The sequence below is a fragment of the Sphingomonas flavalba genome (assembly GCF_004796535.1).
Taxonomy (GTDB): domain Bacteria; phylum Pseudomonadota; class Alphaproteobacteria; order Sphingomonadales; family Sphingomonadaceae; genus Sphingomonas_L; species Sphingomonas_L flavalba.
The window spans coordinates 111,900-169,570 of the sequence record NZ_SPHY01000003.1 but is presented as its reverse complement, the minus strand read 5'-3'; the positions used below and the strand labels follow the sequence as shown (position 1 = coordinate 169,570).

General features: G+C 60.1%; 50 protein-coding genes and 3 pseudogenes (1 of these 53 only partly in view). 33 read left to right on the top strand and 20 right to left on the bottom strand.

Annotated features, from left to right (window positions below; translation table 11 throughout):
• The first annotated feature begins 255 nt into the window (after positions 1–255).
• Positions 256–1,815, top strand: a complete 1,560-nt coding sequence (gene guaA, locus E4A53_RS04505) for a glutamine-hydrolyzing GMP synthase (protein ID WP_136161897.1) — start codon at positions 256–258, stop codon at positions 1,813–1,815.
• Positions 1,816–2,078: 263 nt separating this feature from the next.
• A complete protein-coding gene (locus tag E4A53_RS04500; protein ID WP_476712820.1) occupies positions 2,079–3,365 on the top strand; it encodes a tyrosine-type recombinase/integrase in 1,287 nt (428 codons plus the stop codon).
• Here the strand turns inward: E4A53_RS04500 and E4A53_RS15105 are convergent.
• A complete protein-coding gene (locus E4A53_RS15105; protein ID WP_239018131.1) occupies positions 3,337–3,774 on the bottom strand; it encodes a helix-turn-helix transcriptional regulator in 438 nt (145 codons plus the stop codon). The genes E4A53_RS04500 and E4A53_RS15105 overlap by 29 nt on opposite strands.
• 105 nt (positions 3,775–3,879) lie before the next feature.
• Here E4A53_RS15105 and E4A53_RS04490 point away from each other — a divergent pair, with 105 nt between their 5' ends.
• From E4A53_RS04490 to E4A53_RS04430, 13 genes and pseudogenes are all read left to right on the top strand, one after another.
• Positions 3,880–4,824: an ArdC family protein gene (locus tag E4A53_RS04490; RefSeq protein ID WP_132004686.1), complete on the top strand. Its 945-nt coding sequence runs from the start codon at positions 3,880–3,882 to the stop codon at positions 4,822–4,824.
• Positions 4,821–5,225, top strand: a complete 405-nt coding sequence (locus tag E4A53_RS04485; RefSeq protein ID WP_136161896.1) for a DUF2958 domain-containing protein — start codon at positions 4,821–4,823, stop codon at positions 5,223–5,225. Before E4A53_RS04490 ends, E4A53_RS04485 begins: the two co-directional genes overlap by 4 nt.
• A gap of 124 nt (positions 5,226–5,349) precedes the next feature.
• Positions 5,350–5,745 (top strand): annotated as a pseudogene (locus E4A53_RS04480) (ParB/Srx family N-terminal domain-containing protein); the annotation flags it as partial.
• Positions 5,744–6,334: pseudogene (gene trbF / locus E4A53_RS04475) on the top strand (conjugal transfer protein TrbF); the annotation flags it as partial. The pseudogenes E4A53_RS04480 and trbF, both read left to right, overlap by 2 nt.
• Positions 6,331–7,347: a P-type conjugative transfer protein TrbG gene (gene trbG / locus E4A53_RS04470; RefSeq protein ID WP_136161895.1), complete on the top strand. Its 1,017-nt coding sequence runs from the start codon at positions 6,331–6,333 to the stop codon at positions 7,345–7,347. The pseudogene trbF and the gene trbG, both read left to right, overlap by 4 nt.
• A gap of 38 nt (positions 7,348–7,385) precedes the next feature.
• Complete coding sequence (locus tag E4A53_RS04465; RefSeq protein ID WP_206366247.1) at positions 7,386–8,486, top strand: TraB/TrbI/VirB10 family type IV secretion system protein; 1,101 nt, start codon at positions 7,386–7,388, stop codon at positions 8,484–8,486.
• 2 nt (positions 8,487–8,488) lie between these two features.
• Complete coding sequence (locus E4A53_RS04460; protein ID WP_136161893.1) at positions 8,489–8,719, top strand: DUF2274 domain-containing protein; 231 nt, start codon at positions 8,489–8,491, stop codon at positions 8,717–8,719.
• Between the two features lie 129 nt (positions 8,720–8,848).
• Positions 8,849–9,718, top strand: coding sequence for a BrxR family helix-turn-helix transcriptional regulator (locus E4A53_RS04455; RefSeq protein ID WP_136161892.1), 870 nt, complete (start codon positions 8,849–8,851; stop codon positions 9,716–9,718).
• Positions 9,702–12,974, top strand: a complete 3,273-nt coding sequence (locus E4A53_RS04450; protein WP_136161891.1) for a helicase-related protein — start codon at positions 9,702–9,704, stop codon at positions 12,972–12,974. The genes E4A53_RS04455 and E4A53_RS04450 overlap by 17 nt, the downstream gene beginning before the upstream one ends.
• A complete protein-coding gene (locus tag E4A53_RS04445) occupies positions 12,971–13,738 on the top strand; it encodes a DUF4391 domain-containing protein (RefSeq protein WP_136161890.1) in 768 nt (255 codons plus the stop codon). Before E4A53_RS04450 ends, E4A53_RS04445 begins: the two co-directional genes overlap by 4 nt.
• Complete coding sequence (locus E4A53_RS04440; protein WP_136161889.1) at positions 13,731–15,668, top strand: site-specific DNA-methyltransferase; 1,938 nt, start codon at positions 13,731–13,733, stop codon at positions 15,666–15,668. Before E4A53_RS04445 ends, E4A53_RS04440 begins: the two co-directional genes overlap by 8 nt.
• Before the next feature lie 9 nt (positions 15,669–15,677).
• Positions 15,678–18,773, top strand: coding sequence for a type III restriction-modification system endonuclease (locus tag E4A53_RS04435; protein ID WP_136161888.1), 3,096 nt, complete (start codon positions 15,678–15,680; stop codon positions 18,771–18,773).
• Positions 18,774–18,899: 126 nt separating this feature from the next.
• The gene (locus E4A53_RS04430) at positions 18,900–20,621 is read left to right on the top strand and encodes a DEAD/DEAH box helicase (protein WP_168694308.1); all 1,722 of its coding nucleotides are present in this window, start codon (positions 18,900–18,902) and stop codon (positions 20,619–20,621) included.
• A 39-nt stretch (positions 20,622–20,660) separates the two neighbouring features.
• Here the strand turns inward: E4A53_RS04430 and E4A53_RS04425 are convergent, their stop codons facing one another.
• Positions 20,661–21,332 (bottom strand): HEPN domain-containing protein, encoded by a 672-nt coding sequence (locus E4A53_RS04425; RefSeq protein ID WP_206366238.1) that lies wholly within the window; start codon positions 21,330–21,332, stop codon positions 20,661–20,663.
• 20 nt (positions 21,333–21,352) lie between these two features.
• Complete coding sequence (locus tag E4A53_RS04420) at positions 21,353–22,336, bottom strand: helix-turn-helix transcriptional regulator (RefSeq protein WP_136161886.1); 984 nt, start codon at positions 22,334–22,336, stop codon at positions 21,353–21,355.
• A gap of 61 nt (positions 22,337–22,397) precedes the next feature.
• On the opposite strand from E4A53_RS04420, the gene E4A53_RS04415 reads away from it, so the two are divergent.
• The 3 genes from E4A53_RS04415 (at position 22,398) to E4A53_RS04405 (ending at position 30,413) form a co-directional block, all read left to right on the top strand.
• Positions 22,398–25,763: a TM0106 family RecB-like putative nuclease gene (locus E4A53_RS04415; RefSeq protein ID WP_239018130.1), complete on the top strand. Its 3,366-nt coding sequence runs from the start codon at positions 22,398–22,400 to the stop codon at positions 25,761–25,763.
• The gene (locus E4A53_RS14765; RefSeq protein ID WP_206366236.1) at positions 25,760–26,089 is read left to right on the top strand and encodes a DUF4357 domain-containing protein; all 330 of its coding nucleotides are present in this window, start codon (positions 25,760–25,762) and stop codon (positions 26,087–26,089) included. The genes E4A53_RS04415 and E4A53_RS14765 overlap by 4 nt, the downstream gene beginning before the upstream one ends.
• Before the next feature lie 133 nt (positions 26,090–26,222).
• On the top strand, positions 26,223–30,413 hold the full coding sequence (locus E4A53_RS04405) for a sacsin N-terminal ATP-binding-like domain-containing protein (protein WP_136161885.1): 4,191 nt from the start codon (positions 26,223–26,225) through the stop codon (positions 30,411–30,413).
• 268 nt (positions 30,414–30,681) lie between these two features.
• On the opposite strand, the gene E4A53_RS04400 is transcribed toward E4A53_RS04405, so the two are convergent.
• From E4A53_RS04400 to E4A53_RS04390, 3 genes are read right to left on the bottom strand one after another with little or no spacing between them, the layout of a single operon-like run.
• A complete protein-coding gene (locus E4A53_RS04400) occupies positions 30,682–31,611 on the bottom strand; it encodes a plasmid partitioning protein RepB C-terminal domain-containing protein (protein WP_136161884.1) in 930 nt (309 codons plus the stop codon).
• Positions 31,604–32,503 carry a plasmid partitioning protein RepB C-terminal domain-containing protein gene (locus tag E4A53_RS04395; RefSeq protein ID WP_136161883.1) on the bottom strand — a complete coding sequence of 300 codons (900 nt, stop codon included), beginning with the start codon at positions 32,501–32,503 and terminating at the stop codon, positions 31,604–31,606. Before E4A53_RS04395 ends, E4A53_RS04400 begins: the two co-directional genes overlap by 8 nt.
• Positions 32,503–34,020, bottom strand: a complete 1,518-nt coding sequence (locus E4A53_RS04390; RefSeq protein ID WP_275401794.1) for a recombinase family protein — start codon at positions 34,018–34,020, stop codon at positions 32,503–32,505. Before E4A53_RS04390 ends, E4A53_RS04395 begins: the two co-directional genes overlap by 1 nt.
• A 238-nt stretch (positions 34,021–34,258) precedes the next feature.
• On the opposite strand from E4A53_RS04390, the gene E4A53_RS04385 reads away from it, so the two are divergent.
• Complete coding sequence (locus E4A53_RS04385) at positions 34,259–34,849, top strand: Fic family protein (RefSeq protein WP_239018129.1); 591 nt, start codon at positions 34,259–34,261, stop codon at positions 34,847–34,849.
• 48 nt (positions 34,850–34,897) lie between these two features.
• Here E4A53_RS04385 and E4A53_RS04380 read toward each other — a convergent pair whose 3' ends face one another.
• The 6 genes from E4A53_RS04380 to E4A53_RS04355 all read right to left on the bottom strand — a co-directional run bounded on the left by E4A53_RS04380 (position 34,898) and on the right by E4A53_RS04355 (position 40,504).
• Positions 34,898–37,678 (bottom strand): UvrD-helicase domain-containing protein, encoded by a 2,781-nt coding sequence (locus E4A53_RS04380; RefSeq protein ID WP_239018128.1) that lies wholly within the window; start codon positions 37,676–37,678, stop codon positions 34,898–34,900.
• Positions 37,679–37,815: 137 nt separating this feature from the next.
• On the bottom strand, positions 37,816–38,013 hold the full coding sequence (locus E4A53_RS04375; protein ID WP_028035883.1) for a hypothetical protein: 198 nt from the start codon (positions 38,011–38,013) through the stop codon (positions 37,816–37,818).
• A 13-nt stretch (positions 38,014–38,026) separates the two neighbouring features.
• A complete protein-coding gene (locus E4A53_RS04370) occupies positions 38,027–38,224 on the bottom strand; it encodes a hypothetical protein (RefSeq protein ID WP_136161880.1) in 198 nt (65 codons plus the stop codon).
• A gap of 25 nt (positions 38,225–38,249) precedes the next feature.
• Complete coding sequence (locus E4A53_RS04365; protein WP_136161879.1) at positions 38,250–39,050, bottom strand: DUF1883 domain-containing protein; 801 nt, start codon at positions 39,048–39,050, stop codon at positions 38,250–38,252.
• A gap of 475 nt (positions 39,051–39,525) precedes the next feature.
• Positions 39,526–39,738, bottom strand: a complete 213-nt coding sequence (locus E4A53_RS04360; RefSeq protein ID WP_136161878.1) for a tautomerase family protein — start codon at positions 39,736–39,738, stop codon at positions 39,526–39,528.
• Positions 39,739–39,766: 28 nt separating this feature from the next.
• Entirely contained in the window at positions 39,767–40,504 is a 738-nt protein-coding gene (locus E4A53_RS04355) for an SDR family oxidoreductase (RefSeq protein WP_136161877.1), read from the bottom strand.
• Positions 40,505–40,600: 96 nt separating this feature from the next.
• Here E4A53_RS04355 and E4A53_RS04350 point away from each other — a divergent pair, with 96 nt between their 5' ends.
• On the top strand, positions 40,601–41,494 hold the full coding sequence (locus E4A53_RS04350) for a LysR family transcriptional regulator (protein ID WP_136161876.1): 894 nt from the start codon (positions 40,601–40,603) through the stop codon (positions 41,492–41,494).
• Positions 41,495–41,727: 233 nt separating this feature from the next.
• Here the strand turns inward: E4A53_RS04350 and E4A53_RS04345 are convergent, their stop codons facing one another.
• Positions 41,728–42,492, bottom strand: a complete 765-nt coding sequence (locus E4A53_RS04345) for an SDR family oxidoreductase (protein WP_239018127.1) — start codon at positions 42,490–42,492, stop codon at positions 41,728–41,730.
• 34 nt (positions 42,493–42,526) lie between these two features.
• Here E4A53_RS04345 and E4A53_RS04340 point away from each other — a divergent pair, with 34 nt between their 5' ends.
• Positions 42,527–43,165: a TetR/AcrR family transcriptional regulator gene (locus E4A53_RS04340; protein WP_136161874.1), complete on the top strand. Its 639-nt coding sequence runs from the start codon at positions 42,527–42,529 to the stop codon at positions 43,163–43,165.
• 121 nt (positions 43,166–43,286) lie between these two features.
• Here the strand turns inward: E4A53_RS04340 and E4A53_RS04335 are convergent, their stop codons facing one another.
• A complete protein-coding gene (locus E4A53_RS04335; protein WP_420822602.1) occupies positions 43,287–44,066 on the bottom strand; it encodes an alpha/beta fold hydrolase in 780 nt (259 codons plus the stop codon).
• Positions 44,067–44,628: 562 nt separating this feature from the next.
• On the opposite strand from E4A53_RS04335, the gene E4A53_RS04330 reads away from it, so the two are divergent.
• Entirely contained in the window at positions 44,629–45,075 is a 447-nt protein-coding gene (locus E4A53_RS04330) for an RrF2 family transcriptional regulator (protein WP_136161872.1), read from the top strand.
• A gap of 193 nt (positions 45,076–45,268) precedes the next feature.
• On the opposite strand, the gene E4A53_RS04325 is transcribed toward E4A53_RS04330, so the two are convergent.
• Positions 45,269–46,165 carry a LysR family transcriptional regulator gene (locus E4A53_RS04325; RefSeq protein ID WP_136161871.1) on the bottom strand — a complete coding sequence of 299 codons (897 nt, stop codon included), beginning with the start codon at positions 46,163–46,165 and terminating at the stop codon, positions 45,269–45,271.
• 173 nt (positions 46,166–46,338) lie between these two features.
• Here E4A53_RS04325 and E4A53_RS04320 point away from each other — a divergent pair, with 173 nt between their 5' ends.
• The gene (locus E4A53_RS04320) at positions 46,339–47,334 is read left to right on the top strand and encodes an MBL fold metallo-hydrolase (RefSeq protein ID WP_206366235.1); all 996 of its coding nucleotides are present in this window, start codon (positions 46,339–46,341) and stop codon (positions 47,332–47,334) included.
• Between the two features lie 23 nt (positions 47,335–47,357).
• On the top strand, positions 47,358–47,942 hold the full coding sequence (locus E4A53_RS04315) for a dioxygenase family protein (RefSeq protein WP_136161870.1): 585 nt from the start codon (positions 47,358–47,360) through the stop codon (positions 47,940–47,942).
• A 223-nt stretch (positions 47,943–48,165) separates the two neighbouring features.
• On the opposite strand, the gene E4A53_RS04310 is transcribed toward E4A53_RS04315, so the two are convergent.
• On the bottom strand, positions 48,166–48,780 hold the full coding sequence (locus tag E4A53_RS04310) for a TetR/AcrR family transcriptional regulator (protein WP_206366232.1): 615 nt from the start codon (positions 48,778–48,780) through the stop codon (positions 48,166–48,168).
• 173 nt (positions 48,781–48,953) lie between these two features.
• Between E4A53_RS04310 and E4A53_RS04305 the strand changes: the two genes are divergently transcribed.
• Genes E4A53_RS04305 through E4A53_RS04295 form a run of 3 tightly spaced genes read left to right on the top strand, consistent with a single transcriptional unit; the run spans position 48,954 to position 50,749 of the window.
• Positions 48,954–49,268, top strand: a complete 315-nt coding sequence (locus tag E4A53_RS04305) for a hypothetical protein (RefSeq protein ID WP_136161868.1) — start codon at positions 48,954–48,956, stop codon at positions 49,266–49,268.
• Positions 49,269–49,286: 18 nt separating this feature from the next.
• Positions 49,287–50,006 (top strand): ABC transporter ATP-binding protein, encoded by a 720-nt coding sequence (locus E4A53_RS04300; protein WP_136161867.1) that lies wholly within the window; start codon positions 49,287–49,289, stop codon positions 50,004–50,006.
• Positions 50,003–50,749 (top strand): ABC transporter permease, encoded by a 747-nt coding sequence (locus tag E4A53_RS04295; protein ID WP_136161866.1) that lies wholly within the window; start codon positions 50,003–50,005, stop codon positions 50,747–50,749. Before E4A53_RS04300 ends, E4A53_RS04295 begins: the two co-directional genes overlap by 4 nt.
• A gap of 57 nt (positions 50,750–50,806) precedes the next feature.
• Here E4A53_RS04295 and E4A53_RS04290 read toward each other — a convergent pair.
• Positions 50,807–51,268, bottom strand: a pseudogene (locus tag E4A53_RS04290) (IS3 family transposase); the annotation flags it as partial.
• A 225-nt stretch (positions 51,269–51,493) separates the two neighbouring features.
• Here E4A53_RS04290 and E4A53_RS04285 point away from each other — a divergent pair.
• Genes E4A53_RS04285 through arsH form a run of 5 tightly spaced genes read left to right on the top strand, consistent with a single transcriptional unit; the run spans position 51,494 to position 54,603 of the window.
• The gene (locus E4A53_RS04285) at positions 51,494–51,856 is read left to right on the top strand and encodes an ArsR/SmtB family transcription factor (RefSeq protein WP_136161865.1); all 363 of its coding nucleotides are present in this window, start codon (positions 51,494–51,496) and stop codon (positions 51,854–51,856) included.
• Positions 51,849–52,391, top strand: coding sequence for an arsenate reductase ArsC (locus E4A53_RS04280; RefSeq protein WP_136161864.1), 543 nt, complete (start codon positions 51,849–51,851; stop codon positions 52,389–52,391). The genes E4A53_RS04285 and E4A53_RS04280 overlap by 8 nt, the downstream gene beginning before the upstream one ends.
• An 8-nt stretch (positions 52,392–52,399) precedes the next feature.
• The gene (gene arsC, locus E4A53_RS04275; RefSeq protein ID WP_136161863.1) at positions 52,400–52,825 is read left to right on the top strand and encodes an arsenate reductase (glutaredoxin); all 426 of its coding nucleotides are present in this window, start codon (positions 52,400–52,402) and stop codon (positions 52,823–52,825) included.
• A 9-nt stretch (positions 52,826–52,834) separates the two neighbouring features.
• Entirely contained in the window at positions 52,835–53,896 is a 1,062-nt protein-coding gene (gene arsB, locus E4A53_RS04270) for an ACR3 family arsenite efflux transporter (protein ID WP_136161862.1), read from the top strand.
• Positions 53,890–54,603 carry an arsenical resistance protein ArsH gene (arsH, locus tag E4A53_RS04265; RefSeq protein ID WP_136161861.1) on the top strand — a complete coding sequence of 238 codons (714 nt, stop codon included), beginning with the start codon at positions 53,890–53,892 and terminating at the stop codon, positions 54,601–54,603. The genes arsB and arsH overlap by 7 nt, the downstream gene beginning before the upstream one ends.
• A 41-nt stretch (positions 54,604–54,644) precedes the next feature.
• Here arsH and E4A53_RS04260 read toward each other — a convergent pair whose 3' ends face one another.
• The 3 genes from E4A53_RS04260 to E4A53_RS04250 all read right to left on the bottom strand — a co-directional run bounded on the left by E4A53_RS04260 (position 54,645) and on the right by E4A53_RS04250 (position 57,396).
• Entirely contained in the window at positions 54,645–55,559 is a 915-nt protein-coding gene (locus E4A53_RS04260) for a nucleotidyl transferase AbiEii/AbiGii toxin family protein (protein ID WP_136161860.1), read from the bottom strand.
• Entirely contained in the window at positions 55,559–56,407 is an 849-nt protein-coding gene (locus E4A53_RS04255) for a type IV toxin-antitoxin system AbiEi family antitoxin domain-containing protein (RefSeq protein ID WP_136161859.1), read from the bottom strand. Before E4A53_RS04255 ends, E4A53_RS04260 begins: the two co-directional genes overlap by 1 nt.
• A 254-nt stretch (positions 56,408–56,661) precedes the next feature.
• Positions 56,662–57,396 carry an FMN-binding negative transcriptional regulator gene (locus E4A53_RS04250; RefSeq protein WP_168694307.1) on the bottom strand — a complete coding sequence of 245 codons (735 nt, stop codon included), beginning with the start codon at positions 57,394–57,396 and terminating at the stop codon, positions 56,662–56,664.
• Positions 57,397–57,492: 96 nt separating this feature from the next.
• On the opposite strand from E4A53_RS04250, the gene E4A53_RS04245 reads away from it, so the two are divergent.
• Positions 57,493–57,671: the 5' portion of a TonB-dependent receptor domain-containing protein gene (locus E4A53_RS04245; RefSeq protein ID WP_136161857.1), read on the top strand. The gene runs 1,876 nt beyond the window's last position; only the first 179 of its 2,055 coding nucleotides appear in the window; the start codon lies at positions 57,493–57,495; the stop codon falls past the right edge of the window.

Genomic DNA, 57,671 nt, shown 5'->3' with positions numbered 1-57,671 from the left:
AAGAGGAAGGGTTGTCGATCGCGCGGCTTGCTGCGGTTCGCGACATCCTGCGTGTCGGCCCCCGGCGTTACGGCTGGGACGTCGAAGGCACGATCGATTTGCGCGACAGCTATCTGGAACGCCGGCGCCCGCCGCTACGCTTCGTCTGCGCGGTCCGCGACGGCGATATCGCCGATCTTCGGCTCGGCGACAGCTTGGCGCGGCGCTGACGCGACGGGGCTTCCCCCGCGCGCATCATCTGCTAACAGCCGGCGCATGACCGATGCCGCGCACGACACCATCCTGATCATCGATTTCGGCAGCCAGGTGACCCAACTCATCGCGCGCCGGGTGCGCGAGGCCGGCGTCTACAGCGAGATCGCGCCGTTCAACGCCGCCGCCGAGGCGTTCGAGCGGCTGAAGCCCCGGGGCATCATCCTTTCTGGCGGCCCCAATTCGGTCGTTGGCATCAATCCGCCGATGCCGCCACAGGCGATCTGGGACGCGGGCCTGCCGATCCTTGGCATCTGCTACGGCCAGCAGGCGATGGCGCAGGCGCTTGGCGGTACCGTCCATGCGGGTGACAGCGGCGAATTCGGCCGTGCCTTCATCGAGATCGCCGAGCCTTGCGCGCTGTTCGACGGGTTGTGGCAGCCCGGCGAGCGGCATCAGGTGTGGATGAGCCATGGCGACAAGGTAGACGCGCTTCCGGCCGGCTTCCGCCCGGTCGCGCGATCGGAAGGGGCACCCTATGCCGCGATCGCCGACGAGGGTCGCCATTTCTACGGTGTCCAGTTCCACCCGGAGGTCGTGCATACGCCGGATGGCGCCAGGCTGATTGCCAATTTCGCCCGCCATGTCTGTGGTCTTTCGGGTGATTGGTCGATGGCGGAGTTTCGTGCCACCAAGATCGCCGAGATCCGGGCGCAGGTCGGTCAGGGCCGGGTGATCTGCGGCCTGTCCGGCGGTGTCGATTCGGCGGTCGCGGCCGTGCTGATCCACGAGGCGATCGGCGATCAGCTGACCTGCGTTTTCGTCGATCACGGCCTGATGCGGCTGGGCGAGGCCGAGCAGGTCGTCAGCCTGTTTCGTGGCCATTACAACATCCCGCTCGTCCACGTCGACGCGAGCGAGACCTTCCTCGGCGGGTTGGCCGGCATTTCCGATCCGGAGGCGAAGCGCAAGTTCATCGGCAAGGCGTTCATCGACCTGTTCGAAGGTGAGGCGAAGAAGATCGGCGGTGCCGATTTCCTGGCGCAGGGTACGCTCTACCCCGACGTGATCGAGAGCGTCAGCTTCACCGGCGGGCCGAGTGTGACCATCAAGAGCCACCACAATGTCGGCGGCCTGCCGGAGCGGATGAACATGCAGTTGGTCGAACCGCTGCGCGAGTTGTTCAAGGACGAAGTCCGCGCGCTTGGGCGCGAGCTTGGCCTGCCGGAGATATTCGTCGGACGGCATCCTTTCCCCGGCCCCGGCCTCGCCATCCGCATCCCCGGCGTGGTGACGAAAGAGAAATGCGACATCCTGCGCAAGGCCGACGCGATCTATCTTGACGAGATCCGCAAGGCCGGGCTGTACGACGCGATCTGGCAGGCCTTCGCGGTGCTGCTGCCGGTCAAGACCGTCGGGGTGATGGGTGACGGGCGCACCTACGATCACGTCTGCGCGCTGCGTGCCGTCACCTCGACCGACGGCATGACCGCCGATGTCTATCCGTTCGAAAGCGCTTTCCTGAGCGCGGTCGCCACCCGCCTCGTCAACGAGGTGCAGGGCATCAACCGTGTCGTCTACGACTACACGTCCAAGCCGCCCGGCACGATCGAGTGGGAATGATTCAGGCCCATCCGAACGCCGCCGACAATGCGCCAGAATTTCCCGTAACACTCTGATTAAAAATAATTTTTTATCCGCTGCCTATCGAGACCTATCGGTGGGTAGCAATCACAAGTACCGTCACGATTGACGGTGCTCGCTCATATTGATCACGGCCGTCTCAGACAGTACCGTCGCGAGAGTTGAGGATCGTGACGGTACTTTTTTCAACGTAAGACACTGATAACAAAGTGATTTAGGCGTCACGAACCTCCCAAAACCGCATGACGGTACTTTTCGGAGGCTGCGCGAACATGTTGACGGACGCTGCGCTTAAGGCGCTGAAACCAAAAGACAAAGTCTACAAGGTGTCAGACAGGGACGGCATGTATGCCCGTGTCACGCCGACAGGTCTGATCTCATTCAGCCTGGATTACCGGCTGAATGGGCGCCGCGAGACCGTCTATCTCGGCAGGTACGGACGTGACGGCATTTCGCTCGCACGGGCTCGCGAACTCTGCCTGGACGCCAAACGCGCAGTCCGAGAGGGCCGCTCACCCGCAATTGAAAAACAGCGCGAGAAGCGCCGCCTGAAAGAGGCCAAGAGCTTCGGTCAGTTCGGCGAGAAGTGGCTGGACAAGGCTCCGATGGCGGACAGTACCAGAGCGATGCGGCGCTCGATCTTCGATCGAGAGTTGCTGCCCGTCTGGCGCAACCGGCTGCTGCGCGAAATCACCCCAGATGATCTGAGAGCTCTCTGCGCCAAGATCGTCGATCGCGGTGCGCCTGCAACGGCCATCCACGTCCGCGACATCCTCAAGCAGATCTACAGTTTCGCGATCCTGCACGGCGAGAAGGTGCCCAATCCCGCCGATGAAGTCGGCCCAGCTTCGATTGCTGCATTTCGGCCCAGAGACCGTGCGCTTTCACCGACAGAGATCCGCATCATGCTGAGGCAACTGGAGCATGTCCCGACTTTGCCGACCATTCGCCTCGGCATGAAGCTCTTCCTGCTGACGATGGTTCGTAAAAGCGAGCTGCAGGACGCCGTATGGGACGAAGTGGACTTCGAGAACGCGGTTTGGAGCATTCCGAAGGAGCGGATGAAGCGCTCCAAGCCACACAATGTGTATCTTTCCCGACAGGCGCTCGACATCATGATCGCGCTCAAGACCTGTGCCGGCAATTCCCGGTATCTGCTGCCCTCGCGTTACGATGCGGATGCCCCAATGTCGCGGGCGACGTTCAACCGCATCACCTACGCGGTGGTCGATCTGGCGCAGAAGGAGGGGCTGCCGCTCGAGCCGTTTACAGTCCATGATTTGCGACGGACCGGCTCAACGCTGCTGAATGAACTCGGTTTCAACAGCGACTGGATCGAGAAATGCCTCGCCCACGAGGACGGGCGATCTTCGCGCGGCGTCTACAACAAGGCAGAGTACGAGGTTCAGCGCCGCCATATGCTCCAGGAATGGTCGGACGTCGTTGACGCATGGGTGGAAGGTCGCAAGCGGCCTGTCACCCTTCTCCCCCCGACCATGCCTATGCTTGAGCCCGACCCTGCCCTTTGACCGGCCGGAACTTCCGCTGGGCGACGTCGGGGTGTTTGGCGCGCGGGATTGGCCGCGTGCGCCGGCTTTCGAGCCACGCTTCGACCTCGGCAAGATCCCAGACGACGCATCTGGGTGAAAGGGCAAAGCGGCGAGGAAATTCTCCGCGCTGCTCCATTTCGTAAATGGTGCTGTCCGCCAGAGGAACGATTTCTCGCAGTTCATTCCTTCGGATCGAACGTTTGACGGGCCGGTCGCTAACGGATGGCATCTGCAGCTCCTGATCGTGGTGCGGTGATGCGATTGGAGCCGATATGTGCCGATAAGGGCCAGCAGAAATTGGCCGCGGCGTATGGTCGGCGACCATGGCGTGCAGATCGGACAGGCCTGATGCTGTTTGCGGCCGCTTTCTCAGGCGGGTCTTCTCCATTTAGGCCCCACCGCGGCTCCTAGAGTGAGAGTGCGGACGGGGTTTGCCGTGACGGGTTGAAGGTCGGGAGAGAGGCTTCCGGCGCCCGTCGCGGAGACAATCTCGATGGCCAGACAGAACCGCGCCGCACGCGACGGCGGCGACCGCACCAATCTCTATGACGAGATCACCGCGAAAATCATCAACGAGCTGGAGCAAGGGCGCTTGCCCTGGGTCCAGCCCTGGGGCACGGCGGCGAAGGCGCCGCTCGCGATGCCGAGGAATGCCGCGACGGCCCGGCAATATTCCGGGATCAACATTCTGATCCTCTGGGGCACCGTTGTTCAATACGGCTATCCGACCCAGCATTGGTTGACTTTCCGCCAGGCCTTGTCGCTCGGCGGCAATGTCCGGAAAGGTGAGCGCGGCACGACCGTCGTCTATGCCGACCGCTTCACGCCCGAGGATGAGAAGCGCCGCGCGCGGGAGACGGGGGAGGAAGCTGGCAGCATCCCGTTTCTCAAACGCTTCACCGTGTTCAACACGGCGCAATGCGAGGGCTTGCCTGAGGATGTTGCTATCGAGGCGCCGCCACCGCCGCCCCACATGATCGAGCCAAGGGTCGAGGCGCTGATCCGGGCGACCGGAATCGACTTTCGCATCGGTGGGAACCAGGCCTTCTATGTTCCAGCGCACGATTATGTTCAGGTGCCGCCGCCACAGGCCTATTTCGAGCCGATCGACTGGCACCGGACCGCCCTGCACGAGCTGGGGCACGCCACCGGCCATGCCTCCCGGCTTGGGCGGGATATGTCGGGCCGCTTCGGCACCAGGAAATACGCATTCGAAGAATTGGTCGCCGAAATGAACGCGGCCTTCTGCTGCGCCTCGCTCGGCGTTGTGCCGACCGTACGCCATGCCGACTACATCGGCTCCTGGCTCGAGGTGCTGCGCGAGGACAACCGCGCCATCGTCCGCGCCGCTTCCCAGGCCAGCAAGGCGGCCGATTGGCTGCTGGCGCATCTGCCCCGCGAAGATACAGCATCGACGGATCGGAGGGCTGCGGCATGATCCTCCTGACCAGCACCCAGCGCGAGCAGCTCCTCGCCAATGGCCGCCAGAGCGATGTCGACCCCGTCCCCGTGGTAAAATTCTTCAATCCGTTGGGTAGCGGCGTCTGGCTTGCGACCGAATTGGATAGCAACGGTGACACCCTTTTCGGCCTTGCCGATCTGGGGTTTCCAGAGCTTGGAAGCTGGAGCCTTGGCGAAATGCAGGCGATCCGCTTGCCCTTTGACATGAGGATCGAGCGCGATCTGCACTTCACCGGCGATTTCCCGATCTCGGTCTGGGCTGACATGGCGCGGCGGGCCGGTGGCATCCGCGAGGCCGAGCGCATTCTTTACTCCGGCGCCCGAGCCGCCTCCACGCCGACCCGGAAACAGACCGATACACAGAGCCGGAAACACTGAAGCCCGCTTCTCCGGCTTTGCGATTTTGCGCCGCTCTCTTGAGAGGAAGAGGGCGGCGCTTTGCTTCGTGACGGGTCGGTGGCCGGAGAGAGAGTCTCCCGGCGCCCGTCATGGAGTAAGGCATATGGCTACTGCCGTTCAGAAGATCACCCTCGCGTCCTCGCGCGATATTCCGTTCAACAAGCTGGCGCTGAGCCAGGCCAATGTCCGGCGCGTCAAAGCCGGCATCTCGGTCGAGGAACTGGCCGAATCCATCGCCCGCCGCGGCCTGATCCAGTCCCTGCATGTGCGGCCACTCCTCGATCCCGAGGGCAAGGAAACCGGCATGTTCGAGGTGCCCGCAGGCGGTCGCCGCTATCGGGCCCTTGAATTGCTGGTCAGGCAGAAGCGTCTCGCAAAGACTGCGCCCGTCCCGTGCGTCATATCCGAGGCCGATGCTGACATCCTGATCGACGAAGTCTCGCTCGCGGAAAATATCGAGCGCGCGCCGCTTCATCCGCTCGATCAGTTTCGGGCCTTCGGCCCGCGTCCAGGCGCGCAACTGGCGCTATATGGCGTTCGGCTCGCTGATCCTTAGCGCCGGATTTGCCGCGGCCCTCGTTTGGCAATCGGCGCGCGGGACCGTGGTGCCCTGGGTCGTGCAGGTCGACAATCTCGGCCAGGCGCAAGCGGTCGCGCCGGCCACAGCCGACTACCGGCCAACCGACCCGCAAATCGCCTGGCACCTCGGCCGCTTCATCGAGCAGGTGCGCTCGATCCCGGCCGATCCGATCATCGTGCGGCAGAACTGGCTGCGCGCCTACGAATGGACGACCGATCGGGGGGCTGCGGCCTTGAACGATTATGCCCGCGCCAACGACCCGTTCACCCGTGTCGGGCGCCAGCAGATCGCCGTCGAAATGTCCTCTGTCATTCGCGCTTCGCCGGATTCCTTCCGCGTCGCCTGGATCGAGCGGCATTATGAAAACGGTCAGCTCTCCACCACCGAGCGCTGGACCGCGATCCTGACTATCGTGATCCAGACACCGCGCGATGCCGAACGCCTGCGCGCCAATCCGCTTGGCATCTATGTCAACGCCATCAACTGGTCGCGGGAGATGAGCCAATGATCTCCGCCATCCGTACGTCCGCAAGTCCGGCTTTCCGTAAACCCGTATCGGTGGCTTTGCTGCTCGGCGCGACCCTGCTCGCGGGCTGTGCCACAAATCGAACGCCGCAGTTCAGCTACGACGCTGACGTGCCGCCGCTGCCGGCAGTCCAGGCATCCGTTATCGATGATCGACCGCGACCGCTGCACACGCCGCCTGGCTGGACCGTCGCGCGTGGCGGAGAACCTGCGAGCACCGCAGCCGGGCGGGTTGAAAACGCTAACGCTGCCGCGCGCGTCGAGCCGCGCCGCGCGGGCTATTACAATGCCATTCAAATCTACCCCTGGTCGCAGGGCGCGCTCTACCAGGTCTATGCTGCCCCGGGGCAGATCACCGATATCGCGCTCGAGCCGGGCGAAAGCCTGACCGGCGCGGGGCCGATCGCGGCCGGTGACACCGCCCGCTGGATTATCGGCGATACGACGAGCGGGGCGGGCAATGCCGCGCAGGTGCATATTCTGGTCAAGCCGACGCGGCCGGAAATTTCGACCAATCTTGTCATCACCACCGACCGGCGCACCTATATGATCGAACTGCGGGCTCGCGAGGCGCTCTATATGCCGGCGGTCGCCTGGGCCTATCCGGCGCCACCACCCGGTCAGCGGCAAACTGCGCCTGCCGCGCCGATCATCCCCAAGGAAGCGGCGCGCAACTACCGTTACGGTCTGACCGGCGACAGCCCGCCATGGCGTCCGATCTCGGTCTTCGATGATGGCCGCCGCGTCTATGTCGTTTTCCCGCGCGGCATCGTGCAGGGCGAGATGCCGCCGATCTTTGTTCTTGGCGCCGATGGCGAGCCGCAGATCGTCAACAGCCGCGTCCACCACAGTATCCTGATCGTCGATCACCTGTTTGGTGCGGCCGAGCTTCGCCTTGGCAGCGGCGATCACCAGCAGACGGTCCGCATTGTCCGCACTGAGCAGAGACAAGCTGCGGCCTCGTCTCCTCCTGCGACCGGAGGTGCCTCGTCATGACGGAAACCACTACCCCCAAGGACGCTGGCGCAGCACCGATGCGGCTGCGCGCGGAACCGCCCCGGGTCACCCGCCTATCCCGCAAGATGCTCGCCGCTATCGGCGGTATCGCACTTCTCGGCATTGGCGGCGCGCTCATCTACGCGCTGCAGACGCGCGATGCCGAGCCCGGAGGCGACGAGCTTTATTCTGTCGAGAACCGTCCAACGGCAGATGGGCTGTCCGATCTGCCGCGCGACTATACCGGCCCGGTTCTCGGACCGCCCTTGCCGGGCGATCTCGGTGGTCCGATCCTCGATGCCCAGAACCGGGGGCAGCCGGTCGCGCCGCCCGCAATCACTGCGCCGGCCGTCGATCCCCAGGAGCAGCGCCGTTTGGCCGAGGAAGAAGCCGCTCGCACCAGTCGTGTGTTCTTTCAGACCGCTCCTGCCGCTGGAGCTACGCCGGGTGTGGCTGGTCCTGGTCTTGCCGGCCTCGATCTTGGAGGCCAGTCTGCCACACAGGACAGGCACACCGCTTTCCTGAATGGCCCCGTCGATCGGCAAACGGTCGCCCTTGATCGCGTCACGGCGCCTGCATCGCCCTACATCCTTCAGGCGGGAGCCGTGATTCCGGCGGCGATGATCACCGGCATTCGTTCCGATCTGCCGGGACAGGTCACCGCCCAGGTGACCCAGAACGTCTATGACAGCCCGACCGGTAGCCTGCTTCTGATCCCGCAGGGCACCCGCATCATCGGCGAATACGATGACGGCGTGACTTTCGGTCAGCGGCGCGTGTTGCTGGTGTGGAACAGGCTGATCTTCCCCAATGGCCATTCGATCGTGCTGGGGCGCCAGCCTGGCGCGGGCGCTTCGGGCTATGCCGGACTTGAAGACGGCGTCGACTATCATTGGTGGGATCTGATGAAGGCCGCCGGGCTCTCGACATTGCTCGGCATTGGAACCGAACTGGCGACCAGCGACGAGGACCGGCTGATCCGCGCCATCCGTGACGGCGCGCAGGACACCATCAATCAGGCTGGGCAGCAGATCATTCAGCGGCAATTGCAGGTCGAGCCAACACTCACCATCCGCCCTGGGTTTCCGGTTCGGGTAATTGTTACCCGCGACCTCGTGCTCGAGCCTTACAGGAGCTGATCATGGCGAAGTTGAAACTGGGCCCCATCGTCGACGACAAACCCGTCAAGGTGACCGTGGCGCTGCCCGGCCCGCTCCATCGAGATCTGACCGCTTATGCGGAAGCGCTGGCCCGTGAGAGCGGTCAAACCGCGGCGGATCCGGTGAAGCTGATCGTGCCGATGCTCGAGCGGTTCATTGCCACGGATCGCGGCTTTGCCCGGGCCAGAAGGGGCTCCGCAACCATGTCCTGATCCCGGCGACCTGAACCGGCCACCGACATTCGCCATCCCTCGTAGATTGACCTGCCCCTCAGATGAGGATAATAACTTAACGGGTCACGTCGATATTCCCATCGAGTCTTTGTTGCTATCGACTTTGGGATGCTTACGATGCCGGGGGGCAAAATGGTGCTGAAATGGGGCGTAGAGCGCCGGCTCGAATTCATTGAGTTTCGTCTTTATTGGGAAGGCGGGGTCAACCGATCCGATATCGTCGAAGCCTTCGACGTGTCGGTGCCGCAAGCATCGAAAGATCTGACGCTTTATCAGGAACGCGCTCCGAACAACGCGATCTACGACAAAAGCGCCAAACGATACGTGGCGAGCGAGACGTTCCAGCCCTGCTTTTTAAAACCTGACGCCGCCCATTATCTCACGCAGCTGCGATCTGTTGCCGAAGGTATATTGCCGGCCGCGGCGTCGTGGATCGCACATTTCCCGCCCTTTAGCGGCCCACCTGTTCCCGCGAGGAATGTCACGAACGAAACGTTGCGGACCGTTCTCGGCGCCATTCGCGACAACCTCGCCATCGAGATCAAATATCAGTCGCTTTCGCGGCCGGTGCCGCGCTGGCGCTGGATCGCGCCGCACGCCATCGGCTTTGATGGCTTTCGTTGGCACGCGCGGGCCTTCTGCCAGATTGACCAAACCTACAAGGATTTCCTCCTCGCGCGGATTGTCGAAACGCGTGGTTCCAAATCCAGTGGGGTTAAGTCCGGCGGGGACGCCGATTGGAATGAGGAAGTCACGCTGGAGATCGGGCCGCATCCAGAGCTGTCCGATACGCAGGCTAAGGTGATTGCACTCGATTACCGCATGCGGGGCGGCAAGACGAAGATCAAGGTTCGCAGGGCGTTGCTTTACTACGCCTTGAGGCGTCTCGGGCTTGATACCGAGCCGAACACACGAAGGCCTGAGGATCAACAGATCGTTTTGTTGAACAGGGAGGTAGTCGATGAAAATCATCGATAACACCTCTCAGCTTCTCGGAGATGATCTGAAGAGCACGATCGGGCGCGGGACACGATTAAAAATCGCCGCGTCGTGCTTCTCGATCTATGCCTTCGAAGCGCTGAAATCAGAGCTTTCAAAGATTGATAGCCTGCAGTTCATTTTCACCGCCCCCACATTCATACCCACCGAAGCCACCGATCGCTTTCGCAAGGAGCGGCGAGAGTTTTTTATCCCAAAGTCGCGACGGGAAAGTGGGCTCTATGGGACCGAATTTGAAATCCAGCTGCGGAACAAGCTGACGCAGCGTGCCGTAGCTCGCGAATGCGCCGAGTGGATACGCAAGAAGGCCAAATTTCGCTCGAACACCACGAAAGCTCCGATGCAGCAGTTCTTGCACGCCGCGAGCAACGATGGCGGGACGGCCTATATGCCGATCAGCGGCTTTACGGCCGTTGATCTAGGCTATCAGAAAGGCGACGCGGTCTCGAATTTTGTGACCCGGTTCGACGACCCGAGTCACACGCAAATATATCTCCAGCTGTTCGATCAGATTTGGTCGGATCCGGAGAAACTCAACGATGTCACCGCCGCTGTCTGCGACCATATCGCGTCGGTCTACCAAGAGAATTCGCCAGAGCGCGTCTATTTCCTGATGCTGTACAACATCTTTCAGGACTTCCTGGAGGATGTTGACGAGGACGTTCTGCCGAACGACCTCACTGGCTACCGCGACAGTCTCGTCTGGAACAAACTTTTTAACTATCAGAAGGATGCCGCCACAGGCATCATTAACAAACTCGAGACGTATAATGGCTGCATTCTTGCCGACAGTGTTGGCCTTGGAAAGACCTTCACTGCCCTGGCGGTTGTAAAATACTACGAGCTACGCAATCGCTCCGTGCTGGTGCTTTGCCCGAAAAAGCTCGCAGACAACTGGCGAAACTATAACACCAATCTGACCACCAATATTTTCGCCAAAGACCGGTTCAATTACGACGTCCTGGCGCATACCGATCTGTCACGAACATCGGGCGAGTCCTTCGGCATTCCGCTAAATCGAGTGAACTGGGGCAACTATGACCTGGTGGTCATCGACGAGTCCCACAATTTCCGGAACAACGATGTCTATAAGGACCGGGAAACTCGCTATCAAAAGCTGATGAATAAGGTCATCCGCGCCGGCGTGAAGACCAAGGTTTTGATGCTTTCCGCAACCCCCGTGAACAATCGTTTCACCGATCTCCGGAATCAGCTCGCGCTCGCCTATGAGGGGCAATCGGAAACGCTCAGCGAGAAGTTGGGTACGCAGGCCAGTATCGAAGAAATTTTCCGGCGGGCGCAAAGGGCCTTCAACGACTGGTCAGCACTTCCGCCCGAGGAGCGGACAGCGGCCTCAATCCTGAAGGCGCTGGATTTCGACTTTTTCGAATTGCTCGACGCGGTGACCATCGCGCGCTCGCGCAAGCATATTGAGACCTTCTACGACACGACCGACATTGGCAAGTTCCCGGAGCGGCGCAAACCGCTCTCTTTCCATTGCCCGATTACGCAGCGGCCAGACGTAATGGGCCTGAATGAGATCTTCACGCAGCTGTCGGTGCTGAAGCTCTCAGTCTACGCCCCCATCAGCTACATTTTACCGAGCCGGCTGCGCAAATACGAGGACATCTACGATACGCAGGTGGAGGGCGGCGGCGGCAAGCTGAGGCAGGCCGATCGTGAGCGCAGCCTCCAGGCGCTGATGACCACCAACCTGCTCAAGCGCTTGGAAAGCTCGGTCGCGGCATTTCGGCTTACGCTGCGTTCTCTCGCTGGCAATATTTCACGCACGCTCGATGCCATCGACGAATTCGAAAGAACCGGCCGCAGCGGTAGCGTCGGCGACCATCTTGCAGAGATTAGCGATTTCGATCCCGAAGATGACGATCTGTCCGGCCTTGATGAATTTACCGTTGGTAAGAAGGTTCAGATCAGCCTTGGCGACATGGACTTGCCGTCGTGGAAACATGACCTTTCGGCAGATTTGGGTCTGATCGACAGCCTTATTGCGTCGATGGACATGGTGGCACCCAGGGATGATTCAAAGCTCCAGCATCTGCTATCCCTGCTGAAGCGAAAGATCGAGGAGCCGCTCAACCCCGGCAATCAAAAGGTCATCATTTTCACGGCCTTCGCAGATACGGCAAACTACCTCTTCGAGAATCTGGCCCCGGTTGCTCAGAGTCTGGGTCTAAATCTAGGTCAGGTAACGGGATCGGGTGCGCCGAAGACCACGCTCCGAAAGCCCTATGATTTCCAGAGCGTACTGACCCTGTTCTCCCCTCAATCGAAAGAGAAAGCTGTCGTCCTGCCCAATGAGCCGGCCGAACTGGACATTCTCATTGGCACCGATTGTATTTCGGAGGGGCAGAACCTCCAGGACTGCGATTTCCTGGTGAACTACGATATCCATTGGAACCCGGTGAGGATCATCCAGCGGTTCGGTCGGATCGACCGCATCGGCTCACCCAACAGCCAGATCCAGCTGGTGAATTATTGGCCGGACATCTCGCTCGACGAGTATATCAACCTGAAGGAACGCGTTGAGAACCGGATGGTGATTGCGGACGTCACTGCCACCGGCGATGACAATGTGCTCACTGCCAAGTCCAGTGACATTGCCTACCGGAAGGAGCAGCTCAAGCGGCTCCAGGACGAGGTGATCGAGCTGGAGGATGTGAAGGCCGGCATTTCTATCACCGATCTCGGGCTGAACGACTTCCGGATGGACCTGCTCAACTACGTCAAGGCGCATGGCGAGCTCAACAACGTTCCCTTTGGGATGCACGCCGTCGTTCCGGCGCAGCCGGAGTTAGGCCTGCAGCCTGGCGTTATCTTTGCGCTAAAGAACATCCATGAGGGCGTGAACGTCAATCAGCAGAACCGCCTCCATCCCTTCTATCTGGTCTATATCGGCGATGACGGTGAGATCATTGCCGACCATACCGAGGTTAAGCGGCTGCTCGACCTGATCCGCAGCAGTTGCAAGGGACGGGAAGAGCCGATCCCGGACGTCTGCCGCATTTTCAATGAGCGGACGGAAGATGGGCGGCAGATGGGGCGTTATTCCGATCTGCTCTCGAGCGCGATCCGGTCCATGATCGAGGTGAAGGAAGAAAAGGACATTGATAGTCTGTTCAGCGGCGGGCGTACGACGGCGCTGACCCACACCATCAAGGGACTGGACGATTTCGAGCTGATTGCCTTCCTGGTCATTGAAGGGGGTGAACCATGACCCTCTACGATTGGCCGCGCGCGGCCGGCTTCGGGCGCGTGATCCCCAAGAACAAGATCTATGAACACGCCGGGGCGAACACCAGCCTCAAGGACCTCTTCGTGCGCGAGGTCGATCAGATCGTCTGGTCGCATAAGCTGGCGCCCGAGACGGTCAATCTGGCGGCTACCAAGCAGGTAGCCGAGATGCAGGTCTTCCGCATCACCCCGCGCACCGCGACGCTGGACCATGACGTGCTGCGCGCCATCGACAAAGCCATCCCCTTTCCGCTGATCTTCGAGGTGGCCCATGGTGGCCGCGTAAGGCTGGCCGCGGCCTACAAGCGGCCGAGTGAGGCCGACGGCTCGCGCTGGGTGGTGGGCGACTACTTTCAGGGGGACTGGCTGCCCGAGGATGCGCCGCGCGCCCCGCTTCCGGTGGCGTTGAACATGGGCGCGCTGTACGAGCGGCTGCTCGAACCGCTGGTGGCGGGGCAGACGGCCCGGCTGGCCACCGGCTTGGGAGAAGCGCCGCAGACGCATTTCACCCCGGCCGAAGCGGAGCGCCCCGTGTCGCTGGAAGAGCGCATCGCGCAGGCCGAGGCGATCAAGGCACAGGCGCGCGAGGTCGGGCGGATCAAGGCGCGGCTGGGGCGCGAAAAGCAATTCAACAAGCGCGTGGCGATCAATGCCGAGTTGCGCGCAGCAAAACAGGAACTGGAGCGGTTGACGGCGGGAACCGCCGCCACTGCTGTAGCGAATTCCCAAGAGGACAATCATGGATAAGCTGAAGATGCATAGCCCCGACCTGAGCCAGGACAACATCGCCAAGATCCGCGATCTGTTCCCCGGCTGCGTAACTGAGGCGCGCGATGAGACGTCCGGCAAGCTGCGATTGGCTGTGGACTTCGATCAACTTCGACAAGAGCTGAGCGAGAATATCGTCGATGGGCCGCAGGAGCGTTATCGCCTCGAATGGCCCGGCAAGCGACAGGCATTGACTCTCGCCAATGCACCAATTGCAAAAACACTTCGTCCTTCGATCGCGGAAAGCGTTACGTTCGAAGATACTCGAAACCTGATTCTCGAAGGCGATAATCTTGAGGCCCTTAAGTTGCTTCAAGAGACTTATCTTGGTCGAGTTAAGTTAATATATATCGACCCCCCCTATAATACAGGCAATGATTTTGTTTACGAGGACGATTTCGGATTAAGCACAGAGAGCTTTCTACTTAAATCAAATCAGGTCACCGAATCCGGCAATCGTCTGGTCGCCAACCCAGACAGTAGCGGCCGCTTTCACTCGGACTGGTTAGATATGATCTACCCTCGCATACGCATTGCCCGGAACCTGCTTTCAGACGATGGAATCATCGTGGCATCTATCGACGAGAATGAAATATCGAACCTGCGTAAGGTATTTGATGAAGTTTTTGGCGAAGACAATTTACTCTTCCAGATTACTCTTCTGTGTAATCCCAAAGGCCGATCCCAGGATAAATATGTTGCCAACTGCCACGAATACCTGGTTGGATACTCAAAGCAAAATTTGCCGAAGGGCTCTGTGAATGTCCCAAAGGATGATGAGGAAATTGCGGCCAATTATAAGCTAAAGGACAAACGCGGACGGTATCGCGAGCTCGAACTCCGAAATACGCACAGAGAGTTCGGTAAACATAATCGTAAAAATCTATACTACCCTTTCTACGTCAGCAGCACCGGTCAGGTTTCGCTCGACGCTCAGCCAGGCTTTCATCCCGTATTCCCGGATTGGGACGACGGATTTGAAGGGTGCTGGACCTGGGGCACAGGTAAGGCTCGATCCCAACTAGACGAAGTGGTTGCAAGAGAGGTGAAGGGTTCTTGGAAGATTTTTCGAAAGAATTACGCGGAAGGTGAGGACGGCGAGGCAACAAAGCAGGTAAAATCTATTTGGACTGATAAGATTTTTCATACCGAGAAGGGACAAGCCACCTTCAACGAGCTCTTTAAAACAAGAGAAAAGATATTTCAGTCTCCAAAGTCAGTGGATACGTTAAGAGAAGTAATCCGCATGTCGACACATAGGGACTCTGTTGTTCTAGATTTCTTCGCTGGCTCAGGAACAACCGGACATGCGGTGCTAGCTCAGAACGCTGAGGATGGTGGCAACCGTAAATTCATTATGGTTCAGATAGATGAGCAAACGCCCGAGGGTTCAGAGGCAAGAAAGGCGGGCTTTTCGACTGTAGTTGAAATTACGAAGGAGCGCATCCGCCGCGCCGGGGAGAAGATCCTTGAAGGCATCTGCCATGCGAACTGGGACCGCGACGTCGGCTTCCGTGTGCTCAAGGTGGATACGTCGAACATGAAGGACGTCTATTACCGTCCCGATGAACTGAAGCAGTCAGACCTGCTCGATATGGTCGACAATGTGAAGGAAGGCCGCACGTCCGAAGACCTGCTGTTCCAGGTGCTGGTCGACTGGGGCGTTGACCTCACGCTGCCGGTCCGCCGAGAGACGGTCCAAGGCAAGACCGTGTTTTTCGTCGACGACAACGCCCTTGTAGCTTGTTTTGATCGCGGTGTGACCGAGGAACTCGTGAAGGAGCTGGCGAAGCGTGAGCCTTTGCGTGTCGTCTTCCGCGACAACGGCTTTGCCTCGGACGCGGTGAAGATCAACGTCGGGCAGATCTTCCGCCAGCTTTCGTCGACCACCGACGTCAAATCGATCTGAGGGCGCGCCATGAAGCTCAAGTTCAAGGTCCAGCCCTATCAGACCAATGCCGTCAACGACGTGGTCGACTGCTTCGCTGGCCAGCCCATGACCTCTGGCCTGACCTACCGCATCGACCCCGGCCGCAAGGCGCAGGCCAGCGCCTTCGAGGAAGGGTTCAAGAACGCCGATTTCGCGTTGAGCGAGGCGCAGATCCTGGAGAACATCCAGAAGGTCCAGCGGCGGCAGAACCTGCCCGTCTCACAATCGCTGACGGATTTCACTACCTTCAACGCCCGCGGGGAGCGCGTGCCCGTTCCGGCGGCCTACAGGCGCGATGCGCTTGCCGCCACCCGAGTCCATCTCGACGTCGAGATGGAGACCGGCACGGGCAAGACCTATTGCTACATTAAGACCATCTTCGAGATGAACAAGCGCTATGGCTGGTCGAAGTTCATCATCATGGTGCCGTCGATCGCTATCCGCGAAGGGGTCTACAAGTCGCTGCAGATCACGGCCGAGCACTTCACCGAGAGCTACGGCAAGAAGGCGCGGTTCTTCATCTACAACTCCAAGCGCCTGCATGAGCTGGAGAGCTTTTCTTCGGATGCCGGGATCAACGTGATGATCATCAACATCCAGGCGTTCAACGCGCGTGGGGCCGACAACCGCCGCATCTACGAGGAACTGGATGATTTCCAATCGCGCAAGCCCATCGACGTGATTGCCTCGAACCGGCCGATCCTGATTCTGGACGAGCCGCAAAAGATGGAAGGCGCGGCGACGATGGAGGCGCTGCCGAAATTTAAGCCGCTGTTCATCCTACGCTATTCGGCGACCCACCGTACCCAGCACAACCGGGTTCACAGGCTGGATGCGCTCGACGCCTTCAACCAGAAGCTGGTCAAGAAGATCGCGGTGCGCGGCATCCAGACTCGCGGTCTGTCCGGCACCAATGCCTATCTCTACCTGGAAGGTATCGACATTTCGAAGAAGGCGCCTGTCGCCCGGATCGAGCTAGAGGTGAAGCTGAAGTCAGGCGAGATCAAGCGCCAGCTACGGCGACTCGAGTTCCGCGACGACCTGTTCGTGGAGTCGGGCGAGCTGGACCAGTATCGTGGGTTCACGATCAGCCAGATCGACGCCGTCAACGACACGGTCGAATTCACCAACGGCGTGGTGCTGAACGCTGGTGAGGCCAATGGCGACGTCTCCGAGCGCGATATCCGCCGCATTCAGATCCGCGAGACGATCAAGGCCCATCTCGACAAGGAAAAGCAGCTGTTTGCACAGGACATCAAGGTCTTGTCACTTTTCTTCATCGACGAGGTCGTGAAGTACCGGGATTACGGCCAGGCCGACGAGAAAGGCGAATACGCTCGCGTCTTCGAGGAAGAATATGAGCTGCTGAAGGACGAGTACCTTGCGGAACTTGCGATCGATAACGAGGCATACCGAAAGTACCTTGCCGGGATCGATCCGGCCAAAACCCACAACGGCTATTTCTCGATCGACAAAAAAACGAACCGTCTGAAGGACCCAGCGGTCGGCGCCCGGTCAGTCGATTCTGATGACGTCGATGCCTACGACCTGATCCTGAAGGATAAGGAACGACTGCTGTCCTTCGCTGAACCCACGCGGTTCATCTTCTCGCACTCGGCGCTACGCGAGGGGTGGGACAATCCAAATGTCTTCGTCATGTGCATGCTCAAGCACAGTGACAACACCATTTCCCGCCGCCAGGAAGTTGGGCGCGGCCTTCGGCTGAGCGTTGACCAGCATGGAGACCGGATGGACCATCCGGCCGTCGTGCACGACATCAATGTGCTGACCGTTGTGGCGAGCGAAAGCTACAAGAATTTCGTTGCCGGCCTTCAGAAGGAGATTGCCGAAACCCTGTCGTCGCGTCCGCGGCGGGCGACTGAGGCTTATTTCACCGGCAAGACGATCACGACCGAACAAGGTCCGGTCGAGGTGAGCGCCGCAATGGCCAAACAGATCTACCGCTATCTGGTGAAGAACGACTACACCGATGATGCCGACCAGATCGCCGACGCCTATCACAACGCCAAAGCGGCAGGAACATTGGCTGAGCTACCCGATGAGCTGAAGCCTCACGCCGAGCAGGTATTCGGACTCATCGATGGTGTCTTCAGCGAGTCCCAGCTTCCGGACATCGGCGATGGCCGCAAGCCCAAGACCAATCCGCTCAATGCAAACTTCGAGAAGAAAGAATTCCAGGAACTTTGGAAGCGGATCAATCGCAAGGCGGTCTATCGGGTCGAATTCGATTCTGCGGAGTTGATCCGCAAGTGCATCAGCGCGCTGGATAGCCAGCTGCGGGTTACCCCGCTGCAATACACCGTGCAGGTTGGTGTGCAGAATGACGGTTTGATCGACGACCAGCTTCGCGAGGGCGACGGCTTCACCGTCACGAACACGACTACCCAGCAGGGGGACTCGATCCACTCGCTGGTGAAGTACGACCTCGTCGGGAAGCTGGCTGAAAACGCACAGCTGACACGTGACACGGCCGCGACGATCCTTGGCCAAATCGAGACTGCGATTTTCGGGCAGTTCAAGAGCAACCCCGAGCACTTCATCTCCGAGGCTTCGCGCATCATCGCCGAACAGAAGGCCGCCATGGTAATTGAGCGTCTGGCCTATGACGAAGTCGATGAAAGGTACGATGTCGACATCTTCACCGCCAATCAGACCGGGCAGGATTTCTCGCGCGCCACAGCGAAGCTCAAGAATCATGTCTATGATTACGCGATCACGGACTCGGATGTGGAACGGGCGTTCGTCAAAGAGCTCGATACGAGCAGCGAAGTCGTCGTCTACGCCAAATTGCCGCGCGGTTTCCTGATCCCGACCCCCGTTGGCGATTACAACCCTGACTGGGCTCTTTCGTTCAGGGCCGGCAGCGTCAGGCACATCTACTTCGTCGCGGAAACGAAGGGCACGATGTCGTCTATGAAGCTGCGGGAGATTGAGAACACGAAGATCGCGTGTGCCCGCAAGTTCTTTGATGAGATCAGCCGGCAGGTGACTGAAGATCGCGTCAAATATGACGTTGTTACCGACTATGGGAAGTTGATGGAGGTCGTGGGCGTTACTGCATGACGAATGGGGGCGGGGTGGGTTCTCGCGCATTGAAGTTGGTGGTCTGACCGACTCATGGCGATTACCCGACAATCCATACAGACTGCTTTGGAAGCAGAACGTCGTCTCACTCAGAAGGGCGGGGGCTTGGAGGTCGCCTCCGTTTTCTGGGAGGAGCACTATCTGGTTTTGAGCGTCAAGCCGCTCAAAGGCCGTAACCGTGTCGCCATTGACGAAGCCTTGGAAGGCGTGCGTGTCAAATGGGGTGCGGAACTTGAATATGCAGGCTTGATCAAGGTCGTCGATGCGGACCTCGAGCGCATCATTGTGTTGCCGGCTACCGGCGGGCAGCCCAACATTGGCGACACACTTTGGCTGTTCCCCGGAGATTTTCTTGGCCCGCTTATCGATATGTGGGGCGGGGAAATGGGCAAGCTGGCGGCGAAGCGATTGCGCCAGTCCAAAGAAGAAACCGAACCGCTTCAGCAAATTCGTCCGCTTGGTCCTGAATTCGACGAGCTGCGCGAGCGGCAGAAAACTGCCGTTCGAAATGCCGCATACCGGTGCTCGGTGGTGATTGGCCCGCCCGGAACCGGCAAGACGTTTACGGTTGGCGCGCTGGGCACTTATCTTCTGCGGCGGTTCAGCAAAGCGCGCATATTGGTGATCGGCCCGACCAACGTGGCGGTGGACACGGCTCTCCTGTCCATCGATGACTGGTTGGCCAAAGCCGGGCGCCCCGACATCGCCAAGCAGATGAAGCGGGTCGGCGCGCATTTCGATCCGCGCAAATATGTTGACCGCCCCCATCTTCTGGCCGCCGGACTGGACCAGAAAGTCACGGGATTTCTGCTTTTGGAGGCATCCGAACCATCAAAAAGCAAGATTGCCGAATATGTCAGATGGAAGGATCGCCTCGCGGCTGCACGCAAGGAGCTTGGCGCGGATATCGAAAGCGTCGCCCATAGCGCCCGTGTTGTAGGGATCACTGTCGCCACGGCGATCAAGTGGCATCATGTCTTGAAGGCCGCAGGGCCATGGCCGTTCGTCATCTGCGACGAAGCCAGTCAGATAATCGGGCCGGCGGCCCTCATGGTTCCGGCGCTGGGGCAGCAAACGATTTTTGCCGGCGATCCCAAGCAGCTTTCGCCGATCGTCCAGTCTGAGGGGCAGGTCCATCGGAATCTCCTCGCGAAGACTGCCTTTGATCTATTTGCCCACGCGCCCACCACGTTTCTGAACGAGCAGTCCCGTATGGCCATGGGGATTTGCCATGCAGTGAGCAGAACCTTCTACAATGGCGAGCTGACGGTTTGCCGCAAAGCTCGGCGGGACAAGGCCTGGAAGATGTACCGCAGTCCGTATTTCGTGAACGGGCGTGAAGTGCCGCGCGTGTGTTTCGAGCAAGTGTCGGAACCCTACCAATATTCGCAGAATTACGGCGGCTTCATCCGTTTTCAGTCGGCCAAAATGGTTGAGACGATTATTGATCATCTCGCTGGCTCTTACATCGATGCGGATGACGTTCTGATCCTTACGCCTTTCCGTGCGCAACGGACCCTGATCAGGAGTTTCCTGAAGCGCCGGCACCCGACGATCTCCGTCAGTACAGTCCATCGCGCGCAGGGTAGCGAGCGCAAGGTGATCATTTTTGATCCGGTCGACGCAACGTCCAGTTTTCTCCGTGGGAAGGAAGGTGATCGGCTGATCAATGTGGCGATCTCACGCGCCCAAGCCCATGTGATCATCCCCTATCATGTGTCCGAACTTACCAATCCGACGATCTCTCGCCTCCAGCATATTTCCTCAGGCATCTTCCAGACCAGCGGCCGATACATGCGGCCGTTCTCCTTTGCGACTGCTGGATAAGGCTGCGAACGATCCGCTCCACCGATGCCTTGCTGGCTATCAAGGAACGACCGGATAGAAGGGCTTGCCCCAGTCCTTCTCGGGATTGTCCATCATCAGGTCGGTGAAGACGGGCATCAGGAAGCCGAGGATCGCCGCGCCATCGCGGACCTGGGTGCGGTTGATGCCGCTGTTCCAGGTCGAGCCGCCATGAACGAGCTGGTTGCGCAACACATATAGCCGGTCGAAGACGAAGCTGAGCACGCGCTTGGTATCACCGCTCTGGATGGCCTGCGCGAAGGCGCGGGAGGAGGCTTTGAAACGCTCTTCCCAATCCTCGAAGCCGGCAATCCCGTTATGGTGCTGCCAGAACGGATTGAAGACGTAGCGGTTCTCCATCAGCAGTCGTACCGGTCCGGAAAAGCGCTGCCAGATTGCCCCATAGATACGACGCTGCTCGTCGAGGTCGATCAACTTTCCGAAGAAGTCTGCGAAAGCGGCGCGTTCGCCCGGCTGGATGGTCTGGAATTCGCCTTCGTCGGCATACGCGGCGTTGAACGCGATCCATAAGAAGATGAATTTGGCGTCGTCGTCGGTTCCGCAGGCCTCGGCGCGGCCGATCCAGCTGATAGCGCGATGGACGCGCAGGCCCATCGTTTGCGGAAAGCCTTCGCGGATCGCGCGCTGCTTGGTTTTCAGTTCTGCATGTGTGAGGCCGGTCTTTTTGGTCATTCCGCTTCGTTCCTGTTGCCTTATGGCAGGGCGCCAAAATCGCTCCTGCGGTAATTTTCGACCAGCGTGCGCAGCCCCTGGGGCGCGATAACCTCAACCGCATCGCCCCATTGATAGAGATGCCACGCCATTTCGAGCCAGCCCGCCGCGTGAAAGCGCACGATAAGCCCGCCATCTTCTTGCACCTCAACGGTTTGCTTTGGGTGAAAGCAGAATTCGGCCGCCCTTGCTGCGGCGTGCGGCGCAAACCGCCAGATGACCTCGTCATATTGCGCCGGGCCCTGGTAGACGCCGAAGGATTGCGCCGCATAATCCTTCAGCGAAAAACCGGGCATCAGGCTGAAGCTCTCATCCAGGGTTTGGGCGCTCAGGATCTGGTCCATCCGGAAGTTCAGAATGTCTTCGCCGCGCGCCGGCTGGCGCGCCACCAGGTAGCTGCGATGGCCCAGCAGGAGCCCGTACGGCTCGATGATCCGCTCAGGCGCATCCTCGTCCCGATAACGCAACCGCAGACGAAACGGGCCGCGCAGTCCCTCGATCACGGCATCGAGCACCGCCGGCGCCAGATTGACGCGCGGGCCGGGGCGCGTCACCGAACCCATTGCCAGCAGGACCGCCTCGACATCAGCTTCGGTGCGCAGCGCATCCTTTGGAGTCAGCCGCGCCAGCAATCCGTCGCGCAGGTCTTCAAGGGCCGCCGCGTGGCGTAGCCGGCCATCGCCGCGCGCCGTTCGTCCGGCGATCTCCAGCGCTTCGACCGCCGTTTCCTGGCGGGTCTGGAGCCGGTCGAGCATGGTGTCGGCGACACGCCAGCGCCGCCGACGGTCGTCGCCATCCACCGCCTCAACATTGGTGAACACGGTCTCCAGCGCATCAGTCATGCGCTGCGCCGTGCGATGCGAAACGCCGAATTCCTCGCAGATCTCATCAAGGCCGATTCCCGTCCGCCGCGTGGCGGCCAGACGCGCCAGCCTGATCAGGTCCTGAGCCTTGGCGAACGACATGATCCAAATCCTGGTTACAGACTATGTCAGATATTGACACCCACGCACGCTATGGCTGAACGTGCAATCTGTCGAGATGCAAGTCTTGTTGCAGGTTGCGTTCGACGAGGGGGCGGTAATGCGAACTATTGAGGGGGATCGGATACTCTTGTCCGCATCGGATCTGATGCGGTTCATGGGCTGCGCTCACGCGACCAGGCTCGATCTCGCCTATATGCATGGCAAGGGGCCAGTGCCGCGCGAAGATACCGAGGATGCCGCGCTGCTCCAGAAGCAGGGTGATGCCCACGAAGCTGCTCATCTGGCCAAGCTCAAGGCATCGGATGTGTCGGTGATCGAAATCGACCGGTCCGACCTTGCCGAAAATGCGCAGGCAACCCGGGCGGCTTTGGCAAGCGGGCCGCAGATCGTCTTTCAGGGGGCGCTGCTGGGCGACAATTGGGGCGGTTGGTCGGACTTTCTCGAGCGCGTCGAGCGCCCGTCGGATCTCGGTCCCTTCAGCTACGAAGTCACTGACACCAAGCTCAAGCGACGGCCCCATCCCAAACATGTGCTGCAACTGGTGCTCTACTCGGATTTGCTGACCGAGATCCAGGGCATCGCCCCTGAATTTGCCCATGTCGAACTCGGTGATGGCAGCAGAGCGCAGCTACGGCTGGCGGACTATCAGGCCTATGCGCGCATGGCGCGTCAGCGGCTCGAGGCTTTCCTGGAAAACCCGGCGCCGACCCGGCCGATCCCTTGCGCCGATTGTGGACTGTGCCGCTGGGGTGAACACTGCGAAAGCCAGTGGCAGGCCGAGGACAGCCTGTTCAACGTCGCCAATATTACCCGGACCCAGGTCAAGAAACTCGAGGCGGCTGGCATCACCACCATGGAGCGGCTGGCCGGGCTCGATCATCCCATCCGCGGCATGGCCGAGACCACCCGGGCGCGGCTAGTGACACAGGCGCGCCTGCAGCACGCCCGCAAGACCGGGGCACCGGCCTTCGAGTTGCGCGAGGCCGAACCCGGCAAGGGCTTTGATCTTTTGCCCGCGCCGCAGCCGGGCGATCTTTTCTACGATATCGAGGGCGATCCGCACTACGAAGGTGGCCTCGAATATCTCCACGGCGTCTGGTTCGACGGCCAGTTCAAGGCTTTCTGGGCGCATGACCATGGCGCCGAAGCGCGGGCCTTGGCGGACCTTCTGGAATTTTTCCGGCAAAGGCTCGCGGCCTATCCTGAAGCGCGCATCTATCACTATGCACCCTATGAGATCACCGCCTTGCGGCGGCTGACCGCACAATATGGAATCGGCGAGGCCTTTCTCGATCGCCTGCTGCGCGAGCGACGCTTTGTCGATCTTTTCGCGGTAGTGCGCGGCGCGCTGATCGGCTCGGAAGCCAATTACTCGATCAAGTCGATGGAAGCCTTCTATGGCCGGGTGCGCGAAGGTGAGGTGAAGACCGCCGGCGGCTCGGTCGTTGCCTATGAGCGCTGGCGCGAAACCGGCGAACAATCGATCCTCGACGAGATCGAAGAGTATAACCGCGTCGACTGTATCTCGACCGAGGAGCTGCGCGGCTGGTTGGTGAGCATCCGCCCCGTCGCGCCTTGGCCGATGCTGGCGGTGGATGCCGGCGACAAGGAAGTCGAGGAGGACGCCGATACGCAGGCATTGCGCGCGAAGCTTGCCGCATCCGGTCTGCCGCAGGAGCGGCAAGACATGTTGTTCAACCTCGGCCTGTTCCACAAGCGCGAGGCTAAGCCGGCACAATGGGCGGTTTTCGACAGCGCCGGCAAGGACGAGGACGAGCTGATCGACGATCTCGATGCACTGGCCGGTCTGGAAGCCATTGATCCGGCAGAACCCGTCAAACGCTCGGTGCTGCGCCGTTATCGCTTTCCGCTCCAGGAGACCAAGCTGCGGGCCGGCCGCAAAGCGACGGTCCCGGTCATCGACGGACCGCCGGCCACGGTCAGCATCGAAGAGCTCGACCGCTCCGAGCGGATCATCGCGGTCAAGGCAGGGGCGGCCAAGGCGCATCTTTTGACCGATCGCCTGACGCTCCACCCGGACTGGCCGCTCAATACGGACGTCATTGCAGGGGCCCTGCGCGATGTGATCGAGGATCAATGCGGTGCGCGCCGCCTGACCGCGCTCGATGATCTGCTCGCGCGCACGGCCCCGCGTCTGGTGACGGGACCGCGCGCCGACCTGCTCGATGGCGCCGATCCCCTGACCGGCACGATCGCGGCGATCGCCGCCATGGATGGCACCGTGCTGCCGATCCAGGGGCCGCCGGGAACCGGCAAGACCTATGTCACCGCGCGGGCAATCCTTGCGCTGGTGCGCCAGGGGCACCGTGTTGGCGTGGCCTCGAACAGCCATGAGGCGATCCGCAATGTGCTGATGGGGTGTCTTGCCGCGCAAGATGATGGCGATCCTGTCCCGGGCCTGTGCATCGGGCACAAGGTCAGCAGCGGCGAAGACGGTTATCCGGACGACTGTACCGGCGTCATCCGCTCGACGGCCAATGACGATACCCTCTGGAGCCGCGCCCATGTGGTCGGCGGCACCGCCTTCTTTTTTGCCCGATCCGAGCACGAGCAGGCGCTCGACTGGCTCTTCATCGATGAAGCCGGGCAAGTGGGGCTGGCCAATATGGTCGCCATGGGGCGCTGCGCGCGCAACATCGTTTTGGTCGGCGATCCGCGGCAATTGCCGCAGGTCATCCAGGGTGCCCATCCCGATCCGGCCAACCTTTCCTGTCTCGAGTGGATGCTGGGCGATCACGCCACCATCCCGCCGGATCGCGGCATCTTCCTGCCGGTCTCGCGCCGTATGCATCCCGATGTCTGCGGGTTTATTTCGCGGCAGGTCTATGAAGGCCGTCTCAACAGCGCACCCGATACAGCCGTCCAGGCCGTCCGGGGAACAGGCTTTCCGGAAGCTGGCGCTTTCTGGGTGCCGGTCGTCCATGAGGGCAATGCCCAGATCGCGACCGAGGAAGTGGCTGCCATTCAGGCGGCGATCGACGATCTGCTCACGGGAACCTGGACCGATAAGGATGGGACAACGCGCGCCCTTGAGCCCGCTGATATCATCGTCGTTGCGCCCTATAATGCGCAGGTCAATGCTCTGCAGGACGCGTTGCCCGCTGGCATTCGTGTCGGCACGGTCGACAAGTTCCAGGGGCAGGAAGCACCCGTCTGCCTGGTGTCCATGACCGCCTCCTCGGTCGAGGAAACCCCGCGCGGCATGGATTTCCTGTTCTCGCTCAACCGCATCAACGTCGCTGTCTCGCGCGCCAAAGGCCTGGCGCTCGTCTTCGGGGCGCCGCGGCTGCGCGAAGCAAAATGCAACACCGTTGAACAGATGCGCCTCGTCAACACGCTATGTGCATTGCCTGAATTCACACAAATCGAAGGAAGAAATCCATGAGCGACAACGACTGGTTTGTGATGCGTCCGCAGAAAGCTCAAGCCTATGGCCGCCCTGAGGCCGAGGGTTTCCTGGTCCGCAAGGGGTCAACGGCAATGCGGGAAGGCACCCCGCGTGTGAAGCGGGATCGCGAGGAGCGGGACCGGTTGGTGCGGCAGGGGGTCCTCGTGCCGGATACTGATCCGGACTTGTACCGCTTTTCGCGCGACCATCTCTTCGGCAGCTCGAGTGTCGCTGGTGGAATTGTCAAGGACGGCAATTGCAGCGGGCCCCAGAGCTGGAGCCGGCCAAATGACGGAAAGACGATCAAGGACGTATTCGGCTAGTGGTCCAATTCGTGATGTTTGGGCGAATTAGGTCCTGAGGGAAAATGGACCGCCAATAGGTTTTATGTAGAACAGATCGGACGCGCACGAAGCCATGAACCAAAAAAGGAATGCTGGAGCCGAAGAGGCGCATATGACAGGTGAGGCTTGGGCTGCGTTCATTGACGCCGAGCTTCAATCGACGTGTAAGGCGTATCTTGAGAAGCCGGCCTTTCTTTTAGGGCATTCACGCACCGAACAGCAGACTACGGCAGATTATGCCGGCCGCGAACTCTTGGAGCTTGTTCAGAATGCGGCAGACGCCGCCAGTGAAATGGGCGGCTCTGGACGGGTCCTGATCGAGGTGACGCAGGAGGCCCTTTATGTAGCCAACACCGGGCAGCCGTTCCGCAGAGGTGGTGTAGCGTCGTTAATGACCGCCCATACCAGCGACAAGCCGACCCGCGCCGCGCGGATGATCGGCGCAAAAGGCTTAGGATTTCGTGCGATCCTGAATTGGACCGAGGCCCCGATCGTCAGTAGCGGTGCTCTTGAGTTGGGATTTTCGCGAACCCATGCGCGTGCAGTGGTTGCCAAACTGGCGCGCCAGAACGCCGAGATTGCGGCCAACTTCAGCGGGGCCAATCCCAACTTGCCGCCGTTGCTCGTATTTCCTGCTGCCGGCACGGAACTGGAGACTCTCGAGTGCGGTACGCAGACCGTGGTGCAGTATGCCCGTAAACTTCGCCAAGATGGCTACGATACGGTCATTGCAGCGCCTCTCGGGAGCGCCAGTGCATTAAAGCGCGCTATCGAGCAAGCAGGCCAATTCCAGCCCAGTTTTCTTTTGTTTGTCCGGGCGCTGGAAGAGATCCGTATTCGGGTCCCGGACTGTGATGAGAAGTGCTGGATCAAAGAGTTGAAGGACAATGGCGATGTATCGCTATGGCTCGAATGTGGCCCAGATACCAGCACACAGGATTGGATCGTCAGGCAACAGATGGGATCTATTGGAGAGGGCGAGAACGAACGGGAATTCGAGCTCGCCATAGCTATTAGGAGCGATGAAACGAACAAGCCGGGCAAACTGCACAGCTTCTTCCCGACCTCTCTGCCGCTACCCTTTTCTGGCCTCTTTCACGCTACGCTGGAACTCGACTCTAGCCGCAAGACCATCAATGAAAATTCGCAGCACAACAACGAGGTGCTGGAGGCCCTTGGTCGTCTTCACGCCGAAATGTTGGCCGAACTCCGTAAATCGGCCCGCATTTCCGAGCCGTTGAACTGGCTCATTGCGCATCAGGAATTTCCCGATGCGCTGAAACCAGTTTCAGAGGCAGCGTGGCTACGGGCAAGAGACCTGCCTATCGTGCAATGCATGGATGGTGCTTGGCGTAAAGCCGTCAATGCACGAATTGGTCCGGTCCGATATGCTGAATACCTTCCGCCACGGCTTTTCGGCCAACTTGCCCGGATCAAGGCCGCCAACACCGAGGCCCTTCTTAGGCACGAACTCGGTGTGCCAATGGTCGACACAAAAGACATTATTAGTACGCTTCGGAGCGCCGATCTCAGCTTCTCGGAGCGCGCAAAAGCGATTGTGGGCATTGCGAAGACCTTTCCCGAAGACAAACATGATCGGCGTCTACTGATCGACATAAAGGGTAAGGAGATGCCTTCGACAGCCACGGCATTTCCGCCTCCCGCCGATGAAGCTAAGCGGCATGGGCTTCCCGATTGGGCAAACGCGCGGTTTATCCATCCAGAGCTTTGGTCCGAACTTCTGGCTGAGGTGTCGGGAAACGTTGTCCGCGATAAAATCCACGCGCTTAGGGGATTTCGGGTCGTCGAATATAGTGCGGAGGCCGTTATTTCGGCGATTCGCAGCAGAGTTTCGGAACTCTTAAAGAAGAACCGAAGCAATCCTGATCACCTGCAAGCAAGTTTGCTGGCTACCGTTTATTCCTTGCATGACCGGACGCGGAACAGACCACAAGGGATCTTTCGGGTGCGATGCAAAGACGGGCAATGGCATGACATCACAACCGTACACCTCTCTGAGAATTACGGAAAAGTCGGGCGAACTACGGCGGCTCTTTATTCCGGTCAGCCGGAGCTGCTCATCGGCACACCACAGGAGAATGGATTTAGCGAAGAGCCGGATGACTTGGCAGATTTCCTCGTGTGGCTGGGGATCAATCCATGGCCGCGGAGAATTACAGAGCCTTTGCCAGAGAAATGGCGTCAATCGATAGTCGACACGCTGCCTGAGACCGTTCAGGTCACCGACGGAAACACGTCGAGAGAGGTCAAGCGGTCGGACTTGTCTTGGGGCTATACGGCCAAAGCAACTCACGACACTGTTGAGGCGCTTGACCGAATTCTCAGCGGCGCACCGTCAGAAGCAATTCTGGCGTGGCTTGCCCAAGATCCGCGTCTCGACCCGCTTGTGCCCGTTCCGACCTTTGCTGTGCAGCTAGAAGCCCGAGATAATGGGTTGTCGAAGTTTCGAACATACGAGGGCACTCTGCCCAACACGGTTCATCTCGATATCCAGACGAGCGCATGGCTCGATTGCCAAGACGGCCAGCGTCACGCGCCCCGAGACACAATGATCGAACCAGGAGTTCTTTCCGCGCTGTTCCAGGCACCACGTGCAGCCAATTCGTCGAGCGAGCTGGAGTTCGGCCTGGACAAAGCTCATTGGCGGCGAGGTCTGGAGCGTGCCGGTGTCGTTCGCAATCTTGATGATCTCCCAGAACCACACGTCTACCGGCTCCTTTCTTCGCTTCCGTCACGGCAGATAAAGCCAGAGGTCGGCAGCAGGCTCTTCCTGCAAATCTTGGAGCGCGAAACATTCGATCCCGAACTTGGAGGGGCGGACGGAATCGCCTTTCGGGCCAAGGGCCAACTGCCTATCCAACTGGAAGGACGACGAGTTTGGGCTGATCGTGAGGGCGTTTACTACGCTCAGCGTGATGACTTCCCTTCGGCTGCAAAGCCACACCTGCGCCTCCTCGATCTGCCATCTCGTCGGAATGCCAAACAGGTCCTGGCACGTTTCGGTGTTGCAACCTTGCAGAAGGATGCCCTCAATCTGAGAATTTGCTCGCTGGACGAGGTGGAGGAGGGAGATTCGATAGCTCTACGTTCGCGGTTCCGTGATTCCAAGCCTTACATAATGGCGCTGCGTAAGGCTTTATCTCCCGACGGCACTCACCTGCGCCGCTTCGAAGCGGTTCAGCTCAAAGTCGCGCGCCGCGCCGAAATGGAACTCGCGATCGATGATGCTAAGATTGTAGAGGAGTTGGACCCATGGCGTCACAGCTTCGATGATGACGCGATGATCATAACGGTCGACGATTCGGGCTCTTTCGAGGAAATGATGGATCTCGGATGCCATGCAATAGCGGATGGGCTTGCTGAGCTTTTTGAGCTGCAGAGCGGCGCAGATTTCGTGCCATTCCTGACTTCTTCGACCGATGCATTGCGTCGTGCCCATCTCCAACGTGCTCTGCCTTCACTTAGCGAGGACGAACTTGCCTCGTTGATCGGTGGCGTTGATCAGGCGTTTGTTTCACCGTTTGCGCCGGACGTAGATGCCGAGACCTTGGCTTCGGGTCCTGCTCCGGCCCGAACAAATTCGCGCGGAACGGCAACCGCTTCGATGGGAGATAGTGGGGGTGATGAGCTCGATCGCGTCCCGAACCATGTATCAAGCGAATCTGACCCTTCCGAGGTGGAGCTATCCGTTCATCAGCGGCAGCCGCAGAACAATTCATCACAGGCGCGCGCGATCTTCCCTCGCCGAACGCTACGGGTCGCGGGGCCTACAGGTCACGTTCCAAGTCAAAATGGCTCTGACCCCAACCGTGCCGCCGATGCGGAGCATTGGACAGCGGCGTTCGAGCGCGCCGACGGCCGCTGGCCTCTGCTCGTTGCTCACCTGCAAGGATCGAGAGCTTTTGGGTGCGACTATCTCTCCTTTGATAGTGAAGAGGATTGCGCCGAATTCCAGAAGGATCCGGATCGGATCGATCTGGTCAGCCGGTTCATCGAGACGAAGTCCGGTAGCGTGCGATTTTCGGACAACGAGTGGGTTGCCGCCAACAATCTTGGCGAACGATATCACATATATAGGATCAGCTTTGACGCGGCAGGGCGCAGTCAAGCCCAACTGACTATTGTGCAGAATCCGTCGGCACGAGCAGAGGCAATAAGGACCGAGAGAGAGTTGTTGGTCGACAAGGTGAAGGGCCGAGAGGAGTTCGACCTAGTTGCCGTCGCCAATCCCGCAGAGGACGGGCGTTCTGGAGAGCACGTGGCCACTGTCGCTGCGACATGAGGCTGGAGAAGGCTCGACGTCAGGCCTACGGCCCCTCGGCACTTCCACTGTTGTGATCGATCGGCGTGCCGGATGGCGTCTCCGACACGCCGATCTGTGATGCGGGAGCTTGTGGTGCTTCCGCGGGGCGGCTGGACCTGATGGCGGCCAGCCTGGTGGGCTTCCTGCGGGTTCGCCGCCATTCCCACCGCCATGCTCGACCCGCCCCACAGTGCGGCGTCTCCCATGGTCCCCGCGCTTATCGGGTCCGGGTCCCCATTGGTTTGCTTCAGGCGTCCTGCTCGGCCATCGGCGCGAGCGTGTCGATCTCGGCGATCTTTTCAAACTCACCGAGATACTCCTGCCGGTGGCTGGCGAGCCAGCGCGCCACCCGGCCATTGGCCAGAAGCTTGGCAACATAGCCGCGCGCCACCGTCAGATGCAGATTGTCGACCCCATAGGTTTCTTCGACCGATTTGACCTGCGTTTGCAGCGCCGCCAGTTCGCGCTCCATGCGCGCGATCTGCTGGCCGGACGGCGTCGGTATGCCGGCGCCCTTACCTTTCTTGGCTGTCGCCAGCTGATTGTCCGGGGTCGCTGCGCGAAGGGCGCGGGCGAACGTGATCGAAAAATTGTTCTGTCCGATCATCAGGTCCGCGGCCTCGATCTGCCGCACCGCCGACATCTGCCGCAGAATGTCGAATACCTTCATCGAGCAGGGCGTATCCTTGAGCATTTCGGCCGCTTCGGGGCTGATGCCCTCGAGCAGGCGAAAGCGCCGGATCACCGATTCTACCTGCAGGTTCAGCGCCTCGGCTATATCGGTCGCCGCCACCCCGCGATCCATGGCCCGCGCGATCATCCGATGCTCCTGGATCGGCGGGATCCGGTTGACCCGCTTGTTATAGGTATAGGTGTCGTCGTCCGTGGCGATCAGGCATTCGACCTGTTCGATGCCAAGCTCTTTGAGCGCTTCGATCCGCAAATGCCCATCGAGCAGGAAATACGATCCGGTCTTGGCCGTATCGGCCATGACCGCCGGGGCTTCGATTAGCCCGACCGCCTTAATCGAGGAGAGCACCTGCGCGAAAGTTCGGCCTTCGCACGCGCCATCGGGCAGCGTCTTGAGCGGCACGATGCTTGCGACGGGTATGGTCAAAAATTGGCTTTCGAACGCCTGATGGATGCGCTCGCCAGGATCGTCGATCCGTTCAGCCATCGTGCTCTCCTGAAATCCGCATCGCCAGCGCCCGCGGCATCGTCGCCAGGCCCTCGGCTCTGAGCAGGTTAAGAAAGCTCTCGTCGGTGAGCAGGTCTTTGAGCGCCTCGACAATGAACAAGAGCCGCGTCTGCGTGAAATCGGACTTCTTGACCAGGAGCCGCTGCTTTTCCGCCTCGCGCTGATAGACCTGCATGAGATCATTGGCGGTCATCCGCCTCCCGCTGCCTTTGCGGCCCAATCGCCCCGAAGGCAGCCCCTTGCCCTGCGCGCGCATGCGCATGTCGAGCATGCGCCGCGCCGCTGCCAGCTTCTTGCCTCTGAGCTTGCCGGTCTCATAGGCGTCGAGCAGTAGGGTCTGGGCTTCCTCGCTCTCGGCCTTGGAAATCTCCATCGCCAGCGTGATCGGGATCACGCCCGTCTCCACCGCGGCGACCAGACGCTCCTCGCCGCGTTCGAGCAGCGAAGCGATCATGTTGACCCAGGACGCGCCGACCCCGAGCTTTTCGCCAATCGCCGTGTCGCTATAGCCCCGTGCGCGCAAGGCGCCGATCTCGCGCATAATGTCGATCGGACGCGGCGTGCGCCGGGCAATGTTTTCAACCAGGCTCATCACCAGGCATTGGCTCTCGCTTGCCTCAATCACCACCGCCGGGATCTCGCTCTGGCCGAGCATCTGGAAGGCTTCGAGCCGGCCTTCGCCGCAGACCAGATCATAACGCGCGCCGCCCGGACCGTTATGGCGCGCCACCGTGATCGGGCGCTTGAGCCCGATGGCCTCGATATTGTTGACGATCTCGCGGTGCTGGCGCTTGTTGCGCGCCCGCGAGTTGAGCACAGTGATCCGCGAAATCGGGATCATTTCGACACCGCTGGAACGCACGGCGGACATCAGGCAGCCTCCGGTAAGGGGATGGGAGCGGCGATGGTGTAGAGCAGGTCGAGGTCGTCGAAGCGGTAGGCGTCGAGCGCCAGCGCATTGTCTACACTCAGCCGGATCTTGTCGGCCAGTTTCTCAAGGCGCGGGAACAGGTAGTAGTCGAAGGGCGCACGATTGGCGCGGTCCATGCGCACGACCACGGTAATGTCAGGGGCAAGCGAGGTATCAAAACGCAGCTTCCAGCGCAAAAGCCCCGTGGGGGTTTCGAAACAGCGCGCGATCACCACCGAGACGCTGAATTCGCCGTTGACGATCACCCGGTCGCTCTCGTCCTCCCGCCACGCTTCGCTGCCGCTTGCCTGCAGACCGTCGAGGACCTCGCGCAGGATGCCAGGATGAAGCTGGCGCAGTTCGCGGTTAATCGCGACATAGCGATAGTCCCGCTCCGGGGTGAACCCGACCAGGCTATAGGCCCTGAGCAGGCTGCCGAAGCGTGAACTGTACGCGCTGCTCGAGGCCATGGCCTCGCATTCGTCGATGATGATCCCCGAAAGCATGCCCTGACGCTGGTACAGCTCGGCCAGGGCCTTGAGCATCTCTTCATCGCTCAAGCGGAACGAGCGCGCGGCGATGATCGAGCGTGCCGCCTCGAACAATTCGCGCTCGACAATCGCCGCGAACGCGCCATCGGCGCGGATCCACATCTCGGGCGCATTGCGCACCCGCTTCTTCTTGAGCTTGAACGAGCGGCGGTTCCAGACATTGTCGCCAACATATTTCTCATTGATCAGCAGCTGATGGACCGTGCCGCGCGTCCAGGGCCGGTCAAGATCGGTTGTAAGGCCCCGCGCATTGAGATCGGCCGCGATCACGCTTTCGCTTCGCCCCTCATGGACAAAGGCGCGGTAGACATCGCGCACCAGCGCGACCTCTTCGTCCGGCCCGGGCGTGAGGATCACCCGGTCGGTCTGGATGCTCTTGTGCTCACCGCGCGAAAGAACCCCCTTGGTCGCGCCATGTTCGTCGATCAGCGTGCGCCTCAGGCCGAACCCGGCCGGGCCGCCCTGGCGAAAACCCTTTTCGATCAGCCGGCCTTGCCCGGCAAACACCTTGGTCGAAAGCTCGCGGCTATATTCGCCGGCCATGGCGCGTTTGACGCCTTTGACGATGGTCGAGACCGGGCTGCCATCATTGTCGAATTGCTCGGCGCAATATTGCACCGCAATCCCGGCGCGCCGGCAGATATATTCGTAGTAAGCGCTCTCGTCGGCGTCCTGGAACCGGCCCCAGCGGCTGACATCATAGACCAGCACCAATGTGAAATCGGCCGTGCCGGCCTCAACATCCTCGATCAACTTCCTGAGTGCATCGCGGCCCTCGATCTTGAGCCCGCTCTTGCCAGCATCGGCATAGGTGCGCACGATCTCGATCCCGCGCGCTTCAGCATATTGCCGGATCGCGTCGGATTGGTTTTCAGTCGAATATTTCTGATGATCGGTCGACATGCGGACATATTCGGCCGCGCGCACCAGAGGTGCCAGCTCGGATCGGTCGTCGTCGTGAAGATCCCATCTCGGCAAACTTTGCCCTTTCCTGCTTTACCTGAGGCGGTCCGGGCAACCGACCGCCTCAGCACGTGGCCTCGCCACCGCTTCCGCACCTCGACCAGTTTAACTGCGGAGAGACCGGAAGATGTTGCAGAAAAAGGGCAGGAAATTACCGCCATGGAAAGGTGTTCTGGCCACGCGCCAGATCTATGCGCAAACCATGGCCGAACTGCTGCGCAAGGAGCACGGCGACAGCCACCGCGCGATCAAGCAGATTATGCGCCAGACCCATGCCAGCGAGCGCACCGTCAAACACTGGCTCTCGGGCCAACACGGTCCCGATACGGTGTTTTTCTTGCGTCTCGTGGTGTCCTCACCCGTCATTCGCGCGTTCGCTCTCGGGATCATCGAGGGACCGGTGGCCGCCAAATTGTCAGGGTCGGTCGATCGCTATGCGCTGGCGGCGGCCCGGGCCGCCTATGTCGTCGGCGAGTTTGCCGGGGGCAGGAGACCGGCGGATCACCGGCCAAATGACCCTAAAGATGACCCTGATCGCGACCCTATGAATGACCCTGATCGGGCTGAACTCAATGAGCGCCAATACTGGTTTCTGGCCAGAGTCGCCGAAGGCGACCGCTGCGGCGCCAGCGAGATCATGGCGTTGTGGCAGGTCAGCCTCAAAACCGCGCGCCGCGACATCGCCGCGCTGAAAATGGCGAACCTGATCTGCTACGTCGGATCGCGGCGGAAGGGGCGATATCGAAGAACAAGTAGTGCGCCGGAAACCCACGATCGGCCGCCCGGCGGATGAGGCCGTCATCGAGGCCAATTGACCTTCCTTCCGACCGCAGACCCGACCTTATGCGCGTCGTCGCAAGCGGGTCGCAGGATGCGTCTCGGCTCCTTCACTATGGCTGCAATCGGGGAACTGGTTGCATCCGCTGAACACCGTGCCGTTCCTGTTGCGCTTCTCGACCATCTGCCCGACCAGGCATTTGGGGCATTGACGCAGCGCTGCGCCTTCGATCGTCTCAAAGCGGATCTCGTCGCCTGCGATCTCGCACAGCTCCCGGATATAGCGGGACGGTTGCCGGCTATTGGTGATGAGATAGGCGCCCCGACTAGCGCGCGTCAGCGCAACGTAGAACAGACGTCGTTCTTCGGCATATGCGTAAGTCTCAGGACGGGGGATAACCAGATTAAGCAGTTCATCATCCTCGATGCGGCTCGGCACGCCGTAGTCGCCCTCGCTCACATCGAGTAAAATCGTGTAGTCGGCCTCAAGCCCCTTGGCCCGGTGAAAAGACATCCCCGAAACCTCGATATGGGCAAAGGCGGGCGGACGCCCTGCGAACGGATCGAGCAGATTGTACCGCCATAACACCAGAACCTTGAGCTTGGCGTTCGGCTCCTTGCGCCACTGCGCGGCCATACCGCCCAGAGCCGTGTCGAGCCGTTCGAGCAGGCGATGGCAAGCCTTGGCAAAATCGGGTCTGCCGCGCTCATCATCGATGGGAATGACCCGGATCGACCGCGCGATGGCGGGTCGTGTCGAGCGAACCGCCTTAGCGATTTGTTCCGGATTGCGCTGGACGAATTTGGCGGCCGTCTCGGCAATCAGCTGATTGCAGCGATAGGTCTGTTCCAGCCGCCCCCGCCAGCTTGCTCCGAAATTGGCCTCGAACTGCGTGAAGATCGTGAGGTCCGATCCGGCAAAGCGGTAGATCGACTGCCAGTCGTCGCCGACGGCGAATACCTTGCTGAACGCCACCTGCTGCTTGAGCGCCTTGATGAGATTGGCGCGCGGCTCGGAGATGTCCTGGAACTCGTCGACAAGAATCAGCGAATAGGGGCTCTGATAGCGGCCGGTTTCGACAAGCCGTACGGCATCGGCGATCATGGAATCGAAATCGATCCGGTCGGTCTCTTCCAGGCGGCGGGAATAGCCTTGCGCGATCGACCAGACGACCCGGGCATAGAGCTTTGCCCGCTCCTTGTCGTGCAGGGTTTTGGCGCGTTCGAGCAGCATGTCGAGCGTCAAATGGCTGGCGCGAATGTGCTTGATGCAGATCGATATGAGCTTGTGATAATGCTTGATCACCACCGGCTCGATCGCCTTGGTGATCTCGGCATAGTCCCTGCGCTCCAATGGCACGGCGCGCTGCGCCAACTCGGCTTCAAGCGTGCTCAAAAACGTTTCGCTGCTCGCCTGGGCTGACGTCGTTTCGAAGAAGTCGATGCCTTTGCGGCGATAGGCCTGCCGCTTGCTCTCGGCATGCACGGCATAGTCGGCAAATGGTGAGGTCCCATCGGCGTTGAGCGCGAAGTGCTCATGCACCGTGTCAGCCTGCGGATAATAGAAATCGGGATGGAGGTGGCGCACCGTACCATCATCGTCTTCGACTGCGATCTGCCGCTCGTATTCGAAAGCAACCGAATGCAGCCACAGCCAGTTGACGATCTTCTGCTCCTGCAGCGACTTGACGATAGTGCCGGCAAGCGAACCGATCGTGGCTGAGCCTTTCCTGAGGCGATCGGAGACATAGCGATTATAGTCGGTTTCGGTGTCGAAAACCTCGACTGGAATGTCGGCCTTGGGATGCACCACCAGCAGATCGCTCCACATCCGCGCGAATTCCGGATCGCTCTCGACCAAGGCTTGAATGATCTCTTCGATGACCTTGGTTTCGCCGGCAGGGTGCTCGACCCAATTGGCCAGTTGGGGCGGCCGCCCCTCGACCTCCTCGATAATGCCGCGTCCCAGCGCATGAAACGTCGTGACGCGGCAAGCCAGCTCGCTTTCTTCGACCTGCAACTGCCGGGCGATCCGGGTCTTCAATTCATCGGCAGCACTCTTGTTGAAAGCCAGAAGCAGGATCTCCTCAGGCCGGTAGAGCTGCTTTTCCAGGACATAGGCAACCTTGCCGACCATGGTTGCCGACTTGCCCGAGCCCGCCGAGGCGACCAGCAAATTGTTGTCCTCGAGACGAATGCAGGCTTCGCGTTGCTGATCGGACAGGGACCGCCCGTCGAGATCGTCGAAGAAAGGCCCGAATTTTTCCAGCTCCGCGGCGACAAATGCTTCATTATAGGCTTCGCGAACGCCCGGATCCGTCAGGAAGGTGAACGAAGGCGGCAGAGACGCCTTGAGCTTGGCCGGCATCATCTGTGAATTCAGGAGCGGATGCGCGAGGGCCGCCGCCGCATCGCCTGGCACGCTGGCAATCGCCCGGCCAAGATCGGCCTGAGCGAGATACTGCCTGCTGCCTTCGGTGATTTTCCGAAGCCGGGCATCGACATCGTACAAGCGGCCAGTTTCGGCACCAATCAGACCGAAGAGATGGGTATTGATGAAGGCGTGAAGGTCGGCGACCAATTGCGTGGCTGCTTCGCCCGTCAGCCTGGACAGACCATCCGTTCTGCCGCGAGAGCGGATCTCAACGCTGTGCCACAGCAGAGCCTTGCTGGCCGAAATCGACACGATATCGAGGCAGGCAAGCTCGATATCGCCATCCTGGCGCAGCCGGATGCGCCCGGATGATTTCGGATCCAGGGTCAGCTTCCATTTTCCGGAACCAAACAACCTTGCAAGAAAGCCGGGGCGGTATGTCTGCGCTCGGCTGGACAACAATTTGCTCAATGCCACATTCGATATGCCCGAACATCCAGATTCAAATGGCTGATTATCAGCAACTTGTTGAGATGTTCCAAACCGGTGGCGGGCAGAGTCTTGAATGAGCGGTTATGAGCGCCGCCGCGGAGGCGACACTTTGCCTGCTAATCGATGCGGCGCACGCGCACCGCCTTGGGCATGCCCTCGACATGCATATACCGGCCCTCGATCACCACACGCGGCCGGTACTTGTACTGATAGCGATAATAGTACTGATCCTGACGCCAGACTGTCCCGTTGGCGAGCTTGACAATGGTATCGCCGCTCCAGCCCGTCCAGGCTCCTGCAATGCGTGTCTGCATCGGCGTTGTTCTCCTAGTCGATCCGGCGGACGCGGATGCCGCGGCTCATGCCCTCGACATGCATGACGTTGCCGGACAGGGTTACCGAGGGGCGGTAGGCGTAGCGATACTCATAGTGATATTCCTCCTGGCGCCACACCGAGCCGTCGGTCAGCCGGACGATGGTGTCGCCATCCCAGCCGCTCCATTCATCCTCAATCTGCTTTCTCATCTGCTCTCTCCTGATGCATCTGGCGTCACGCTGCATTCGGCAAGCGCACGACGTCCGCGATTTCCGTGGCAATCTCTTCGACGGTGTGGGTGGCGGTGCTGCGCGCCAGTCGATCGGCGAGCGAAGCCGAGTAGCCGATCACCTCGCGTTTGGAGACGTTGTGCCAGATCGGCAACAGGATCTGCTCGCCCGATACGGCGCGGGTGACGAGCCCGTCGAGCTCGTATTCAGGCCAGCCTTTGCCAAAAAACGCCAGCGACAGCACAACCACGCCGAAGCGGCTGCTTCCAAGGCCTCGGTCGATTTTGCGGCGAAGACTGTCGCCGATCCGCAGTTCGAATTCGTCATACCAGACCGACAATCCTGTTTCGCGCAGTGCATTCGCCAGCGGTCGGACGACCTCGTCCTTGTCTTCGGACGCATGGGAGATGAAAACGTCGAACACTCGGCCATCGGGTGCCTCGGGGGGCGGCGCGAGATCATCATCGGCGTCGCGGACGAGTGTGGGGACGCTGCGCAGCGGTGCCTCGTTGATTGTAGGCAGAGGGTTGAACGCCGCACCCGGGACGACCTGAACTCCGGATCGCACCGATCCGCGAAGCCCCTGCATGTCGACGGCAACATGCCAGGTGCCGGAATGCGGTACCGGCAGCCGCACCGGAGAACGTTTGGCGAGTCCGCCGACGTAGCGATGCTGGCGCCCGGCCTTGTAGCTGCTGAAGTTCGAACCATCCATGAGACGGACGTTGGCCGCGCTTCCGCTGAGCGTCACCACAACGACACTGCCCCGTTCGACGTGCCCCAGATTATAGTGCGTGAAATTCATCGAATTCTCCCGATACCGTCATCTAGCTAGTTGAAGAGCAGATTGTTCGGGAACGTCGTGAATCGTCTGTCCTTCAATAGGGACAGGCTCGCACGGCTGGGTGTCAAAACGTGTCATCCACGTTGGAACGACCGTCCTATGAAGCTGCCCTTCACCCGGCGTCCCAAATCAGCGCGAAGCTGTGAGGGCGGTCGACCGCTCTAGTCAAGCCGGGCATCGCATCGAAAAGGACGTGGTGGCTGCCACTGCGTATGGCTGGCAGTGCGTTCTCAAGCAACATGGAGCAAAGCACAATCGACGCGGCCATCAGCGCCATTGCGTTGTTGCCGAAGCGGGTCGAGGTCGGCGATCAACCTAACGCGCCTATATCTACCTCGAGCGACGCCAGAGAGCGCTAATTTTCAAGGGAACGTCTGGCGGCCCAGCCAGGATCACGCGGTAGGAGACGCCGACTTCTGCTCCCGGGCTAACGGCGTCAGTCCTTTGCCCGGTACTCGTCCGGCATAAGGAAGATCTCGTCCGCGCGTCCATATCCGCCGTCAGGCACTTCCTCGATCAGAACCATCGTGGTCGGACGCACGATCTCCCCGAAATAGCCGACCATGAGCTCGGTCGTTTTGTGGATCAGGTCTTCCTTCTGTGCCGTCGAAAGCGAGGCTTGGGGCAGTTTATAGTTCGCGAAAGGCATAGTGTATTCCTTGGGTTTTGGGGGATGCTTAGACCGCGCCGCCATTAGCGCGGATGGTTTGACCGTTGATCCAGTGGCTTTCCGGCCCGGCCAGGAACGAAACGGCGTCGGCGATGTCATCGGGACGGCCGAGGCGGCCGAGCGGGATCATCCGGGTGATGCTGGCGACCAGTTCCTCAGATTTGCCGCGCATGAAGAAATCGGTTTCGACAGGGCCGGGCGCGACCGCGTTCACCGTGATCCCGCGCGGTCCCAACTCCTTGGCGAGCACATGCGTCATGGCCTCGATCCCGGCTTTCGTTGCGGCGTAAAGGCCGTAGCCGGGCTGGTAGAAGCCCACTACGCTTGAGGACACGCTGATGATCCGCCCGCCGTCGCGCAGCCGCCTGGCACCTTCGCGCATCCCGCGGAACGTGCCGCCAAGGTTGATGGCACAGTGGTCGTCGAAATCCGCGTCTGCAGCGTCCGCCAATGGAGACAGCCGCATCATGCCTGCATTGTTGACCAGGATGTCGGCCGGGCCGAACGCGGCTTCAGCCGTATCGAACAGCGCGGGCATGCCGACCGGATCGCCGACGTCGGCCTGCACTGCAACCGCCTTCCCGCCCGCCTGCTCGATGTCCTGCACGACCTGACGGGCAGCCGATTCATCGCGTGCATAGTTCACCGCGACAGCACAACCCTCTTGGGCAAGCCGTCGTGAAATTGCCGCGCCGATGCCCTTGCCGGCGCCGGTCACGATCGCGGTTTTGTCTTTCAGTCTCATTTCCTGACCTCCGTTGCTCGGCAAGAAGGTAAGGAGCGTTGGAGACGGGATAATCATCCTTCTTTCGGCAATTAAATTCGGATATTCCGAACAATCATGGATCGTCTCAATGCTATGCGTCTTTTTGTGCGAGTCATCGACCGTCGCAGCTTCACGGCGGCGGCGGCCGATCTTGGCATTCCGCGTTCGACGGCGACCGAAGCGATCAGGCGGCTCGAGCGCGATCTCGGCAGCCGGCTCCTGGAACGCACTACGCGTCACGTGGCGCCCACGCCGGATGGCGAAACCTATTACCGCCGGTGCCTGTCGATCCTCGCCGATATCGACGAAGCGGAGGGCGCCTTGCGCGGCGGCGAACCGTCGGGAGTGCTGCGCATCGACGCCCACGGCGCGCTGACGCGGGCTTTCCTGTTGCCGCGCCTGCCGGACTTCCTGGAGGCGTATCCACAGATTAGCCTGCAGATCGGCCAGGGCGATAGGCTGGTCGATCTGGTGCGCGAGGGGGTGGATTGCGTGATCCGGGCAGGGGAGCCGGATGACAGCGGCCTCATCATGCGCAAGCTCCCTGATATTCCGGAGCAGACCTGCGCGAGTCCCCAATATCTCGACTATCACGGAGCGCCCGCCTCGGTCGATGATCTCGACCGACACCAGATGATTGGCTTCGTATCGTCACGCACAGGCCGCGTGATGCCGATGGAGTTCCAGACCGCCGAGGGTATCAAAGAGGTGACACTTCCCTGCCGCGTGACCGCCAACGAGGCGGAGACGGCGCATCATCTGGCACGGATGGGCTACGGACTGATCCAAGCGCCAAGCTATCGCTTCCGGGAGGATCTGGCGCGAGGCACCCTTGTCGAGGTTCTGCCGGATCACCCGCCGCCGCCCCTGCCGCTCGCCGCCTACTATCCGCAGAACCGTCAGCTATCGCCACGTGTTCGGGTTTTCCTCGATTGGGTGGCGGGGGTTTTCGCTGCGGCGGATTTATAGTTTGATAGCCTTGCCTGTGCGTGAGGCTCGACCGTCCGCGCCCACTGTCAGGTTTGGCTTTCTGCCTAGCCGAATGTCGCTCAATGCAGTCGCGACGCCAGGCTTGTGACCGCGCCGCGACCTCACCTCGCGCGCAACGCCCTGAGGCGCGAGATGGGTTGCGTTGGAAAACGCTGCTGGCCGACCGCTTGCGGCATCAAAGTGGGCAGCGCGCGATCAATTGTTGGTATCCCTTACCAAGGGGTGTCACCATCCGGCTCCACGAAGCATCCGGAGACAGCATCCTGACCCAGCAACGCGTACTCGACCGGCAATCGTGCTCCCTCTTCAGGCGTCATGAATCCGGAATTTCCTGTCAGATCGGTCTTCACATATCCCGGACAAACCGAGTTCACAACGATTGGCGTACCCTTAAGTTCTGCGGCCAGTTGCACGGTTAGCATGTTCAGAGCGGCCTTGGAGGCATTGTACCCGATGAGGCGTGACGAGTAATAGGGTGAGGATGGGTCGCCATTGATTGTCAGCGATCCCAGCGTCGTCGCCAGGTTGACAATGCGGCCAGCCTGCGATTTGCGCAGAAGGGGAAGCATCGCCTGCGTGACCGCCAGCGTCCCGATAAAGTTCGTCTCCATGATCCGGCGAACTGCTGTTGTCGAGGCAGTGCTTGGTGGACCATCGGCCGCGTCGACGATACCGGCATTGTTCACCAAGATGTCCAATCGTTCATGCTTGGCCGCAATCTCCGCGGCGGCAGCAGCAATGCTCGATTCGTCATTGAGATCGAGCTTGATGTATTCGGCCGAAAGGCCGGCTGACGACAAGTCCGCCGCCGCCGTTTTGCCACGTTCAAAGTTGCGAGCACCGAGCAGGATCGTGACGCCGGCTTCTGCGAGTTGACGAGCAATTTCAAAACCGATGCCTTTGTTGGCTCCCGTGACGAGCGCGATACGTTTGGTTTCCACGATATGACCTTCTTTCTGGTTTGACGTGGTCGCCAATATATGAAGAATCCTTCGCTTTGAGGATTCGCATATGGCTGCAACGCCACCCATGCACTTGAAAGCCCGAAAAAAGCCGCGACAGGCGCGCGCGGCCGCGACCCTGGACGCCATCTTCGAGGCAACTATTCAGGTTTTGCTCGCGGAAGGGCTACACCGGCTGACCACCACACGCGTGGCGGAGCGTGCCGGCGTTTCGGTTGGTTCGATGTACCAGTATTTTCCGAACAAGCAGGCGCTGCTTTATGCGCTCAACGAGCGTTACCTGGATATCGTGGCCGAAAAGGTGGAAACGACATGTCAAAACAAGCACGGCGCAACGACATCAGAGATGGTCAACGCACTCGTTGACGCGTACTGGCAGGCGAAAACCGAGCGAAGCGACGTGACGCGCGCGCTCTATCGTTCGGCAGTTGAGCTTGATAACGAGGCGTTGATTGAAGCTTTCGCTAAGCGCGTGGATGCAGCAACTATCGCCATGCTCAGCAGCGCGTCTGATGCGAGCTACGTCAACCTCGCGCTGATCAACACAACTCTTCTGTCCGTAATCTTTGGAACGGTACGCAATGTTTTCGAGAGGGATCTGCCGGCCGCTTTGGAGGCCGAGATTCGCGACCAACTGGCGATGATGTGCCTTTGCTACCTGGAGGCGGTCAGAATTTCAAAGACCTAGCATCTGCCATGCGGGCATTGATCAGACGGGTGAGGCGCCGATGCCAATTTCACCCTATTTGCCCGTTGGACGGGGTAGGGATGCTGCCGTACAATGGCAGCATCCGGTCACACAGAAGGCGCTACCTTTGGCTTAACCTGGCTGCGAATCCGATGATCGCGTCAATGGTCGCTTGAGGACGTTCTTCAGGCAGCCAGTGTCCTGCGCCTTCTATCGCCAAGGTCGTGACATCTGTAGCCCCCTGTGCGGCGTAGGATGTTGCCATCGCGGGCAACGCGGCCTGCGTAGAGAACTCGGCTCCCACCACAAGCATGGGCACATCGAACGGCTCGTTGAGCGACTGGAAAAATGCCGCATCTTCGTCAAATGCCCGATAGAGTTCAAAGCCGGCGCGAAGGCGTTCGGGCGTGCCATAAGCTTCAGCGTAACGTGCGATGGCGCTGTCGGGAATCGCGTCGGGATTGGCGGCAGTACTGTCGATGAAGTAGCGGAAATATTCGGCCTGGCGTCCTACCACAAGGTTTTCGGTTAGCCCGGTCTGCTTATGGAAGTCAAAGTGCCACGCATGGGAACTCATAGCGACAGTGTCCCATGGCGAGAGGCCAGGAACGGGAACGTCGAGAATGGCGACGCCGAGCGGTTCTTCAGGGAACAGCCGGGCGTAGGCATAGGCGACCATGCCCCCGATGTCGTGCCCCACGATCAGCGGGTCCTCAAGTTCCAAAGCATTGATAAATGCATCGATGTCGCGTGCGAGCGCTTCTTTGCTCCAATCCTGGCCGGGTGCGGTCGAGCCCCCGATGCCACTCAAGTCAGGAGCGTATACAGTATAGTACTCCGAAAGTTCTGGGATGATCTCCCTGAATTCATCGGCGCTCTGTGGCCAGCCATGCAGAAGCACAATTGGCGGACCCTCTGTGCCGGCGGAAAGATAACGGAAGGTCTGGTGATCAAGAGAAAGCGTCCGATCCGCTATCGTCGTACTTTCGGCGAGGGAGGGAGCCGAAAGCGTAAGCAACATGATCGCTGCCGATGCCAGTTTTGCGGATTTGAGAAGCGCCATAACTGCGTCCTTTCATGTGAATAGGGATTAACGCCGCTCTACGGCGACTATCGTGTCGGTAACCATGGCACGTAGGCCATCGGTCCCATGCCCTCACGTTCGACCTGCCGACGAAGACTTCCCGCCGGTTTTCGGAGCCAAGGCCGAGTGCTTTCAACTCCTCTTGCGCGCTCGGAAAGACCATGTCTGGGGATTGAGGACCGCTGGGCACGCGACCGGTGTGTCGTAATGGGCCAAAATCCATCGAGAGCAACGGGAGCGGCCGCATGGGGCAACCTTTGGCAGTCGTCGCATCACTGGATTTACATGTGCAGGTCATGTATCAACGATTGCATCGTGAACCGCTCGAGTCAATGTCTCGTGCGTCCGTTTGTTACATGAATTGAAAGCAGGTGTTTTCATGCGACAAGACAGCCGTCTTTCCCGCGTCCTGCACGCGTTGTTGCACCTCGAGCAAATGCAAGAACCTGCGACGTCGGAACTGATCGCGGGCATGTTGGGAACAAACGCGGCGGTGGTCAGAAGAACGATGGGAGGATTACGCGCCGCCGGAATCGTCACGTCCACGAAGGGACATCGGGGTGGTTGGTCGCTGGCGAGGTCGCTAGGCGACATCTCGCTTATGGACATTTATACCGCCCTGGGTTCACCAATCTTGTTTGCAATCGGCAACGATGAAGTCGAGCCGAGATGCCTGCTAGCCAAAGCCGCAAACAAAGCAACTACCAAAGCGCTTGAAGCTGCTCGCCGTCAGTTCGAAAACGTCTTGGAGAGCACGTCGGTTGCTGACCTTGCGGCTGATTGGCGACCAGAAATGACAAATTGCGGCCCCATGGAAGATCAATGAAATCAGCGTGAGCACTATGGAGGTGCAAGCGCAGCCTGGGCCAGCATATCGACGGCGTTTGTCAGAGCCGCCAAACGGAACGTAGTCCGCCCTGCGGACTGCGGTATCGGCAGTTGGCATATGTGCGGCCAGCATCACTCTGACCTCTGCTGAGGTCGCGTTCTTTGCGTGGCAAGCTGTCAGCGGTTGAGGCTCATGTCCATTTATAGCTGCGTACGTGATCGAGGAACGCTCTCATGGCGGCGCTCGTGTGCCGCCGATTTGGGTAGTACAGATACCAGCTTGGCAGCTTCTGCTTCCAGTCGGTGAGCAATTCGCTGAGTTTGCCCTGTTCCACATAATCGCGGACGTAGTCTTCGAAGAGGTGGGCTATCCCGGATCCCGCAAGAGCCGCTTGCAGTTCCTGATGTGCCGAACTTAGCGTCAGTCTGCCTTGCGGGTTGATTTCCAGTTCCTCGACCTCCTTCGCAAATCGCCACGTCGCCATCGTTCCGCCGGGGAAACGGCGGCGAATGCAATTGTGCTTTATCAAGTCGGACGGCAGCGCGGGGCAACCGTTCTTGTGCAAATAGTCAGGCGAAGCCACGATTGCGTAGCGAAGAGGAGGTCCCAAGGGCATGGCGATCATGTCCTGGCCAAGCTGCTTTCCAAAGCGGACACCCGCATCAAAACCCTGTTCCACGATATCGATGATCGCGGCATCGCTGATGATTTCGACGCTTACCTCTGGATAGGCTTCCATGAACCGGAGCGCCAATGGGAAAAGGATATGATCGACTGCGGGTCCAGGGGCATTGATGCGCACCGTTCCTGACGGGCTTTCGCGAAGCTGGTTCAGATCGTCGATTGCTGTTCTAATGTCGTGAAGTGCCGGCTTCAGTTGCTTGAGAAGCCGCTGGCCCGCTTCGGTCGGTGCCACGCTGCGCGTTGTTCTGTTCAACAGACGGATGCCGAGCGCCTCCTCAAGTACGCTGATCGACTGGCTGATGGCCGAGGAAGACACACCCCTGCTGACAGCGGCGGCACGAAAGCCGCCATGCCGTACGACATCCTCGAAAATCTCCAGACTGTCCAGGCGGGGTGATGTCATTGGTAAGTTTTGCTTAATAGGTTGCTCTGCGTTGGTTAGCTTATCCGCGCGAAGAATTTATGTCACCTGTTGTCTGTCTCGAACAACAACGAGATGCAGCAGGTGCGTCTTGCTTGAAGGCGTGAGCTGAAGGTTTCGACAGCATTGGCGGGAATATCGGAAGGAAAGTGACCATGAGCGAACTGACACTCAATCGTCGCAAGATCATGCTGACGGCTGCGGCCGGCGCTTCGACGTTCCTTTTGCCGACCGGAGCAGTTTTCTCTCAAACCGTGCCTGTCACGGAACGACCCGTTCAGCAGGGAAATGCCGGCCATTACCGTTTCCGCGTTGGTGATATCGACGCAACAGTGCTGAGCGACGGTCTCATCGGTGGACCACCGCAGGTCTATGCCAGCGATGCGCCGGAGCAAGAACTTCAGGAAGTTCTGAGGCGTGCCTTCCTTCCCGTCGATCACATGACGTTGAACCTCAACACGCTGCTGATCGAGACCAGCGGCCGTAGAATTTTGCTCGAGGCCGGAGCCGGGCAGACCATGGGACCCCAAGGTGGGCGCATATTCGACAATCTAGCAGCGATCGGTTTGCGCCCCGAAGATATCGACGTCATCGTGGTCTCCCACACGCATCCGGATCACGTTGGCAATCTTCGCACGGTGGACGGAGGCAGGGCGTTCCCGCAAGCGACTGTCTTTGCACCGAGGGCAGATTGGGATTTTTTCGTCCACGACGATCCCGATCTTTCCTATATGCCAGTGCCAGAGGATTTTCGCCGGAATTTTGCGGCTGCCATCAAGCGCAGCATCGAGCCGGTAGCGGACGGAATTGAGCTCTACGAAGCCGGGACAGAGATTGTCCCCGGTCTTCATACGCTCGCTGCCTCGGGTCACACGCCCGGTATGGCAACCTTTCTCGTCGAATCGGGCAATGATCAGCTCCTGCTTACCGCTGATCTCGCCTATCACCCGATCATCAATGTCGACCGTCCATGGTTGCCAGGTCCCGATCGCGACAAGGACGCCGCACTCGCTTCCCGTCGCCGCATCTTCGATATGGCTGCCGCGGATCAGATCCCGGTTCTCGGTTTCCATTATCCGTTCCCGGGCCTCGGTCGCATGCTCAAGACTGATACTGCCTATGCCTGGGTCCCCGCCTATTGGCAGTTCTGAAGATTGCTCAAGGCGGATCCGCAATGACGACATCCAGGCGTGCCCTTTTGTCCGGCTTTCTCGCCATGCCACTCGTCCCGCTAACGAAAGCGCTGGCGCGCGGTCAGGAGGCGCCACTCTTGCCGTTGACGCGCGCTTGCGAGGATGAGGACGAGCCAACGCTTGGGCGCGAAGCCGGCCCGTTCTTCAGGCCGAATGCGCCGCTCAAGCGCGATCTTTTTCTCGATGCCCCGGACGGTCCGCCATTCACCATCGCCGGATACGTCGTCGATGATCGCTGCCACCCGGCGCCTGGGAGCCTGATCGAAATCTGGCATGCAGACGAAAACGGTGACTACGACCGTCAGGGCTTTCGGCTCAGAGGCCACCAATTCGCCGATGAGCAGGGGCGCTGGTGGTTCAACACGGTGAAGCCCGCGCCCTATTCGGGACGCACGCGCCATTTTCACTTCCGAGTTCAGCGTCCAGGCGGAGCGGTGCTGACAACGCAGCTATTCTTTCCAGGCGAGCCGAGCAATACGCGGGACTGGCTCTTCGATGAGACGCTGCTCATTGCCATAACCGATGCCAGCGATGGACGCTTCGGGCGTTTCGATTTCGTCGTATGATATCGCCCGACCACCTTTGGAAGCGCTTGGTCGAGGTCGAAGCGTGACAATCAGTTACGTCGATTGCACCGCATGCTGTTGCGCTCCAAGCGCGAGGGCAGGGAAGAGGGCATCGTCATACTGTCCGTCGATCTCCTGGCCCTGCTGCGGCAGTGGCGGCTCTGGGGCCGGCGGTAAGGTTGCTGCCGTCAATTAAACACACAGGAGCTGCACTTCACCGACTTTATGGAGAGTTAGTCTTCGGCTGTGTAGCCAGCCCGCGTGGAGCGGGCTGGACAAGCGGCAGAAACACGTCGTCCACCCAGGCCTGCCGCAACTCGGGCGAAGGAGGTGCGAACGTCATGATGGCATGGTGCCGGAACAGATCATTGAGCAGCGTCGTCACGGGAGGCACGAGCTTTTGCATATCGATCTCCCCGCGCCGAACCGCACGCTCGTGAATTGCGGCCAGCGCATCGGCTTCCCCCTTAATCAGCGCGTCGCGCAAATCCTGGGGTGAAGATCCAGTTTCTCCGAAATAGGCCGTGGCGAACAGCGTGAATATCGCGACCGACGCCCGTGCCCGTTCGGATGCCCGCTCCAGCAGCTCCAGAAGCTCAGTTCGAACATCACCCCTGTCCTCCACTTCGATCGGATATCGACTCACCTGCCGACGGATGGCGGCAACGGCGAGTGCGGCGCGCGTGTCCCACCGCCGGGCGAGAACGGGTCGGCTGGTTCCGGCACGGACTGCAACGGCCTCCATGGTCAGCCCGGCATAGCCATGGGTGTCGAGTTCGACCCAAGCGGCATCGAGGATGGCGTCTTCGAGTGCGGAGCCTCTGCGTCGTTCCTTCATTCGCGAAATCCATTTCAATTAAGATGCAAGATTGTATCTTGTTGGCTGCGCCTCGGTATGATAGATGCATTGATGCATCTTAATTGCGAGGTGCTCGCATGTCTAGAATTTCGGCAACTGGGTCCGAGGCGTATTCATGGCCAGCACTTGGGTCGTTCTCACTGATCTCGGGCATGGCGACAGCGTTCATGCTCGGTCAGGCAGCGATCGCCCAATCTCCTGCATCGACAGTCGGACAGGCTTGCGGACAAGAAATCCGTTCGCTCTGTCCCTGGAGATTCACCCCCGATACTATTTCGTCCTGCGTCGAGGAAAACCGCGCCGATCTTTCGGTTACCTGCCAAGCATTCTGGGATACGGCCAACCAATGTCAGGCGGAAATGCGCGTGGTCTGCGGCGGGCTCAACCCCTTTACTATCCGCGCCTGTATCGCCGAGCGCCAGAACCAGTTTTCCGAAACCTGCCGCGCCACCTTTGCGCTTCAGTGAAATACAGGAGCGGTATCGATGCAGGTTAGCCTGGAACTCAATGGCGTCACCAAGCTCTTTGCCTTTGGTGATGGCGTGCGCGAAGTCGATCTTACGCTGGCTAGGGGCGAGATCCATGCCCTGGTCGGCCTCAATGGCGCAGGCAAGTCCACCCTGATGCGGCTGATGCTCGGCATGAAGATACCCGACAGCGGAACCGTCCGGCTGGACGGCGTACCCTTCGATAGAGTTCCACTCGAGCGCTGGATGCGGGTCGGCCATCTGATTGAATATCCTCTGGCCTATCCTGAACTAACCACAAGACAGAACCTTTTGCTCTCCGCGCGTCTGCGGGGACTCACGCGGAGGAAGGCTGAAGAGGCGGGCAACGCGATCATTGAAAAGCTCAATCTGAACAAGTTTGCCGGACGTCGTGTGGGCAAACTATCGCTGGGAAACCGGCAAAGAGTGGGGCTGGCGGCAGCACTCCAGCACGAACCCGATCTGATTATCCTCGACGAACCCACCAACGCGCTCGATCCCGCCGGCGTCATCCTGCTGCGCAACGTCTTGCTCGAACGTGCCGCCCATGGGGCCACCGTTCTGGTATCGAGCCATCATCTCGATGAGGTCTCCCGCATCTCGCACAGGATCACCGTGATCAACGGCGGCCGCATTATTGGCGCGCTAGAACCCGGCCAGCCCGAGATCGAGCGCGCTTTCTTCTCTCTCGTCCAAACCCATTCGGAGACTGCATGATCATGAACGCCTTTCCGACAGCGCTCTCCACCGAGTGGCTGAAGTTCAGGAACGCGTCGCTGCCACGCCTCGCTACCATCGGCATCGTGATGGTGCCTTCACTCGTCTCTCCGCTATCGGCATTGAGCCAAGGTGACAGCTCCGCACTTTCCGCCAGCAACTGGATCGATTATCTTGACCTGAGTGCAGGCACAGTGGCCACGGGCGGTGTCTTCGGTTTCGGGCTGGTTATTGTTTGGCTTTTCGGGCGCGAATTCGTTGATGGGACGATCACAGGACTTTTTGGCCTGCCGGTGCCGCTTGAGAAGCTTGCCCTCGCCAAGATGGCATTGTTCATCCTCTGGGCTTGCGTCACTACGCTCATGCTGGCCGCCGCGCTGGTTGGCGTCGGTGCGTTCCTGGATTTCGGTCCTCTAGACGGCGAGTCATGGGTCGCGCTTGCCCGGTTCGTCACGGTGAGCGTCCTCACGGCAATGCTGACAATCCCCTTTTCCTTGGTCGCCACGCTCAGCCGGGATTATCTGGCCCCGATCGGCGCGATACTGGGTGTCGTAATTCTGACCTCTGTGCTTGCCGATGCCGGACTTGGCGGTTGGTTACCCTATGCCGCGCCTGGGCTCTGGGCTGCGACGAGCGGTTTCGTCGATCCGTTCACAATCTGTATCCAGCTTCTCAACGTCGTCATTGTCTCGGCGGTCTTCGTAGGCTTTTCGACCTATGCCTGGAAACGGCTAGAGACCTGAGGAGGACCCGCCTGGTGAGACAGCTTGGCGGCTTGGCTAAGGTGGATCGGTTGGTTTCTACGCCGCCAATAGCTCCGTCATTTCTGCCATAGCATAGACCTCGTCGGGCGTCCTGCCGCCGAAGCTCGAGTGGGGGCGCTTCCGGTTGTAATAATCGATCCAGGAGCCGATGCCGCTGCGGGCTTGGCTTCCGGTCTCGAAGGCGCTGAGGAAGACGCATTCGTATTTGAGGCTGCGCCATAGCCGCTCGATGAAGACGTTGTCCATCCAGCGGCCGCGCCCGTCCATGGAGATTCGGATGCCGGCATCCTTCAGCGTCGTGGTGAAGGCGAAGCCGGTGAACTGGCTCCCCTGGTCAGTATTGAAGATATCGGGCCTGCCGTGGTGGGCGATCGCCTCTTCGAGGGCGGCAACGCAGAAGTCGGCATCCATCGTGTTCGACAATCGCCAGGTCAGCACCTTGCGGCTGAACCAGTCCATGATGGCGACGAGATAGAGAAAGCCGCGTCGCATCGGGATATCCGGGGCGCGGTGAGCCATCGCGAATCGTCTGTCTCTCAGGACAGATTTGCATGATAGGGTGACAAAACCTGGCACCGACGGCCGGTCGCCAGAGCAGTCCCATGTGCCCCGACGCATAGCTGTACAATCGACAACTATCATGTGGATGCACTCAGGGACTGGTGCTCTGCGACCTTTTCCGATATCCATCATCTCAATGATTCTTGAAACATTGAGATGAATATGGACGAGAAGCAGGCTCTCACAGCGTTTGCCGCGCTTTCGCAGGAGACAAGGCTACGTATCGTTCGGCTTCTTGTGACGGCCGGGCCCGAGGGAATGGCCGCCGGTGCCATCGGCGAAGCAGTGGACGGCGCGTCCTCCTCGCGCATGTCCTTTCATCTGAGCCATCTCGAACAGGCCGGGCTTGTTGAATCCAGGCGCGCCGGACGCTCGATTATCTACACCGCCGCGCTCGGGGTGCTCTCGGGCCTTATCGAATTCCTCATGCGCGACTGCTGCCAGGGGCACCCGGAAGTGTGCAACCCGGCCATGGCCGCGCTCTCAACTTGTTGCGAACCGACGAAAGCCGCCACCCATGCCTGATGCAAGCCAAGCTGATCGCATTTTCAATGTTCTGTTTCTGTGCACCGGCAACTCGGCGCGCTCGATCCTGGCCGAAAGCATCCTGAACAAGGATGGTTCGGGTCGCTTTCGCGCCTTTTCCGCCGGCAGTCAGCCCAAGGGGGACGTCCATCCTCTCGCGTTGAAGGTGCTAAAAAGCTTTGATTATCCGGCCGATGGCCTGCGCTCGAAGAGCTGGGAAGAGTTCGCCGTGCCTGATGCACCGGCCGTGGATTTCGTTTTTACAGTCTGCGACAGCGCGGCCGGTGAAGCCTGTCCGGTCTGGCCGGGCCAGCCAATGACGGCGCATTGGGGCATCGACGATCCCGCCGCGACGGAGGGCTCCGAGATCGAACAGGAAGCCGCTTTCGTCGCGGCCTTTCGCTACCTCAAGAACCGCATATCCATCTTCACCGCGCTGCCCGTCGCCAGCCTCGACAAGGCATCCCTGCGCGCCAAGCTCGCGGAGATCGGGCAATCGGATGGGACATCCTCGCCCCGCAACGGCGCCGCGTGAGGTCAGCCATGGACGTCATAATCTATCACAACCCCGACTGCGGCACTTCGCGCAACACGCTGGCGATGATCCGCAATGCCGGTGTCGAGCCCCATGTCATCGAATATCTCAAGACGCCGCCGTCAAGGGCGATGCTCGCCCGGCTCATCCAGCGCATGGGCATTCCGGTGCGCGCCCTGCTGCGCGAAAAGGGAACGCCTTATGGGGAGCTTGGTCTTGGCGATCCGGCGCTGACCGACGACCAGCTTTTCGACGCCATGATGGCGCATCCGATCCTCATCAATCGACCAATTGTCGTCACACCCAAGGGCGTGAAACTTTGCCGGCCCTCGGAAGAGGTGCTCGACCTGCTGCCGCCGCAGCAAGCCGAATTCATCAAGGAAGATGGCGAGCGCGTCATTGACGAGCACGCTCGCCGCGTGACGACCGCATAAGGGAAATCCATGTCCACATTCGAACGCTACCTGACCCTGTGGGTCGCGCTTTGCATCGTCCTTGGCATTGCACTTGGCCATTTTGTGCCGGGCGTGTTCCAGACGATCGGCGCCGCCGAAATCGCCAACGTCAATTTGCCGGTGGCGGGGCTGATCTGGCTGATGGTCATACCAATGCTGCTCAAGATCGACTTCGCCGCGCTGAGCGAGGTTGGCCGGCACTGGCGGGGCATTGGCGTGACGCTGTTCATCAACTGGGCGATCAAGCCCTTCTCGATGGCGTTGCTGGCTTGGCTGTTCATCGGCTGGCTTTTCCGGCCCTATCTGCCGGCGGGCCAGATCGACAGCTATATCGCCGGCCTGATCATTCTTGCCGCCGCCCCGTGCACTGCAATGGTGTTCGTCTGGTCGCACCTGACCAAGGGGGAGCCGCATTTCACGCTCTCCCAGGTCGCACTCAACGACGCGATCATGGTGGTGGCCTTCGCGCCGATCGTTGGTTTGCTGCTCGGCCTGTCGGCGATCACCGTACCATGGGGCACGCTCGTCCTATCGGTTGTGCTTTATATCGTGATCCCGGTGATCATCGCCCAAATTCTGCGCCGACGCCTCTTGGCAACTGGCGGACAAGCCGCGCTCGACCGGCTGCTCGCTATGCTAAGCCCGGTCTCGCTGACGGCGCTGCTGGTGACGCTGGTGCTGTTGTTCGGGTTTCAGGGCGAACAGATCATAGCACAGCCGATGGTCATCGGGTTGCTCGCTGTGCCGATCCTGATCCAGGTCTATTTCAACTCCGGACTGGCCTATCTGCTCAATCGGATCTCGGGGGAACAGCATTGCGTTGCCGGCCCCTCGGCGCTGATCGGCGCGTCCAACTTCTTCGAGCTGGCGGTTGCCGCCGCCATCAGCCTGTTCGGCTTCCATTCCGGCGCAGCGCTCGCCACCGTCGTCGGCGTGCTGATCGAGGTCCCGGTCATGCTCTCGGTCGTGTGGATCGTGAACCGCTCGAAAGGTTGGTACGAGCGGGGCAGCAAGACCGCGACTGTCGCGGAGGCGAACCACTCATGCTGAACGCTCTACCCAATATCGATCCCGGTTGCATCGATGTTCCCGATACTGACCGGATGCGGGCGTCGCCTTCGGCGCATCGGCCGCGCATCCTGCTGCTTTATGGCTCGCTGCGCGAGCGCTCCTATAGCCGGTTTCTGACGCAGGAGGCCGAACGACTGTTGAATGCCTTTGGCGCTGAAACACGTATCTTCGACCCGACCGGCCTACCATTGCCGGACGGAGCGGAAGTCGGTCACCCGAAAGTGCAGGAGCTGCGTGAGCTGTCGCTCTGGTCGGAGGGGCAGGTCTGGACGAGTCCGGAGCGGCACGGCGCAATGAGCGCGGTGATGAAGGCGCAGATTGACTGGATACCCCTTTCGGTCGGGGCCGTCCGGCCGACGCAGGGCCGAACACTGGCCGTCATGCAAGTATCGGGCGGCTCCCAGAGCTTCAACGCCGTCAATCAGATGCGGGTACTCGGTCGATGGATGCGCATGGTGACGATCCCCAATCAGTCATCCGTCGCCAAGGCGTTCCAGCAATTCGACGAATCCGGCCGCATGAAACCGTCCTCCTACTATGATCGCGTGGTCGACGTGATGGAGGAGTTGGTCAAGTTCACGTTGCTCACACGGGATGTCTCGACCTATCTCACCGATCGCTATTCGGAGCGCAAGGAAAGCGCCGAAGCGCTGATGGAGCGGGTGAATCTTTCTGCCGCTACCTGATGGCTCGCCGATGATGATGACGGCTCCGACCTTCTCCGAACCTATGTTGCCAGAACCTCTTCAAGCTGCCGCACCAGTGCCTGGCGCTTCTCTGCCTTCAGACCATCGAGGTTCTGTTGCCGCCATCGCACGGCCGGCAGTTCGGCGGCGGCCTCCAGGTTGAGGGTTGGCCAGTTGGGTTCGCCGCGCTCGAATGCCAACAGAAACTGGCGGTGCGCATTGGGCATCTCGCCGATCATGTCGGCAATCAGTGCTTCACGTGCCCCAAGCAGGGTCTCGAGTTCGACCGGTTGTCGCGTCATGCCGACGAACCCACGATCAAATTCTACCGCAATATCTTTACGCCGCACCGCCAGAACTTCGGCCATGGGGCGGTCGTGGCTGATCAGGTAGATGAGGAAGGCGCGACGCAGCGCATCGTCGATGCCTTCATTCGCCAGCAGATCACGCACGTCGAACAGATCGCGTGGATGTTGACGGTCGAGGGCGGCGACAATCTTGCCGGCATAAAGGTCGGAAAACGAGACGATCCGCATTTCGGCAAAGCCGAATTCGTCTTCCACTCTGGGTGAGACCGAACGTATTGCGGGCTCAAACACGCAGCCACGCAGGACCGGCGTCACCTCAATCTTTATTTGCGCGCCATCGCCACGGACGACGAGCTTGGTGATCACATTCTCGCGTGAACGGGACGGAGCGACACGGGAGCTGCGGACTGTCTCGGTAATGCGCTCGGCGATACGCGCCATCGCCGCATCGATCGTTGCAAGCGAGGTCACGCGGTCCTGCACGGGCAGGTAGGTAAGATCGATATCAACCGAGAGGCGCGGCAGGTCGCGCACGAACAGATTAATCGCCGTGCCGCCCTTCATCGCGAAGCAGTCTTCCGCGGCCACCGAAGGTAGTGTGCGGATCAGTAATGCGACCTGATTTCGGTAAGTGTCCGCAAATGCCATCAATACGTCTCGGCCAGTTCCTTGGGGACGGTGATCGCGTAGGTCGGGTCGTACCTGCCATCCCTGACCAGCATGCGCTTGCCCGATCCCAAGTCGATTGCGGTCCGGTCGACATGCTTGAGCCATGCATGGCGATGCCGGTCGGCAAAGAAGAAGAACAGGCGCTTCACCTTCACACTGCGGCAGCGGACAAGCAGCTTCTGGATCCGCCTCGGCGCAAGATCGCTCAGACCTTCCATAAGCACGTCGACCTGATTGAAACTTTCATGTTGCGGGAGTTCATCGAGAAGTTCGAGAACCGCCCGTTCGGGCGTCGATACCGTCAACGGCCAATCCCATTGGCCCCAGGGCAGAGCGCGCAGTCCGGCATCCTGAAAAGATCCCGCATCTCGCGCATCAGGTGCGCGGTCGGAAACGAGGGAGGGGAAGCTGATATCCTCCAGGTCGACCCCGAAAAGCGGCGTGCTGTTATGATACACGAATTGTTCCTTGAGCGGCAGCGTCGTGAGCCAGCTGGGCGGCCTTGCCGGACCGTGAAGGTGGATTTCGGAAAGATCCTGCGAAAGGTAATGGGCATAGCCTTGCAGCTCGAGGGCTGTCCGGCCGCCAACGGTGAGACGATAGCCGAGAAGCGTCTGCAGCGAGACGACCACCTGCTGCCAGCCAAGCTGCCCGCGAGGGCGCCGATAGACTCGGCGAGCCGGCTGCTCGAGCCAGCCCGAGGCGACATATTTGGTACGCAGCGAGGTTGAGTAGCCTTGAGCGGAAAGCCACGCGGCATCGACGAGCAACCCCTCTGGCAGGAGCTGCTCCAGCTGCTTTAACTTCCCTGTTGTTTGCTCACTCATGGTGAGTGTTTTAGCATAATTTCAAACTATGCGCCAGTTTGAAGGTGCCCAGGTTTGCTTCTCTGTGGTTCGCAAATCCGCACAAACGCAAACTGACCTCTTGTCCGCGGCAGGCCGCTCATTGTGATCAGCGGTGTTTTCTGGTACAGATTGGGTCGATCTGTGGGACGGCGTTCACAGCGTCGAGACTGGCAATTGACGCCGATTGTCCTTGAAATCCACAAATTTTTTTTCGCCCCTTTTTCCCTTTAAAATCAAAAGCGTAACATTTTGACTAGCCAGTAGTCGGTTTTTGTGCGCCTAAAGGCTATATTTATGCGCAATATCAATAACTTAAGTTGTATTTGGACGATTGAGTGGGAATGATTTCTTGCCTCCCCAGGCGGACTTCGGAAATTTCCCGGTGCTTGTTCAAGCATCGCGCGTGACAGCGGGCCGTCGCCAAGAGCTTCGATAATCTCCGCAAAGGTAGCGGGGTCCTCATCCTGCCCAAGCTTGAAGCGCGCGGTGTCATGGATCACCCGGGCACGGAAGGCGACGACGTGTGAAACCAGCCGGCCGAAGCGCGCGCCCATCCGCTCGACGGTCCAGGCATCAGCGCCGTGCCCCTCCATCGCCTCGACCAGCGCCCGGATCGCGGCTGCGTTATTCGCGGGCTCGAAATCGATTTCCACTTCGAATTGTGCCAACTGATAGTTCCAGGTCGGCGCCCAGCCGAGCTTCGACACCGCCGTCGGGCCGATATAGCCGTGCGCCCCGAGAAAGACGATCAGCGCCCGGGGCGTCGCCTGGGCGCGCGCGACATGCGGGTTCGCGCGCGCGAAATGCCCGATGATCGCGCGGACCGCGCCGGCATCGTCGGTTTCGGCAAGCAACGGCAGCGGCGTGGCGATATAGCCCTGCTCGTCGTGCGTCGTGATCAGCCCCAGCACCGTGTTGCGGATCAGGTTCGTGACATCGTCGGCACGTCTCGGTGCGAACCGGCTCATCGCATACCTCCCCAGCAGGCCGGCGCGGCACGCCCCGCGCGCTCGAGGGACTATCATCGGCCTAGCGAAATTGCCTGTCCATCGGCCGCGCCTCGTTTGCGGTCCTGGTTCAAAGCCGCCCCTCGCGGCTCGGCTCGGGCATCAGCAGGGCGGTCAGGAACGCGGTGCCCGCCGCAAAGGCGACGTACCAGTAGAACACGCTCTCATGCCCAAGCTGCTTGCAGAGCAGCGCGATATGCGCGCCTCGCCTACGACGTCGCCGACACCGTCACCTT

Coding starts and splice junctions, on each gene's coding strand:
- E4A53_RS04370 (WP_136161880.1), bottom strand. CDS start 38,224: ATGAGAAAGCAGATTGAGGATGAATGGAGCGGCTGGGATGGCGACACC.
- E4A53_RS04435 (WP_136161888.1), top strand. CDS start 15,678: ATGAAGCTCAAGTTCAAGGTCCAGCCCTATCAGACCAATGCCGTCAAC.
- E4A53_RS04295 (WP_136161866.1), top strand. CDS start 50,003: ATGATCATGAACGCCTTTCCGACAGCGCTCTCCACCGAGTGGCTGAAG.
- E4A53_RS04325 (WP_136161871.1), bottom strand. CDS start 46,165: ATGACATCACCCCGCCTGGACAGTCTGGAGATTTTCGAGGATGTCGTA.
- arsB (WP_136161862.1), top strand. CDS start 52,835: ATGTCCACATTCGAACGCTACCTGACCCTGTGGGTCGCGCTTTGCATC.
- E4A53_RS04420 (WP_136161886.1), bottom strand. CDS start 22,336: ATGTCGTTCGCCAAGGCTCAGGACCTGATCAGGCTGGCGCGTCTGGCC.
- E4A53_RS04455 (WP_136161892.1), top strand. CDS start 8,849: ATGCTTACGATGCCGGGGGGCAAAATGGTGCTGAAATGGGGCGTAGAG.
- E4A53_RS04320 (WP_206366235.1), top strand. CDS start 46,339: ATGAGCGAACTGACACTCAATCGTCGCAAGATCATGCTGACGGCTGCG.
- E4A53_RS04255 (WP_136161859.1), bottom strand. CDS start 56,407: ATGAGTGAGCAAACAACAGGGAAGTTAAAGCAGCTGGAGCAGCTCCTG.
- E4A53_RS04250 (WP_168694307.1), bottom strand. CDS start 57,396: ATGAGCCGGTTCGCACCGAGACGTGCCGACGATGTCACGAACCTGATC.
- E4A53_RS04360 (WP_136161878.1), bottom strand. CDS start 39,738: ATGCCTTTCGCGAACTATAAACTGCCCCAAGCCTCGCTTTCGACGGCA.
- E4A53_RS04355 (WP_136161877.1), bottom strand. CDS start 40,504: ATGAGACTGAAAGACAAAACCGCGATCGTGACCGGCGCCGGCAAGGGC.
- E4A53_RS04485 (WP_136161896.1), top strand. CDS start 4,821: ATGATCCTCCTGACCAGCACCCAGCGCGAGCAGCTCCTCGCCAATGGC.
- E4A53_RS04385 (WP_239018129.1), top strand. CDS start 34,259: ATGGCCGAACTGCTGCGCAAGGAGCACGGCGACAGCCACCGCGCGATC.
- E4A53_RS04500 (WP_476712820.1), top strand. CDS start 2,079: ATGACGGTACTTTTCGGAGGCTGCGCGAACATGTTGACGGACGCTGCG.
- E4A53_RS04310 (WP_206366232.1), bottom strand. CDS start 48,780: ATGAAGGAACGACGCAGAGGCTCCGCACTCGAAGACGCCATCCTCGAT.
- E4A53_RS04315 (WP_136161870.1), top strand. CDS start 47,358: ATGACGACATCCAGGCGTGCCCTTTTGTCCGGCTTTCTCGCCATGCCA.
- E4A53_RS04285 (WP_136161865.1), top strand. CDS start 51,494: ATGGACGAGAAGCAGGCTCTCACAGCGTTTGCCGCGCTTTCGCAGGAG.
- E4A53_RS04365 (WP_136161879.1), bottom strand. CDS start 39,050: ATGAATTTCACGCACTATAATCTGGGGCACGTCGAACGGGGCAGTGTC.
- E4A53_RS04350 (WP_136161876.1), top strand. CDS start 40,601: ATGGATCGTCTCAATGCTATGCGTCTTTTTGTGCGAGTCATCGACCGT.
- E4A53_RS04330 (WP_136161872.1), top strand. CDS start 44,629: ATGCGACAAGACAGCCGTCTTTCCCGCGTCCTGCACGCGTTGTTGCAC.
- E4A53_RS04490 (WP_132004686.1), top strand. CDS start 3,880: ATGGCCAGACAGAACCGCGCCGCACGCGACGGCGGCGACCGCACCAAT.
- E4A53_RS04425 (WP_206366238.1), bottom strand. CDS start 21,332: ATGACCAAAAAGACCGGCCTCACACATGCAGAACTGAAAACCAAGCAG.
- E4A53_RS04445 (WP_136161890.1), top strand. CDS start 12,971: ATGACCCTCTACGATTGGCCGCGCGCGGCCGGCTTCGGGCGCGTGATC.
- E4A53_RS04440 (WP_136161889.1), top strand. CDS start 13,731: ATGGATAAGCTGAAGATGCATAGCCCCGACCTGAGCCAGGACAACATC.
- E4A53_RS04305 (WP_136161868.1), top strand. CDS start 48,954: ATGGCGACAGCGTTCATGCTCGGTCAGGCAGCGATCGCCCAATCTCCT.
- E4A53_RS04280 (WP_136161864.1), top strand. CDS start 51,849: ATGCCTGATGCAAGCCAAGCTGATCGCATTTTCAATGTTCTGTTTCTG.
- E4A53_RS04465 (WP_206366247.1), top strand. CDS start 7,386: ATGCGGCTGCGCGCGGAACCGCCCCGGGTCACCCGCCTATCCCGCAAG.
- E4A53_RS04375 (WP_028035883.1), bottom strand. CDS start 38,013: ATGCAGACACGCATTGCAGGAGCCTGGACGGGCTGGAGCGGCGATACC.
- E4A53_RS15105 (WP_239018131.1), bottom strand. CDS start 3,774: ATGGAGAAGACCCGCCTGAGAAAGCGGCCGCAAACAGCATCAGGCCTG.
- trbG (WP_136161895.1), top strand. CDS start 6,331: ATGATCTCCGCCATCCGTACGTCCGCAAGTCCGGCTTTCCGTAAACCC.
- arsH (WP_136161861.1), top strand. CDS start 53,890: ATGCTGAACGCTCTACCCAATATCGATCCCGGTTGCATCGATGTTCCC.
- E4A53_RS04405 (WP_136161885.1), top strand. CDS start 26,223: ATGACAGGTGAGGCTTGGGCTGCGTTCATTGACGCCGAGCTTCAATCG.
- E4A53_RS04460 (WP_136161893.1), top strand. CDS start 8,489: ATGGCGAAGTTGAAACTGGGCCCCATCGTCGACGACAAACCCGTCAAG.
- arsC (WP_136161863.1), top strand. CDS start 52,400: ATGGACGTCATAATCTATCACAACCCCGACTGCGGCACTTCGCGCAAC.
- E4A53_RS04260 (WP_136161860.1), bottom strand. CDS start 55,559: ATGGCATTTGCGGACACTTACCGAAATCAGGTCGCATTACTGATCCGC.
- E4A53_RS04450 (WP_136161891.1), top strand. CDS start 9,702: ATGAAAATCATCGATAACACCTCTCAGCTTCTCGGAGATGATCTGAAG.
- E4A53_RS04340 (WP_136161874.1), top strand. CDS start 42,527: ATGGCTGCAACGCCACCCATGCACTTGAAAGCCCGAAAAAAGCCGCGA.
- E4A53_RS14765 (WP_206366236.1), top strand. CDS start 25,760: ATGAGCGACAACGACTGGTTTGTGATGCGTCCGCAGAAAGCTCAAGCC.
- E4A53_RS04395 (WP_136161883.1), bottom strand. CDS start 32,503: ATGTCCGCCGTGCGTTCCAGCGGTGTCGAAATGATCCCGATTTCGCGG.
- guaA (WP_136161897.1), top strand. CDS start 256: ATGACCGATGCCGCGCACGACACCATCCTGATCATCGATTTCGGCAGC.
- E4A53_RS04300 (WP_136161867.1), top strand. CDS start 49,287: ATGCAGGTTAGCCTGGAACTCAATGGCGTCACCAAGCTCTTTGCCTTT.
- E4A53_RS04400 (WP_136161884.1), bottom strand. CDS start 31,611: ATGGCTGAACGGATCGACGATCCTGGCGAGCGCATCCATCAGGCGTTC.